Genomic DNA, 57671 nt, shown 5'->3' with positions numbered 1-57671 from the left:
GCGAGGGGACGGCCGGGCGGGGCCGGTCCACCGGGAGGGTGATCTCCTCGGGCTGGTCGGCCAGGGCCTCCTTCCAGTAGGCGATCTGGGCGGCCATCAGGCTGTCCGGGTCGCTCTCGTCGCCGAGCAGTTCGCGCTGCCACAGGGTGTAGTCGGCGTACTGGACCGGCAGCGGCTCCCAGCCGGGTTCCCGGCCGGCGCAGCGGGCCCGGTAGGCGGTGGCGAGGTCGCGCATCAGCGGGGCCATCGAGGAGCCGTCGGTCGAGATGTGGTGGATCACCAGCAGCAGGACGTGCTCGTCGGGGGCGACCACCATCAGGTCGGCGCGCAGCGGCAGGTCGGTGGTGACGTCGAAGCCGCGGCCGACGGCGGCGGCGATCGCCTCGGCGGGTCCGTCGGCGGTGCAGTCGTGGACGGTGAGGCGCAGCCGGCCGGTGACGTCCGGGACGACGTGCTGGCGCGGGACGCCGTCGGTCTCGGGGTGGAGGGTGCGCAGCGACTCGTGCCGGGCGACGACGTCCAGCAGGGCCCGTTCCATCGCCGCGGCGTCCACCGGCCCGTGCAGGCGGTAGGCGAACGGGCAGTTGTAGTAGGCGTTCTCGTTGGTCCGTTCGATCCGGTTGATGAACCAGAGGCGCTGCTGGGCGAAGGAGAGCGGGACGTCCCCGGTCCTCGGCCGGGGGGTGAGCGCGGTGCGGACCCGGCCGCGGCTGTCCAGCGCGGTGGCGACGGCGCGGACGGTCGGGTGCTGGAACAGCTCGCGGATGGTCAGTTCGGCGTCCAGGGTGGTGCGGATGCGGCTGATCAGGCGGGTGGCGAGCAGCGAGTGGCCGCCGAGGTCGAAGAAGCCGTCGTCGATGCCGACGTTCTCCAGGCCGAGCACTTCGGCGAACAGCGCGCAGAGGATCTCCTCGCGGGCCGTGCGGGGGGCCCGGCCGGTGGTGAGGGCCGCGTAGTCGGGGGCGGGCAGGGCCTTGCGGTCCAGCTTGCCGTTGGGGGTGAGCGGCAGCGCGTCGAGGACGATCACGGCGGACGGGACGAGGTGCTCGGGCAGGTGCGCGCCGAGGCTCTCGCGGACCCGCGCCGCGTCGAGGCCGGGCTCGCCGACGGCGTAGCCGACGAGGCGCTTGTCGCCGGGGGCGTCCTCGCGGGCCAGGACGACGGCCTGCCGTACGCCCTCGCAGCGGGACAGCGCGGCCTCGACCTCGCCGAGTTCGATCCGGAAGCCGCGGATCTTGACCTGGTGGTCGGCGCGGCCGATGAACTCCATCAGGCCGTCGGCCCGCCAGCGGGCCAGGTCGCCGGTGCGGTACATCCGCTCCCCGGGGGCGAAGGGGTCGGCGACGAACCGTTCGGCGGTCAGCCCCGGCTGCGCTGCGTAGCCGCGGGCCAGGCCGGGCCCGGCCATGTACAGCTCGCCGGCCACGCCCGGCGGGACGAGGCCGAGCGCGTCGTCCAGCAGGTACACCCGCTTGTCGGCGATCGGCCGGCCGACCGGCACCGAGGCGCCGTCGGCGTCCTGCGGGCGGATCCGGTGGCAGACGCCGAGGATCATGTTCTCCACCGGGCCGCAGACGTTGACCAGCCGCAGCCCGGGGTTGCGCTCCAGCAGCCGGCGGACGTGGGCCGTGGAGGCCGCCTCGCCGCCGGTGAGGACCTGCGGCAGGGCGGCGAGGGCGTCCGGGTGCTCGTCCGCCATGACGTTCAGCAGGCTCGCCGACAGGAAGACGGACGTGATCCCGTGCTCGGCCACCAGGGCCTCGATGACGGCCGGCTCGGGCCGCTGGCCCGGGTGCAGGACGCACGTGGCGCCGGAGAACAGCGCGCTGAACAGCTCCAGGGCGAAGCCGTCCCAGGACACCGGGGAGGACTGGAGCCAGACCTGCTCGCGGCCGAAGTCCGCGAAGTCCTGGCCGACCAGTGTCGCCACCAGCGCCCGGTGGGAGGCCACCACGCCCTTGGGCCGGCCGGTCGAGCCGGAGGTGAACATCACGCAGGCCGTGTCGTCCGGGCCGACGGCCAGGCCGAGGTCGTCGCCGGAGTGTGCGGCGATCCGCTCGGCGTCGGCGTCCAGCCGGACGGTGCGGCCGGCCGGGAGCAGGTCGGGCCGCCCGCCGGTGGTGACCACCGCGGCGGCGTCCACCTGGTCCAGGACGGCCTGCCAGCGGTCCGCCGGGAAGTCGGTGTCCAGCACGGTGTAGCCGGCCCCGGCCTTCAGGGCGCCGAGCACCGCCACCACGAGGTCCACGCCGCGTTCCACCAGCGCGCCGACCACCTGGCCGCGCCGCACGCCGACGGACCGCAGCTGCCGGGCGACCCGGTTGGCCCGGGCGTTCAGCTCGGCGTAGGTGACCTTCCGGTCCGCGAAGACCAGCGCCGTCGCGTCCGGGGTGTCGGCGGCCCAGGCCTCGACCACCTCGTGGGCGAGGGTCTCCACCGGCTCGCCGGTCCGGCCGTTCCACTCCGTCAGCAGTGCGCGTTCGGCGCCGCTGAGCAGGTCCAGCTCGCCGACGCGTACCTCGGCGCGGTCGGCCACCGCCTCCAGCACCCGCACCAGGCAGGCGAGCAGCCACTCGGCGGTGGTCCGCTCGAACAGGTCGGCGGAGTACTCCAGCGTGCCGGCCAGGCCGGCCGGGGCGCCGGTGTCGTCCCGCAGTTCGGAGAAGATCACGCCGAGGTCGAACTTCGACCGCTCCCAGCCGAAGTCCTCGAAGGCCGCGTCGACGCCGGGGAACTCCAGGCGTGCCTCGGCCATGTTCTGCACCTGGAGCAGCACCTGGAACAGCGGGTGCCGGGAGCCCGAGCGGGCCGGGTTGACCAGCTCCACCAGCCGTTCGAAGGGGACGTCCTGGTGCTCGAAGGCGCCCAGGTCCGCTTCCCGGACCCGCTCCAGCAGGGCGCGGAAGGTCGGGTCGCCGGAGACGTCGGTGCGCAGCACCAGCGAGTTGACGAAGAAGCCGACCAGGTCGTCCAGCGCCTCGTCGGTGCGCCCGGCGACCGACATGCCGATCGGGATGTCGGTGCCCGCGCCGAGCCGGGACAGCGTCGCCGCCAGCGCGGACTGCAGGAGCATGAACAGGGTGACGCCGCTGTCCCGGGCCAGGGCGGCCAGCGCGCGGTGCGCGTCCGGGCCCAGCTCGGTGCGGACCACGCCGCCGGCCGAGGAGGGGACGGCCGGGCGGGGCCGGTCCGCCGGGAGCGTGAGCTCCTCCGGCAGCTCGGCCAGCATGCCGCGCCAGTAGTCGAGTTGGCGGGCGAGCAGGCTGTCCGGGTCGGTCTCGTCGCCGAGCAGCTCGCGCTGCCACAGGGTGTAGTCGGCGTACTGGACGGGCAGCGGCACCCAGGCGGGGGCCCGGCCGGCGAGCCGGGCCTCGTAGGCGGCGGTCAGGTCGCGCAGCAGCGGGGCCATCGACCAGCCGTCGGTGGCGATGTGGTGGAAGGTCAGCGCGAGGACGTGGTCCTCGCGGGCGACCCGGAGCAGGTCGGCGCGCAGCGGCAGGTCGGTGGTGACGTCGAAGCCGCGGTCGATCGCGGTGGCGAGCGCCTCCTCGGGCCCGGTGGCGGTGCAGTCGTGGACGACCAGCCGCAGCCGGCCGGAGACGTGCTCCAGGACGTGCTGGCGCGGGACCCCGTCGGTCTCCGGGAAGACCGTGCGCAGCGACTCGTGCCGGGCGACGACGTCGAGCAGCGCCTGTTCCAGGGCGAGCGCGTTCAGCGGGCCGCGCAGGCGCAGCACGATCGGGCTGTTGTAGGCGCCGTCGGGGCCGTCGAGCCGGTTGATGAACCAGAGCCGCTGCTGGGCGGAGGAGAGCGGGACGTCCCCGGTGCGGGGGCGGGGGGTGAGCGGTGTCCGCACGCCGCCCTGGTGGTCCAGGGCCGCGGCCATGGTCCGTACCGTCGGGTACTGGAAGAGGTCGCGGATGCTCAGTTCGGCGTGCAGGGTGGTGCGGACGCGGCTGATCAGGCGGGTGGCGAGCAGGGAGTGGCCGCCCAGGTCGAAGAAGCCGTCGTCGATGCCGACGTTCTCCAGGCCGAGGACCTCGGCGAACAGCGCGCAGAGGATCTCCTCGCGGGCCGTGCGGGGGGCCCGGCCGGTGCTGCCGGCCGCGTAGTCGGGGGCGGGCAGGGCCTTGCGGTCCAGCTTGCCGTTCGGGGTGAGCGGCAGCGCGTCGAGGACGATCACCGCGGACGGCACCATGTACTCGGGGAGCTGCTCCCCGACCAGGTCGCGCAGTTCGGCCGGGTCCGGTTCGGCCGCCGGGTCGGGACCGCCGACGACGTAGCCGACGAGGCGCTTGTCGCCGGGCGCGTCCTCGCGGGCCAGGACGACGGCCTGCCGTACGCCCTCGCAGCGGGACAGCGCGGCCTCGACCTCGCCGAGTTCGATCCGGAAGCCGCGGATCTTCACCTGGTGGTCGACCCGGCCGGCGAACTCCAGCTGGCCGTCCGGGCGGCGGCGCACCAGGTCGCCGGTGCGGTACATCCGGGTACCGGGCTCGAAGGGGTTGGCGACGAACCGTTCGGCGGTCAGGCCGGGCCGGTTCAGGTAGCCGCGGGCCAGGCCGGGGCCGGCGACGTACAGTTCGCCGATGACGCCGACCGGGACGGCGCCCAGCCGGCCGTCCAGGACGTACGCCCGGGTGTTGCGGATCGGCCCGCCGATCGGCGGGACGCCCTCGCCGCCGGTCAGCGGCAGGCTCATGGTGGCGCAGACCGTCGCCTCCGACGGGCCGTAGGCGTTGATCACCCGGCGGCCCGGCAGCCAGCGCGCCACCAGTTCGGCCGGGGCGGCCTCGCCGGCCAGCACCAGGGTCATGCCGTCGGGCAGCCCGCCCTCGGCGGGCTGCTGCGCGAGCGCGGCGGGCGGCAGGGTGACGTGGGTGACGGCCTGTTCGGCGAGCAGGGCGGCGAGCGGCTCACCCGGCATCAGCCGCGCGGCCGGTGCCAGGACCACGGTGGCGCCGCTCAGCAGCGCGGTGGTCAGCTCCGAGAAGGCGGCGTCGAAGCTCAGCGACGCGAACTGGAGCACCCGGCTGCCCGGGGTGATGCCGAACCGGTCGACCTGGGCGTCCGCCAGGTTGGCGATGCCCCGGTGGGTGACCACGACGCCCTTGGGGCGGCCGGTGGAGCCGGAGGTGTAGATGACGTACGCGGGGCGGGCCGGGTCGCCGGAAGCCGGGAGGTCGTCGGCCGGGTGGGCGGCCACCTCGGCGGCGATGTCCGCCGGGACCAGCACCCGGACGCCCTGCGGCGCCTCGGTCGCCCGGTCGGTCAGCAGCAGCGCCGGGCGGGCGTCGGCGAGCATGTACCCGATCCGGTCGACCGGGTAGGCCGGGTCGATCGGCAGGTAGGCGGCGCCGGTCTTGGTCACGGCCAGGGTGGCCACCACCAGGTCCACCGACCGGGGCAGCGAGAGCCCGACCAGGGTCTCCGGGCCGGCCCCGGCCGCGGCCAGGTGGCGGGCGAGCCGGTTGGCGCGGGCGTTCAGCTCCGCGTAGCTGAGGCTCTCGTCCTCGAAGACGACGGCCTCGGCCTCCGGGGTCCGGGCGACCTGTGCCTCGAACAGCTGGTGCAGGTCGCCGGCCGGGACGGGGTGGTCGGTGGCGTTCCAGCCGGCCAGGGCGCGCCGGTCGGCCTCCGAGAGCAGGGGCAGGGCGGCGATCCGGGCGGCCGGGTCGGCGGCGATCGCGCCGAGCAGCCGGACCAGGCAGGCGAGCAGCCGCTCGGCGGTGGTGCGGTCGAACAGGTCGGCGGAGTACTCCAGGGAGGCGGTCAGGCCGGCCGCCGCGCCCGTGTCGTCCCGCAGTTCGGAGAAGACCGCGCTGAGGTCGAACTTGGCGCGGTCCCAGCCCAGGTCCTCGAAGTCCGCGTCGACGCCGGGGAACTCGGGCCGCACCTCGGCGGTGTTCTGGAGCTGGAGCAGCACCTGGAACAGCGGGTGCCGGGCGCTCAGCCGGGCGGGGTTGACCAGCTCCACCAGGCGCTCGAAGGGCACGTCCTGGTGGTCGAAGGCGCCCAGGTCGGTCTCCCGGACACGGGCCAGCAGCTCGTGGAAGGTGGGGTCGCCGGAGACGTCGGTGCGCAGCACCAGCGAGTTGACGAAGAAGCCGACCAGCTCGTCCAGCGCCTCGTCGGTGCGGCCCGCGACCGACATGCCGATCGGGATGTCGGTGCCCGCGCCGAGCCGCGACAGCATCGCCGCGAGCCCGGACTGCAGGACCATGAACAGGGTGACGCCGTTGTCCCGGGCCAGGGCGGCCAGCGCGCGGTGCACGTCCGCGTCGACCTCGGCGGACACCACCCCGCCGGTGAAGGTGGCGACGGCCGGGCGGGGCCGGTCCGCCGGCAGCGTCAGCTCCTCCGGCAGCTCGGCCAGCATGCCGCGCCAGTAGGCGAGTTGGCCGGCCAGTCGGCTGTCCGGGTCGCTCTCGTCGCCGAGCAGGGAGCGCTGCCAGGCCGCGTAGTCGGCGTACTGCACCGGCAGCGGCCGCCAGTCGGGGGCCCGGTCGGCGCCGCGGGCCCGGTAGGCGGCGGCGAGGTCGCGCAGCAGCGGGCCCATCGACCAGCCGTCGGTGGCGATGTGGTGGCTGACCAGGACCAGCACGTGCTCCTCGGCGCCCAGCCGGATCAGCGTGGGGCGCAGCGGCAGGTCGGTGGCGAGGTCGAAGAGGTGCTTGGCGGCCCGGGAGACCTCGTCGGCAAGCTGTTGCTCGGTGCACGTGGTCTCGTGCAGGTCGACCGGTGCCTCGGCGAGGTCCAGGATGCGCTGGTACGGCTCGCCGTCGTGCTCGGCGAAGACGGTGCGCAGGGCCTCGTGCCGGCCGACCAGGTCGGTGAGGGCGGCGCGCAGGGCGGGCACGTCGAGCGGGCCGCGCAGGCGCAGGGCCAGCGAGCTGTTGTAGGTGTCGCTGGGGCCCTCCAGCCGGGAGACGAACCAGAGCCGGCGCTGGGCGAAGGACAGCGGCGCGGCGCCGGTCCGGGGCAGCGGCACCGGGGCGGGGCGGGCGCCGGCGAGGCCGTCGAGCAGAGCGGCGAGCCGGCCCGGGGTGGGGCACTGGAAGAGGTCGCGGATCCGCGGCTCGGCATCGAGCGTGGTGCGGATGCGGCTGATCAGGCGGGTGGCGAGCAGCGAGTGGCCGCCGAGGTCGAAGAACCCGTCGTCGACGCCGACGCTCTCCAGGCCGAGGACCTCGGCGAACAGCGCGCAGAGGATCTCCTCCTGCGGGGTGCGCGGGGCGCGGCCGGTGCCGGTGGCGGTGAAGTCGGGGGCGGGCAGGGCCTTGCGGTCGAGCTTGCCGTTCGGGGTGAGCGGCAGCGCGTCGAGGACGATCACGGCGGACGGGACCATGTACTCGGGGAGCTGCCTGCCGACCAGGGCGCGCAGCGCGGCCGGGTCCAGGGCGGCCGTTTCGGTGCCGCTCTCGCCGACGACGTAGCCGACGAGGCGCTTGTCACCGGGGGTGTCCTCGCGGGCCAGCACGACGGCCTGCCGGATGCCCTCGCAGCGCGACAGCGCCGCCTCGACCTCGCCGAGCTCGATCCGGAAGCCGCGGATCTTCACCTGCTGGTCCGCCCGGCCCAGGAACTCCATCACCCCGTCCGCGCGCCAGCGCACCAGGTCACCCGTGCGGTACATCCGCGTCCCCGGCTCGAACGGGTTCGCCACGAACCGCTCCGACGTCAACGCCGGCTGCGCCGCATACCCACGCGCCAGACCCGGGCCCGCCATGTACAACTCCCCCGCCACACCCGGCGGAACGAGGTTCAGGAAACTGTCGAGCACATAGACACGCTTGCCCGCGATCGGCCGCCCGACCGGCAGCGACACCGCCGAGGTGTCCGCCGCCAGTGCCGTGTGGCACATCGTGAAGATCATGTTCTCCACCGGCGAGTACCCGTTCACCAACCGCAGACCAGGACGCAGCTCCAACAGCTTGCGCACATGCGGCATCGACGCGGGCTCACCACCCGTCATCAACTGCTCCACCGAAGCGAACACCGCCGGATACACGTCCAACAGGAAGTTCAGCAGGCTCGCCGACACATGCACCGTGGAGACCTTGTGCTCCGCCACCAGCGCCTCGATCACCGCCGGCTCCGGCCGCTGACCCGGCTGCAGCACACACATCGCACCCGAGAACAACGCCCCGAACAACTCCAGCGCGAACGCGTCCCACGACACCGGCGAGCACTGCAACCACACCTGCTCACGCCCGAAGTCCACAAACTCCTGACCCACCAACGTCGCCACCAGAGCCCGGTGCGACGCCACCACACCCTTCGGCCGACCCGTCGACCCGGAGGTGAACATCACACACGCCACATCGTCCGGGCCGACGGCCAGGCCGAGGTCGTCGCCGGAGTGCGCCGCGATCCGCTCGGCGTCGGCGTCCATCCGGACGGTACGGTCGGCCGGGAGCAGCGCGGGGCGCTCGCCGGTGGTGACCACCGCTGCGGCGTCCACCTGGTCGAGCACGGCCTGCCAGCGGTCCGCCGGGAAGTCGGTGTCCAGGACGGTGTAGCCCGCGCCGGCCTTCAGCACGCCGAGGACGGCGGCCACCAGGTCGACGCCGCGCTCCAGCAGCACCCCGACCACCTCGCCGCGCTCCACTCCCGTGTCGCGCAGCTGCCGCGCCACCCGGTTCGCCCGGGCGTTCAGCTCGGCGTACGTCACCCGCCGGTCCTCGAAGACCAGCGCCGTCGCCTCCGGGGTGTCCGCGGCCCAGGCCTCGAACAGCTCGTGCGCGCACGCCTCCACGGGCACGCCCGCCGGGCCGTTCCACTCCTCCAGCAGCGCCAGTTCGGCGCCGCTCAGCAGGTCCAGCCCGCCGACGCGGAGGTCGGCGTCGCCGGCCACCGCCTCCAGCACCCGGACCAGGGTCGACGCCAGCCACTGCGCCGTCCGGCGGTCGAACAGGTCGGCGGAGTACTCCAGGGTGCCGGTGAGCCCGGCCGGCCCGCCCTGCTCGTCACGCAGCTCGGTGAAGACCAGGCCGAGGTCGAACTTGGCGGCGGTCCACTCGTACGGTTCCAGCGAGGCCTGGACGCCGGGGAGTTCGAGGGCCCCGCCGTCACTGGTCTGGAGCTGCATCAGCACCTGGAACAGCGGGTGCCGGGCGGCGGTGCGTTCGGGGTTGAGCGCCTCGACGAGGCGTTCGAAGGGAATGTCCTGGTGGTCGAAGGCGGCCAGGTCGGCGTCGCGGACCCGCTCCAGCAGTTCGCGGAAGGTCGGGTCGCCGGAGACGTCGGTGCGCAGCACCAGGGTGTTGACGAAGAAGCCGACCAGGTCGTCCAGCGCCTCGTCGGTCCGGCCCGCGACCGGCGTGCCGAGCGGGATGTCGGTACCCGCGCCGAGCCGCGACAGCATCGCGGCCAGCGCGGACTGCAGGACCATGAACAGCGTCGTGCCGTTGTCCCGGGCCAGGGCGGCCAGGGCCCGGTGGCTCGCCGCGTCGAGGCCGGCGGAGACGAGGCCGCCGGCGTGGCCGGCCTCGGCCGGGCGGGAGCGGTCGGCGGGCAGCGCCAGCTCCTCCGGAAGATCCGCCAACGCCTCACGCCAGTAGGCGAGTTGGCGCGACACCAGGCTGTCCGGGTCGCTCTCGTCGCCGAGCAGCTCGCGCTGCCACAGCGTGTAGTCCGAGTACTGCACGGGCAGCGGCTCCCAGCCGGGCTCCCGGCCGGCGAGCCGCGCCTCGTAGGCGGCCGTCAGGTCGCGCAGCAGCGGGGCCATCGACCAGCCGTCGGTGCCGATGTGGTGGCTGACCAGGACCAGCACGTGCTCCTCCGCGCCCAGCCGGATCAGGGTGGGGCGCAGCGGCAGGTCGGCGGCCAGGTCGAAGTGGTGTCCGGCGACCCGTGCGACGAGCCCGGCGAGCTCGTCCGCCCGGGCTTCGAGGACGGGCAGCTCCACGCCCTCGGAGCCGAGTCCGACGACGCGCTGGTACGGGCGCCCGTCCTGTTCGGCGACCACGGTGCGCAGTGCCTCGTGCCGCTCCAGCAGGTCCGTCAGGGCGGCCCGGAGCGCGGGGACGTCGAGCCCGCCGCGCAGGCGCAGCGCGGTGGAGCTGTTGTAGGTGGCGCTCGGCCCCTCCAGGCCGGCCAGGAACCAGAGCCGCTGCTGCGCGAAGGAGAGCGGCACCGGGCCCCGGTCGGCGGCCGGTCGCAGGGCGGGGCGGGCGGCGGCGCCGTGGTCGACGGCGGCGGCGAGGCCGGCCGGGGTGGGCGCGGCGAACAGCTCGCGGATGCCGAGTTCGGTACCGAGGACGGTGCGGACCCGGCTGATCAGGCGGGTGGCGAGCAGCGAGTGGCCGCCGAGGTCGAAGAAGCTGTCGTCGATGCCGACCCGGGCCACGCCGAGGACCTCGGCGAACAGCGCGCAGAGCACCTCCTCGCGGGGGGTGCGCGGGGCGCGGCCGGCCCCGGCGGTGCCGTAGTCGGGGGCGGGCAGCGCCTTGCGGTCGAGCTTGCGGTTCGGGGTGAGCGGCAGCGCGTCGAGCAGGACGACCGCGGCGGGCACCAGGTACTCGGGCAGGGTGCGGCCGACGAAGCGGCGCAGGGCGAGGACGTCGGCGGGCTCGGCGCCGCTCGGGACGACGTAGGCGACCAGGCGCTTGTCGCCGGGGGTGTCCTCACGGACCACGGCGGCGACCTGGCCGACGGCGGGGTGGCCGGCGAGGACGCCCTCCACCTCGCCCGGTTCGATCCGGAAGCCGCGGATCTTGACCTGGTGGTCGACCCGGCCGGCGAACTCCAGCTGGCCGTCCCGGCGGCGGCGGACCACGTCGCCGGTGCGGTACATCCGGGCGCCGGGCTCGAAGGGGTCGGCGACGAAGCGCTCGGCGGTCAGGCCGGGCCGGTTCAGGTAGCCGCGGGCCAGACCGGGGCCGGCGATGTAGAGCTCGCCGCGGACGCCGACCGGGACCGGCCGCAGGTGCTCGTCCAGCACGTGCTCACGGACGTTCCAGACCGGGCGGCCGATCGGGGGCGTGGCCGAACCGGTGAGCGGCAGGCTGAGGTTGGTGCAGACGGTCGCCTCGGTCGGCCCGTACGCGTTGATCATCCGGCGGCCGGCCGACCACTGCCGGACCAGGTCCGGGCGGACGGCGTCGCCCGCGACGATCAGGGTGGTGCCGTCGGGCAGTCCGCCCTCGGCGGGCTGCTGGGCGAGGGCGGCGGGCGGCAGGGTGACGTGGGTGACGGCCTGTTCGGCGAGCAGGGCGGCGAGCGGCTCGCCGGGCTGGATGCGGTCGCGGGAGGCCATCACCAGGGCCGCGCCGGCGGGCAGTGCCACGCAGATCTCGGACAGGGCGGTGTCGAAGCTGATCGAGGCGAACTGGAGCATCCGGCTGTCCGGGCCCACCTCCAGGTGCTCGATGTGCGAGCCGGCCAGCCCGGCGACTCCCTGGTGGGTGACCAGGACGCCCTTGGGGCGGCCGGTGGAGCCGGAGGTGTAGATGACGTACGCGGGTTGGCGCGGGTCGGTGGGGGCGAGCCGGTCGCCGTCGTCGAGGTTGTCGGCGCGCTGCCGGGCGACCTCCTCGGCGACGTCCTCCAGGACCAGCAGGGCGGTGCCCTCGGGGGCCGGGACGGTGGTCGCGCGGCTGGTGACGATCAGCACCGGGCGGGCGTCCTCGACCATGAAGGCCACCCGCTCGGCCGGGTAGTCCGGGTCGATCGGCAGGTAGGCGGCGCCGGTCTTGGCGACGGCCAGCAGGGCGGTCAGCAGGTCGACCGAGCGCGGCAGCGAGAGCCCGACCAGGGTCTCCGGGCCGGCGCCGGCGGCGACCAGCCGGCGGGCGAGCCGGTTGGCGCGGGCGTTCAGCTCCGCGTAGCTCACGGTCTCGTCCTCGTGGACGGCGGCGGTGCCGTCCGGGGTGCGATCGACCTGGGCCTCGAACAGTTCGTGCAGGCCGGCCGGCTCGACCGGGCGGGCGGTGTCGTTGCCCTCGGCCAGCGCCCGATGGTCGGCCTCGCCGAGCACCGGGACGGCCCCGACCCGCAGCCCGGGGTCGGCCGCGACCAGGGCGAGCACGCCGAGCAGGCGGTCCCGCAGCAGCTCGACGCTCTCCCGGTCGTACAGGTCGGTCGCGAACTCCCAGGCGCCGGCGATCCCGGCGGGGGTGCCGTCCGCGGCGTGCCGGGCGACGAAGGCGAGGGTGAAGTCGAACTTGGCGGCGTCGAACAGGAACCGGTGCTGGGCGATCCGCAGCCCGGAGGCGCCCTCCGGGGCGTCCTCCCCGGTGTTCTCCAGCATCAGCATGGTCTGGAACAGCGGGTTGCGGGCGAGCGAGCGCTCCGGCCGCAGGACCTCCACCAGCTGCTCGAAGGGGACGTCCTGGTGATCGAACGCGGTCAGGTCGGTGTCCCGGACCCGGCCGAGCAGTTCACGGAAGGTCGGGTCACCCGAGAGGTCGGTGCGCAGCACCAGGGTGTTGACGAAGAAGCCGACCAGGTCGTCCAGCGCCTCGTCGGTCCGGCCCGCGACCGGCGTGCCGAGCGGGATGTCGATACCCGCGCCGAGCCGCGACAGCAGCACCGCGAGGGCGGACTGGAGCACCATGAACAGGGTCGCGCCGCTCTCCTCGGCCAGGCCGGCCAGCGCCCGGTGCAGCGGTGCCCCGAGGTCCAGCTCGACGACCGCGCCGCGGTGCGAGGCGACGGCCGGTCGCGGACGGTCCGCCGGCAGCGACAGCTCCTCCGGGAGGTCGGCCAGGTTCTGCCGCCAGTAGGCGATCTGACGTGACGTCAGGCTGTCCGGGTCGCTCTCGTCGCCGAGCAGCTCGCGCTGCCACAGCGCGTAGTCCGAGTACTGCACCGGCAGCGGCTCCCAGCCGGGCTCCCGGCCGGCGAGCCGGGCCTCGTACGCGGCCGTCAGGTCGCGCAGCAGCGGGGCCATCGACCAGCCGTCCGAGGCGATGTGGTGCATCACCAGCAGCAGGACGTGGTCCTCGGCGCCGAGGGCGAACAGGGTGGGGCGCAGCGGCGCTTCGACGGTCAGGTCGAAGGGCCGCTGCGCCCGCGCCTCCAGCGCGGCGGTCAGCCCGTCTTCCGGGCAGGTGGCGCGGTCGAGCACGGGCCGCGCCTCGTCGGCGTCCAGCACCCGCTGGTACGGCTCGCCGTCGACCTCGGGGAAGACGGTCCGCAGCGGCTCGTGCCGCTCCGCCAGGTCGGCGAGCGCGGCCTCCAGGGCCGGGACGTCGAGCGGGCCGGTCAGCCGCAGGGCGACGGGGTTGTTGTAGGTGCTGCCGGAGCCGTCCAGTCGGTTGACGAACCACAGGCGCCGCTGCGCGGAAGACGGGGGAATCACGGGAACTCCTTCTACCGCGGCCGCAGAGCGGGCCGGGCCTTGTCGGCGCCGGCCAGCCGCTTCGCGACGCCGGCGACAGTACGGGCTTCGAATATCGTCGTGATGCCCAGCTCGGCATCGAGTTCGGTGCGGATCCGGCTGATCAGCCGGGTGGCGAGCAGGGAGTGGCCGCCCAGCTCGAAGAAGTCGTCGTCGACGCCGGCCACGGCGTCCAGGCCCAGCACCTCGGCGAAGAGCACGCAGAGGGTCTCCTCGTGCGGGGTGCGCGGCGCGCGCCCGGTGCCGGCCGCCGACTGGAGCGGGACAGGCAGGGCCTTGCGGTCCAGCTTCCCGTTCGGGGTGAGCGGCATGGCGTCCAGCGTCACGATGGCGCTCGGCACCATGTACCCGGGCAGTTGTGCGGCGAGCAGCGCGCGGACCTCGCCGGCCAGCGCGGCCTGTTCGCGGGAGCCGGCCGGCACGTTGGTCCAGGCGGCGGGCGCGGGGTCGGGCTCCGGAACGGCGCGGTCGCCGTCGGCCCGGTCGGCCCCGGGCACCGGTTCGGCGGCCGGGTCGTCGAAGCGGATGTCGAGCGCGCCCGGGTCCGTCCCGGCCCAGCCGACCGCGACCCGGTAGCCGAGCCGCTCGCCCAGGGCGTGGAAGGCCTCCGGGTCCGGGGCGGTGCCGGGGCCGCCCCGGTAGGCGGCCAGGGCCTCCTCGACCGTGCCGTCCGCGTCCAGGACGCGCAGCGCGGCGAGTTCGTGCGCGAGCCGGCCGTTGGGCACGCCGGTCACCCGCAGCCGGGCCGGGCGCCGCTCCTCCAGGTGGCGGGCCAGCCCGTCCAGGCCGTCCGCCCAGGTGTCCCAGGGCCGGTCCGGTGCCGCGGCGGGCCGCCGGGGCACCGGACCGCGGCGCAGCACCACGTCGTACCGGTGCCGGGTCAGCTCGTTGTGGTGCGTGCCGCGGCGCAGCAGCACCTCGACCGAGGCCGCCTCCGGCAGCAGTCCGGGCAGCGCGGTGAACAGCGCCGGGTCGACGAGGAGTTCCTCCTCGGCCGCCAGTGCGGCCTCGATCTCTTTGCGCAGCACCCCGGTGTCGGCGTCCGGTTCGGCCCGGCCCAGTCGGATCGCGGCCGCCAGGCAGCGCCGCAGCCGCAGGTTGCGCAGGTCCCCGAGGAAGACGGTGCCGCCGGGCGCGACCAGTTGCAGTGCCCGCTCGACCACCCGCAGCAGGTACTCGCCGCTCGGGAAGTACTGCGCGACGGAGTTGAGCACCACGGTGTCGAAGCCGCCGAGCGGCAGCCCGGCCACGGAGTCCGCCGGTTGCACGGACAGCCGGACGGCGAGCCCGGGCACCCGGGCCAGGCCCTCGCGCAGGGCCTCGATCGCGCTCGCCGACACGTCGGTGGCCCAGTAGGAGGCGCAGTGCGGGGCCAGCTTCGACAGGATCAGCCCGTTGCCGGCGCCGATCTCCAGCACCCGCCGGGGCGCCAGTGCGCGGATCCGCGCGACGGCGCCGTCCCGCCATTCCTCCATCTCGGCGCGCGGGATCGGCGAGCCGTCGTAACTGCTGCGCCAGAGCCGGAAGTCCTCCCCGAGGGCGAGGCCCGCGTCGGACCCGTACTCGGCGTCGAAGACCGTCTGCCAGCCCTCGACCTGCCGGGCGTCCTGCGCCTCGGCCCGTTCGGGCGCCGGGCGGGCGGGCACCGCGTAGCCGACCAGCCGGACGTCGCCGGGCCGGTCCTCGCGGGCCAGGACGGCGCTCTGCGCGACACCGGGGTGGCGCAGCATCGCCGCCTCGACCTCGCCGAGCTCGATCCGGTGGCCGCGCACCTTCACCTGGCTGTCGACCCGGCCCACGAAGCGCAGTCCGCCGTCGGCGGCGCGGCGCGCGAGGTCGCCGGTGCGGTACATCCGGCGGCCGACGGCGGACGGGTCGGCGACGAAGCGTTCGGCGGTCAGCCCGGGCCGGCCCCGGTAGCCGCGGGCGAGCCCGCCGCCGGCGATGTACAGCTCGCCCGTCTCGCCCTCCGGCACCGGGCGCAGCGCCTCGTCCAGCAGGTACACCCGGGTGTCCGTGATCGGCCCGCCGATCGACACCTCGCCGGTCGCGGGGTCGAGCCGGGCGGCCGTGGACCAGACGGTGGTCTCGGTGGGGCCGTACAGGTTGGTGACCTCGCCGTACCGGGCGATCGCCGCCGCGAGCGGCGCCGGCAGCGCCTCCGCGCCCACCAGCACGCGCAGTGGGGGCAGTTCGGCGCCGTGCTCGACCAGGGTGCGCCAGAGCGAGGGGGTGGCCTGGAGGACGGTGGCGCCGCAGCGGTGCAGCAGTCGGGTCAGCGCCGCCGGGTCGGTCACCACGGGCCGGGGGACGAGGACCATCCGGGCGCCGTTGACCAGCGGCAGGTAGAGCTCGGGGACGGCCATGTCGAAGGCGAAGGTGGTGACCGCCGGCCAGCGGTCCCGCTCGGTGAGCGGGAAGCGGCGGCCGAGGTCGCCGAGCAGGTTGGCCAGTGCGGCGTGCGGCACCACGACCCCTTTGGGGCGGCCGGTGGAGCCCGAGGTGTAGATGACGTACGCGGGGTGCCCGGGCCGCAGCGGTTCGCGGCGCTCGGCGTCGGTGACGTCGCCCGCCGCCCGCCCGGCCAGGTCCTCGGCGGTGGCGGCGGAGTCGACGGTCAGCGCGTCGGCCGGGAGGCGGTCGGCCAGGGCCTCGGTGGTGAGCACCAGGGCGGGCCTGGCGTCGTCCAGTACGTAGCCGATCCGGTCGGCCGGGTGGTCGGGGTCGACCGGCACGTACGCGGCGCCGGTCTTGAGCACGGCCAGCAGGCTGACGACCAGTCCGGCGGTGCGCGGCAGCATCAGGGCGACGGTGCGTTCGGGGCCCGCGCCGTGCTCGATCAGCAGACGGGCCAGGCGGTTGGCGGCGGCGTTGAGCTCGGCGTAGCTGTGCGTGGCGCCCTCGAAGACCACGGCGGTGGCCCTCGGGGTGCGGGCGGCCTGGGCCTCGAACAGGCCCGGCAGCAGCGCGGGCGGCGTGTGCGGCCCCGGTGCGGTCGGCGGTGGAGTCACGACGTCTCCTTGCGGCGCGGCCGGAGGGCCGGACGGGCCTTGCCGGCGGCGGAGAGCCGTTGTGCGAGGGCGGCGACGGTCCGGGCCTCGAAGACCGTGCGGATGCCCAGTTCGGCGTTCAGGGCGGTGCGGATGCGGCTGATCAGACGGGTGGCGAGCAGGGAGTGGCCGCCGAGGGCGAAGAAGCTGTCGTCGATGCCGACCGCGTCCAGGCCGAGGACCTCGGCGAACAGCGCGCAGAGGATCTCCTCCTGCGGGGTGCGCGGGGCGCGGCCGGTGCTCGCCGCACTGTAGTCGGGGGCGGGCAGCGCCTTGCGGTCGAGCTTGCCGTTCGGGGTGCGCGGGATCGCCTCCAGCACCACGACGGCGGACGGGACCATGTACTCGGGCAGGAAGGCGGCGACCTGTTCGCGCAGGTCGGCGGGGTCGAGGGCGGCCGGGTCCGTGTCGGTTTCGCCGACGACGTAGCCGACGAGGCGCTTGTCGCCGGGGGTGTCCTCGCGGGCCAGGACGACGGCCTGGCGGATGCCCTCGCAGCGCGACAGGGCCGCCTCGACCTCGCCGAGCTCGATCCGGAAACCGCGGATCTTCACCTGCTGGTCCGCCCGGCCCAGGAACTCCATCACGCCGTCCGCGCGCCAGCGCACCAGGTCACCCGTGCGGTACATCCGGGTCCCCGGCTCGAACGGGTTCGCGACGAACCGCTCCGACGTCAACGCCGGCTGCGCCGCGTACCCACGCGCCAGACCCGGGCCCGCCATGTACAACTCCCCCGCCACACCCGGCGGAACGAGGTTCAGGAAACTGTCGAGCACATAGACACGCTTGCCCGCGATCGGCCGCCCGACCGGCAGCGACACCGCCGAGGTGTCCGCCGCCAGCGCGGTGTGGCACATGGTGAAGATCATGTTCTCCACCGGCGAGTACCCGTTCACCAACCGCAGACCGGGACGCAGCTCCAACAGCTTGCGCACATGCGGCATCGACGCGGGCTCACCACCCGTCATCACCTGGTCCACCGACGCGAACACCGCCGGATACACGTCCAACAGGAAGTTCAGCAGGCTCGCCGACACATGCACCGTGGAGACCTTGTGCTCCGCCACCAGCGCCTCGATCACCGCCGGCTCCGGCCGCTGACCCGGCTGCAGCACACACATCGCACCCGAGAACAACGCCCCGAACAACTCCAGCGCGAACGCGTCCCACGACACCGGCGAGCACTGCAACCACACCTGCTCACGCCCGAAGTCCACGAACTCCTGGCCCACCAGCGTCGCCACCAGAGCCCGGTGCGACGCCACCACACCCTTCGGCCGACCCGTCGACCCGGAGGTGAACATGACGCAGGCCACGTCGTCCAGGCCCGAGGTCGGGCCCAGGTCCGCGGGGTCCTGCGCGGCGATCGCCTCGGCGTCGGCGTCCATCCGGACGCTGCGCAGCTCCGGCACCCGGTCCGCGTGGACGGCCGCGGTGACCAGGACGCCGGCGTCCACCTGGCCCAGGACGGCCTTCCAGCGGTCGACCGGGAAGTCGGTGTCCAGGACGGTGTAGCCCGCACCGGCCTTCAGCACACCGAGGACGGCGGCCACCAGGTCGACGCCGCGCTCCAGCAGCACCCCGACCACCTCGCCGCGCTCCACTCCCATGTCGCGCAGCTGCCGGGCGACCCGGTTGGCCCGGGCGTTCAGCTCGGCGTACGTCACCCGCCGGTCGCGGAAGACCAGCGCCGTCGCCTCCGGGGTGTCGGCCGCGCGGGCCTCGAACACCTCGTGCGCGCACGCCTCCACGGGCACACCCGCCGGGCCGTTCCACTCCTCCAGCAGCGCCAGTTCCTCGTCGCTGAGCAGGTCCAGCTCACCGACCCGGGCGTCCGGGAAGGACGCCACGGCCTCCAGCACCCGCACCAGGCTCGCCGCCAGCCACTCGGCGGTCCGGCGGTCGAACATGTCCGCCGAGTACTGGAGGGTGCCGCTCAGCCCGGCCGGGCCGCCGAACAGGTCCTGCCGCTCGGCGAGGTCCAGGGTCAGGTCGAACTTCGCACCGGTGCTGGTGGCGACCCGGTGCTCGACGTCGAGGCCCGCGAAGTCCAGGCGCGGCGTGGCCGCGTTCTGCAGCACCAGCATGACCTGGAACAGCGGGTTGCGGGCCAGCGAGCGCTCCGGGTTGAGCTCCTGGACGAGTTGCTCGAAGGGGACGTCCTGGTTCTCGAAGGCCGCCAGGTCGGTGCGGCGCACCCGGCCGAGCAGTTCGGTGAAGGTCGGGTTGCCGGAGAGGTCGGTGCGCAGCACCAGGGTGTTGACGAAGAAGCCGACCAGGTCGTCCAGCGCCTCGTCGGTACGGCCCGCGACCGGCGTGCCGAGCGGAATGTCGGTACCCGCGCCGAGCCGCGACAGCAGCACACCGAGGGCCGCCTGGAGCACCATGAACAGGGTGCCGCCGTCGGCCTGCGCCATCCTCGCCAGCCGCCGGTGCACATCGGCGTCGCCCTCGAAGCGGACGGTGTCGCCGCGGTGCGAGGCGACGGCCGGCCGGGGCCGGTCGACGGGCAGCGACAGCTCCTCCGGGAGCTCGGCCAACGCCTCACGCCAGTACGCGAGTTGGCGGGACACCAAGCTCTCCGGGTCGTCCTCCTCACCGAGCAGGTCACGCTGCCACAGCGCGTAGTCCGAGTACTGCACCGGCAGCGGCTCCCAGCCGGGCTCCCGGCCGGCGCAGCGCGCCTCGTACGCCTCCGCGAGGTCGCGCATCAGCGGGGACATCGACCAGCCGTCGCTGGCGATGTGGTGCATCACCACCACGAGGACGTGCTGCTCGGGGTCGACCGAGAGCAGCCGCGCCCGCAGCGGCATGTCCGTCGAGAGGTCGAAGGGCCGCGCCGCCTCGGCGTCGACCAGCTCCTCCAGTTGCTCCGCCGTGCAGGGCTCGGTGACGAACGGGACCTCCAGGGTCCGCTCGTCCGCCACCTCCTGCCACAGCTCGCCGTCCCGCTCCAGGAACGTGGTGCGCAGCGGCTCGTGGCGGACCACCACGTCGCGCAGGGCGCCGCGCAGGCTCTCCACCTCCAGCGGGCCCCGGAACCGCACGACCACGGGGACGTTGTACGTACCGTTCGGCTCCTCCAGCCGGTTGATGAACCACAGCCGTCGCTGGGCGAATGACAACGGGATCACGGGGACTCCTTGTGGTCGTGCGGCGAGGTCAGTTCGACGCGTGGATCAGGCTGTTCGGCCGCATGTCCGTCCAGGCGGCCTCGATGTGGGCCAGGCAGGCCTCCCGGGCGTCCTCGCCGTGGGCGACCGTCCAGCCCTCGGGGACGGGGATCGAGGCCGGCCACAGGGAGTACTGGCCCTCGTCGTTGACCAGCGCGAAGTAGGACTCGTCGGGGTTCTCGAACGGGTTGCTCATGATTCGGCTCCTGATGTCTCGGAATTCGCCACGGATCTGATGCTCCGTCAGATCCGTTCGGGCGCAACGGGAGGGGGTTTGCGGAACACGGTGGGCTGTCTCTACGAAACTACGGTCCGGGGGCGCCCCCGGGGGGCACTCGGCGAGGCACTCCGGGGGCACTTCCCCCGGCCGGGGCGGCCCGGCCGGGGTCGATCCCCGGAGTCAGTCCAGCCGGGCCCGGCCGATGGCGGGACGGACCAGGGCGATGACGGCCGCCAGCCCCGCGACGGCGCCGTGCAGGACCATCGTGGCCGGCAGCCCGACCGCGTTGACCAGCACGCCCAGCAGCAGGTTGCCGACCGGCGCGGCCATGAAGGCCGTCATGGTGAGGACGGACATCACCCGGCCCCGCACCTCCGGCGCGGACCAGCGCTGCACCAGCGAGCCCAGCACGTTGCCGACCATCCCGGACAGCACGCCGAGCCCGAAGTAGAGCACGACGGCGGGCACGAAGGACCCGACCAGGCCCAGGCCGGCCAGCAGCAGCCCCTGGGCCGCGACCCCGGCCACCACCACGCCTCCGCTGCGCCGGCGGGTCGGCCAGGCGGTCGTGATCAGGAAGCTGGCGACGGCGCCCAGGGTGAAGGCGGTGAGCAGCGCCCCGACGCCCAGCGGGGTGCCGAAGCGGTCGGCGAGCAGCACCAGGCCGACGTTGACCGGTCCCATGCTGGCCAGTTCGCTCAGGCCGATCAGCACCATCAGCCAGAACAGGTCGCGGTGGCCCCGGATGTAGCGCAGGCCCTCCCTGATCCGGGCGGCCAGGCCCTCCGGCGGCGGGGCCGCGGCCTCCGGTGCGGCCTGTTCCGGCGGCGCGGCCGGCGCCCTGAGCACCGCCGGGATCCGCATCAGCAGCACCGCGACGGCCGAGACGGCGAAGCTGACCGCGTCGAAGCCGGCCACCAGCGCCGCACCGCCCGCGCCCATCAGCACCGCCCCGATCGGCCCGCCGACCGCCTGGCCGCCGCGCGAGCCCAGCAGGAACAGCGAGTTGCCCCGCAGCAGGTGCTCGCGCGGCAGCAGCCGGGGGCGCAGCGCCCCCGAGGCCGGCATGAAGAAGGCGTCCATCAGGTTGGTCAGGAGCAGGACGGCCACGAAGACGACGACCGACAGGTGGCCGGCCCAGGCGATCACGGCGGCCGCGGCCTGGATGGCGCAGCGCAGCAGGTCGGCCACGATCATGACCCGGCGGGGGCCGGTCCGGTCGACCACCGCTCCCCCGACCAGCAGGCCCAGCAGCGCGGGCAGCGAGGAGAGCGCCAGGACGGCACCGACCACGGTCGGGGAGGCGATCTCGGTGAGCACCACGGTCAGGGCCACGAACCAGGCGGAGTTCCCGATCGCGGAGAAGCCGTTCGCGACCACGAAGCCGAGGTAGCCGGGGTGGAACGGGCTGCCGAAGGCGTGCTGTTCGGGCTGCCCGGGACCGTCCTTGCGGGTGAGGGTCTCGGTCTCAGCCATGGAGGTGCTCCTCGGCCGGTCGCGGGGCGCCCTCGGGCCCCCGGGAACCGGCGCCGAACCAGACGTCCTCGACGGTCAGCGCGCCGGTGGAGTAGACGCCGAGCGCGCTGGTGATCAGCCGCAGCTCCAGCGCCAGGCACTCCACCAGGCGGGTCAGGCCGTCCCGGGGGTCCTCGTCGGCGGCCAGCAGGGCCGCCCGGCCGAGGCCGACGGCGGTGGCCCCCAGGGCGAGCGCCTTGGCCGCGCGGGCGCCCTCCCAGATCCGGCCGGCGGCGAGCAGGCAGCCGTCGGCCGGGTGGATCCGGCGCAGGCACTCGTGCAGCGGGAGGCCGACCTGGGCGGGGAAGGCGGTGGGCGCCCAGCCCGAGCCGCCCTCGGCGCCGTCGACGGTGACCGCGTCGGCACCGGCCGCCCAGGCCACCCGGGCGGCCGCGGCGACGTCCCGGGCCGGCGGGAGCTTGACCCACACCCGGGCGTGCGGGAAGTTGTTGCGCATCAGCCGGATCTGCTGGCGCAGGATCTCGTCGGTGAACGTGCCGGGGCTGCTGCTGCGCAGCACCCGGGGGTCGTCCGCGCCGAAGACGTCCTGGAGCTGGAAGCGGTCGGCGAGCCGGGCCGCCTCGGCGCGCGGCAGGACGGTCATCCCGCCGAGCCCGGGCTTGGCGCCCTGGCCGACCTTCAACTCGAAGCCCAGGCGCCCGGATTCGAGCAGGCCCCGGGTGCCGGGGTCGCTGTAGACCAGGTTCCAGACCTCGGCGTCGGCGTCCTCGGTGCTCTGCTGGACCACCAACCCGCCCAGACCGTCCGGCAGTTCCTCGGCGTAGGCCTCGATCCGGCGGAGCAGGGCGCGCTGTTCGTCGGACTCGGCGCGCCCGTAGCCCTGGACCGGGACGATGTTCTCGCCGATCACCATCGGGATGCCCAGCCGGCCGGCCTGCCGGGCGGCGGCGACCCCGAGGTCCCGGCTGGCGACCTGGGTGGAGCCGAAGGCCGAGACGTAGACGGGCAGCGCGGAGGCGAAGCCGCCCACCGCGGTGGCGAGTGCGACGTCGGAGAAGAGCGGCTCGCGGCCGAGGTCGATCAGCTTCTCCAGCCGCTGCGGCACGAACACCGGCGGGACGAGCCTGGCCCGGTCCAGCGGGTCCGCGGCGGTCAGGCCCTCGTCCCCGTACAGGGTGTGGCCGTAGTCGTCCGCCGACGGGAAGGCGGCGGCGGTGCCGGTCCTGGCGCGGGCGCGGATCGCGTCCGTCGGCAGGCCGACGGCGTGCAGGGCGCTCACGGCGAGACCGTCCCGACGAGCTTGGGGAACGCGGTGGCCTGCCAGACGGCGTCCAGTCCGGCGATGTAGCGGGTCAGCCGCTGGAGGCCGATGCCGAAGCCCGAGCTGGCCGGGATGCCCTCGCGGGCGGTCTCCAGGTACCAGGCGTACTTGGCCGGGTTCTCGCCGGTCTCCCGGATCCGGGCGACGATCCGCGCGTAGTCGGACTCGCGCTCGCTGCCGCTGCACAGCTCGCCGTAGCCCTCGGGGGCGATCAGGTCGAAGTTGCGCAGCACGCCCGGGTCCTCCCGGCTCTCCCGGTCGTAGAAGCCGCGCGAGCCCTTCGGGTAGTCCGTGACGAAGAACGGGCGGCTGGCCTTGCCGGAGAGCAACGCCTCGCCGGGCCAGTCGAGTTCGGCGTCGGGGCTCTGGCCGTGGCCGAGGTCGTGCAGCCGCTCGACGGCGGTGGCGTGCGACATCCGGTCGAAGGCGGAGTTGATCAGGTCGGTGAACGCGCCCGGGTCGCGGCCGAGCAGTTCGAGGTCGGCGGTGTGCTCGGCGACCACGTGGCGGGCCATGTGGCGCACCAGGTCCTCGATCAGCTGGAGGATGTCGTCCCGGGAGGCGCCGGCCACCTCCACGTCGAGCTGGTGGAACTCGGTGAGGTGACGGCCGGTGCCGGCGGTCTCCACCGGCTCCAGACGGACGTTCGGCGCCACGTAGAAGATCTTGTCGAAGGCCAGCAGCGAGGCCTGCTTGTACAGGATCGCGCTGGTCATCAGCTTGTAGCGGTGGCCGTAGTAGTCGATGTCGACCTGCTTGGCGCCGCGGTTGCCCGGGTCCGTGACCGGGCCGATGATCGGCGGCAGCAGCTCGGTGAAGCCGTTGTCGCGCAGGAACTCGCGGGCGGCGGCCAGCAGTCCGCTCTGCAGGCTCAGGGCGCCCCGGGTGACGGGGGAGGTCAGGTGGGCGCGCGGGTGCGGGAGTTCGGGTACGGCGAAGGGGGTGGTCACGGTCGGTTCCTCGTACTCTCTGGAGTCGGTGTCCGGGGGGTCTCGTGGGTCTCGGGGGTCTCGTCGGGCTGGCGGGCGCCGTGGGTCTGGTGGCTGCCGTGGTTCTGGAGGCTGCCGGGGGCCTGGTACGCCTCGTGGGCGGTGAGGGCCGCGGGGCCGGCGGGGCCCGCCGCGATCGGACGGCCCGCGGCGCCGTCGAGTCCGGCCCGGTCGTAGCTGTGCTGCATGTACGACAGCGAGCTCAGCAGTCCGCCGGAGGTCAGCGGCCGGGTCAGCCCGGCGACGGAGGAGCGGCCGAGCGGCATCGCGCCGACCGCCGTCCAGCGCAGCCGGCCGGAGTCGTCGATCGTGCTGCGGGACCGGCCCGCGTTGTCCGGGTGCAGGCAGAACGGGACGTCCAGGTAGCCGCGTTCGAAGGCGCGCGGCAGCGACCGGGCGACCACGCCGTCCAGGTCCAGCACCGCCTCGACGAAGGCCCGCGCCTCGGCGTAGACCTCGCTGTCCCCGTCCGCCCGGCCGGGCGGTGCCGACCGCTCCGCCGCCGCCACCCGGGCCGCGTGCTCCAGGGCGGTGACGTTCTCCCCGACGGTCGGGATCCCGAACGCCTCGGCGGCCGTCTTCACGATCAGCCGGGACGCACCGGACCGGACGGCGAGCCGCGCCGAGGCGGCGAGCAGGTCCGCCGCCCCCTCCGGGGTCTGCGGGAACACGCCCATGTAGGTGTAGACGACGATGTGCCAGTACGGCGTCGGCAGGAACTCGGCGGCCAGTCGGCGCAGCGCGGCCACCGCCTCCTCGTCCTGGACGCCGCTGGTCTGCTGGGCGTAGCTCAGCGAGACGTCGGACAGCCCGTTCTGGCAGAAGAACAGCCCCTCCAGGAGGCTGATCGCGACCAGCAGCGACGGCGGGCAGAGCTGGCCCATCATGCAGCCGCCGAAGGTCTCCAGGTGCGGTTCCCCGCCGGTCTCCCGGACGGCGGCCAGCAGCCGGCAGCACTCCACCCAGTTCTCCACCGACTCCCGCAGCGGCACCCGGCCGTACGGCAGGCAGTAGGAGGCCGGGCCGCCCTCGGTGGCGTGCAGGCCCACCTCGGCCAGCGCCGTCATGATCCGCTGCGGACGGGCCGAGCCGTGCCGCACCTGGACGGGGAAGCCCTCGTCCAGCGCGCCGTCCAGGACCGCCCGGGTGCGGGCGGCACTCTGGGCGACGATCGGATAGCCGTTGAGGCGGACACCCGCCTCCAGCGCCCGGCGGGCGGCGTCGTGCTCGCCGACCCGGGTGTAGCTGTCCAGGGTGAGCGTGCCGACGGTGGTGGCCCCGGCCCGCTTGGTGGCGAGCAGGCCCGCGCGCATCTCGCCGGGGTCGCTGAAGCCCATCCGGGGCTGGACGACGAGTTCGCCGCGGGCGTGCGCGCGGGCGACGAACTCGCCGAAGCCGGACCGCCGGACCGGGACGCCCCGGACGGCGGCCGGGACGACCCGGGCGCCACCCGGGGCGGCTGCCCGTTCGGTACCGGCGGCCGGGCCTTCGCCGGTCCGCGCCGGTTCGGCTGTCATCGGGCACCTCCCGCGTCGAGGGCCGCCACGGCCCGGGCCTGGGCGGCCGGTTCCAGGGCGACGGGGTGCGGGGCGGCCGGGTGCGGGGCGGCCGGGTGCGGGGAGGCCGGTTCCAGGGCCGCCTTCGTCAGTGATCCGATGAAGGACCGGAAGGCCGTCACCCCGCCCGAGTCGTCGAAGACCGCGTCGAACCCGGCCCGCAACAACTCGGCCGAGCGGTCGCCGTCCTCGGCTCCCCGCACGCCGAGCTTCCCTCCGATGATCACCGGGCAGTCGGCCAGCTCCGGACTGGCCCGCAACTGCTCGATCGCCATCAGGCCGTCCTGGAAGCCGTGCCCGTTCACACTGCTGAGCACGATCAGGTCCGGACGGCGCCACTGGCATTCGGCGACCAGCAGGTCGCCGGGGACACAGGGCCCGAGGTTGACGACTCGGTGCCCCAACTCCTCCAGCAGCAGCTGGAGGTAGACGAGGTTCCAGGTGTGGGCGTCGGACATCACGCCGGAGACGACGACACTGAGTTCGGTTCTCGCGATGGCCGAGCGCGTGTTCTCTGTTTCCATAGTTCGCTTCCGCCGGGATGCCGCTTGTCGCGTCGCATCTGACGTCTCGATGAGCTCGCTGAGGTCGGCTGTTTGCCGACTGAGCCGAACGTAGTGACGGCCCCGGCCCGCGAAGGGCACTCCCAGGGGCATCCGAGCGGTAGTTTCGGCTCCGCGCCGGCCCGTCCGCCCGGGCCCCGTCGTCCCGGGCCCCGTCGTCCCGGGCCGCGTCCTCCCGGCTCACGTCGTCCCGGGCCGCGTCGTCCCGGCCTCCGGCCTTCAGGCGCCGCCCACCGGCACGGGCACACCCGCACCGACCGGCCGCTCGGCGGTCAGCGCCCGGACCAGGTTGAGCACGGTGAAGCGGCGCCGCAGCCCGTCGGCGGTCTCCCGGAGCAGCCCGTGGACCAGCAGGCCGTGCACGGCCCGGGTGGTCTCGGCGTACCCGGACGCCTCCGGGTCCGGGCCCGCCGCCTCGGCCACCGTCCACGGCTCGGTCCGCCCGCCCATCCGCTCCAGCACCCGCCGGCCGGCCTCCGGCAGCACGGCCAGGCTCCGCCCCAGGTGGCGCCGGGCGTCCGCGTGCTGGCCCGACCCGCTCGGGGAGGAGGCCAGCACCAGCGGGCTGTGCGTGGCCAGGGCCAGCAGGTCCGCCGGGCCCTCGGTCAGGAACCACTCGGCCGCGTGCCCCAGCGCGCTGGGCACCCCGTCGAGCCGGCGGCAGATCGCCGCCACGGCCGGCGCGGTCGCCTCGTCCAGCCGGAACCCGGGGTGGAAGCGGTGGACGTGCGAGACCAGCAGCCGGACGGACTCGATCCGGGCCAGCTCGGCGGCCCCGACGGCCGGGTCCCCCGGCACCGGCATCGGCCCCAGCGGCACGACCTGCTCGCCCGCCGTCCGCAGCGGCGTCCGCGCGGTGACCACCACCCGCAGCCGGGGGCAGCGCTGGAGCAGCCCCGCCAATTCGGCGGCGTGGTCGCCGTCCGCGTCCAGCCCGTCGATCACCAGCAGGAGCCGGCAGTCCCCGATGAGCGGGCCGAGCGCGGCCAGCGCCCGCCTCGGGTCGCCCGCCGCCTCGGGCAGCAGCATGCCGACCGGCAGGTCCGCCAGCCGGCCGTAGCCCGCGCCCGGGTCCAGCAGGCACTGCCAGGGCAGCCACAGCACCGGCCACCCGCACCCGGCGTGGACCGCCCCGGCGAGTTCGAGCGCCAGCCGGGTCTTGCCGATCCCGCCCAACCCGACGATGCTCAGCGAGCGGTGGCCGTCCACCGTCAGCATCCGCATCAGCGCGTCGAGTTCGGCGATCCGGCCGATCATCGGAGCGGTCGGCGCGGGCGGGGCCACCGACTCGCCGATGCCCTGCCGGCTCCCGGGCGCCGGTGCGTACGCCGCCGACTCCAGCTCGGCCCGGCGCGAGTCGTTCAGCCGCAGCACCTCGCTCAGCAGCCTGACCGTCTCCTGCCGGGGGCGCTGCGCCTTCCCCAGTTCGAGGTTGCGCACCGCGCGCACGCTCAGCGTCGCCAGGTCGGCCAGCTGGCGCTGGGTCAGGCCGCGCCGGTTCCGGTGGGCCCTGAGGAGTTCGCCGAAGTGAGTCCCGTCCATGTTGCTCTCCCCACGCTGATTCCCGCCCGGGCGGGTCTGCCCTGCCGCCCGGCGCCGGGCCGCCGCCGTCCGGCCCGTCCGGCCGAGTCCGGTCCGACGACCGCTGGGGAGACCTTCTCGGCCGGGGATCCACGGCGGATCTCCGGCCGATCTGCGCCCGGCCCCACCGCAGGTCAGCGGCCGTGGAGCGGCGCTGCCGGGCAGGGGCCGGCTCCGCCCGATGACGGTCCGGCCGCCGGGCCCCACGACCCGACCCCACGCCCCGACCCCTCGACCGGGCTTCGCGGCCCGGGCCCCGCCGTCAGCCGGCCAGCGGTGCGGGCAGCGGACGGCAGTGCAGGATGTCCAGCCGCGAGACCGCCCGGGTGAGCACCACGTACAGCCGGTGCAGGCCGCGCGGCTCCGCCGCCACGATCGCGGCCGGCTCCAGCACCACCACGTGGTCGTACTCAAGGCCCTTGACCAGCGAGGCGGGCAGCACCGTCACCCGGGCCGCGCTGCCGACCTGCTCGGCCGAGGCCGTCTCGATCCCGGCCGCCCGCAGGGCCTCGCCCGCCTCCGCCACGGTGCCGTCCGCCGCGATCACCGCGATCGACCCCTCCTGCTCCAGCGCGGCCCGCACCGCCGCCACCGCCGCGCCGCCCAGACCGGCCGCACCGCCCGGGCCCGTCCCGTCGACCCTGCGCACCGTCAGCTCGCCGTCCCGCCGCAGCGAGACGGCCGGCGGCACGTCCACGTCCAGGGCATCGAGTACCCGGTTGGCGAGCTCCGTCACGGCGGCCGGGACCCGGAAGCCGGTGGTCAGCGGCACCACGACGGCCTGCGGCTTGCCCAGGTGGGCGAGCTGTTCGGGCCAGCTGCGGGCGGCCCAGGGCGCCGTCGCCTGGGCGAGGTCGCCGAGGACGGTGAGCGAGCCGAAGGCGCTGCGGCGGGCGATCGCCCGGCACTGCATCGGCGAGAGGTCCTGGGCCTCGTCCACGACGACGTGGCCGAAGCCGGCCGGGTGCTCGATCAGTCCCGCCACCTCGTCCAGGAGCATCAGGTCGTGCTCGGACCACTTGGCGCTCTTCTCCGAGCGCGGCGGCCGGCGCCAGAGGATCGCCGCCTGCTCCTCGGGGCCGAGCACCCCGTCGGCGGCCTCGGCGAGGACGGCGGGGTCACCGAGCAGTGCGGCGACCACGGCCGCCGGCCGCAGATCGGGCCAGGCCGCGTCCAGGAAGGCGGACACCGGCTTGCAGCGGCCGGTCCTCCGCTGCCAGGCGGCGGGCAGCACGCCGACCCGGCGCTCGGCCTGGTCCTGCAGCATGGCCACCACCCGGGTACGGACGCTCTCCCGGCCGATCGCGTACGGCGGCGCCTGGTCGCGCAGCTCGGCGACCATCCGGTCGAGTCGCTCCGGCGGCACCCGCCACCGGTAGGAGCCGTCGGGGACGACCAGCGGCTCCGAGCCCCCCGCCCGGATCCGCCCGTACAGGGCCCGGCGCAGCACGGTCGCCATCCGCGCGTCCTGCTTGACCGCGGCGGCCCGCTCGTCGTCCGTCCCGGTCACGGCCCAGGCGGCGGCCGGCCCGCCGGCACCCGGACGGGTGGGAGCCGACCGTGAGGGCGCCGACCGGGCGGCGACCAGGTCCTCGACGGTGCACTGGGTGACGTCGATCTCGCCGAGGGCGGGGAGGACCTCGGCGATGTAGCGCAGGAAGGTCCGGTTGGGGCCGATGACCAGCAGGCCGCCGCGCCGGATCCGCTGCGGGAAGCTGTAGAGCAGGTACGCGGCCCGGTGCAGGCCGACGGCGGTCTTGCCGCTGCCGGGCGCGCCCTGCACACAGACGGACTCGGCCAGTCCGCCCCGCACCAGTACGTCCTGTTCGGGCTGGATGGTGGCGACGATGTCCCGCATCGGGCCGGTGCGGGGCCGCTCGATCTCGGCCGCGAGGAGGCCACCCGCCGCGCCGCGCCCGGCGCTGTCCCCGGCACGGCCCGCAGCGCTCTCCGCGCCGTCCGCCCCGGACGAGGCCGCGCCGTCGAGCGGCTCGTCCTCCAGCCCGGTCAGCTCCTCCGGCGCGCCGAGGCTCCACGGCGCCCAGCCGAACCTGCGGCGCCGGGCGAGCCCGAGCGGGGCCTGGGCGCTCGCCTGGTAGAAGGCCCGGGAGACCGGGGCCCGCCAGTCGACCACCAGCGGCGGCACGGTCGGGTCCTCGGAGATCCGCCGGCGGCCCACGTAGTAGCGCTGCCGACGGTGGTCTCCGGCCTCCGGGACGTCGGCGAAGTCGAGGCGGCCGAAGAACGACGGGCTCTCGGGCAGTTCCGCCATCCGCTTGGCACGTGTCCGCAGGTACCGGCCGAGCGCCTCCGCGCTGGCACCGTCGCCGGAGACGTCCTCCCCGGCGACGACCTGGTGGCTCGCGTCCTCGACCTGCCGGGCCGTCGCCGCCCGGCAGAGCGTGACGTAGGCCCGCTCCCGCTCCAGCTCGCCGTCGAGGGCGCGCGGTTCCGGCTCAGCGCCCGTCGGCCGGTCTTCCGGGGTCATCGTGCACGTCCCTTCCTCGCAGCGGACTCGCCTGCCGCTCGGAATCCAGCATAACTGAACTGAGTAAAGCTTCTTACTCAGTCATGGATTCCTTGACGGAGGCCCACCCGGACCCGAGGGGCGCGCCGATCGGCTCAGGACACCAGGGGCGCCTCCTCCAGCTCGGTCAGCGTCACCGTGCAGAGTCCGCCGCGCTCGGCCCGGACGTCCGTGACCTGCAACTGCGTGCCCGGCAGCAGGATGAACTCCTCCTCGCCGGTGAACGCCGAGAACTTCCGGATCCCCGCAGCGCGGACGGGGCGCACCTCGAAGAGCGTCCGCTTGCCCCGGCTGCCGAGGAACGCCTTCGCCACCCCGAGCTCGGACGTGCAGGAGGACACGCCCCACCACGTCACCGTCCTCCCGAGCGGGTACTGCCGACGCAGGTCGAGCGAGACCCCGCGCCAGAGCGGCGCGGTGCGCGCGGGCAGCCGCGAGACCGCCGCGAACAGCAGCCGCAGGTACGGCAGGTAGGGCACCAGCCGGCCGCGGTCCGGTGAGCGCAGGACGGCGTTGATCTCCCGGTAGAACGCCGACTCGCAGGTGTAGAGGTAGAGCGCGGCGACCTCGTCCGCCGACAGGCCGCCGGCCCCCTCGTCCGCCCTCCGCTTGCCGAAGTCGTGCGACAGCGCGACGTGCCGGTCCAACCCGCGCAGCACTTCGGCGACCGAGGCCGCCGCCTCCCGGAAGCCCATCAGCGGGGTGTCGAACACACCGGTGATCGCGGGCAGGACGAGGCCCTCGTCCTTCACGCTCGCGAGGCGGTCCAGGTAGAGCTGGTGCAGCTCCATGGTGGAGGCGATGAAGGCGCCCATCCGCTCGGCGACCCCGTCGTCGGCCCCGCCGCCGTCGGCCGCCCCCGCGTTCCAGCCCGCGCTGGGCAGCCAGTCGACCTCGTCGGCGCCGAGCGAGGCCAGCGCGGCGTTCACCGTCCCGAAGTGCTCGCCGTCGCAGAAGATGTCGCCCTGGGCCGCCGGGTTGGCGTGGTCGAGGTGCCGGACCTCGACCTCCGGGTACTTCTTCTGCAGCCGCAGCACGACGTTCTTGAGGCTGCGCGCGTGCGCACCCCACCACGCGAACACCACGTAGCGGTCCTCCTCGGCGGCCTGCTGCTTGGCCCGGAGGATCTCCTCGACGATCCGCTCGGCGACCGGCCGCCAGAACGCGGTGTGCTGGTCCGGCCGCGTCGCGCCGTCACTGCCGGCCGTCAGCGCCGCGTTCAGCAGCAGCACGCCCTGGGTGAGCATCGCCTGGAACCACTCCGGCGGCTGGACCGTCTGCCGCTGCTCCAGCAGTGCCCGTATGTCGGCGATCGGCGTCTTCTTGGGGATGCCGTACTTCCACATCGCCGCCGCCTTGATGATGCAGCGAATGCTGACCACCCGGCCGAACTTGCTGTCCTTCCAGTCGTGGAAGGTGTTGTCGAACATCGCGATGCCGGTCGCGCTCTCCGACCGCGGGTACGGGTTCTGGCCGAAGACCACGACCTTCCACTTGTGCGGCGCGTGCGGCTTGAGCGCCTGGAAGGTCAGCTCCCGGACGGGGACGACGTCCGGGCCCCGGGCGGGGCCGATGAACGAGGCCGCGCCCGGCTGCGCCTCGATGACCGGCTTCAGCAGCGGGAGCCACGGCTCGCCGCCGCCCGCGAAGAGCTCCGCGAGGGCGAGCGGGTCGTTCGGGTCGTTCGCGTCGGGCTGGGTGGCGGGGGTGTCGACAGCGCTCATGGTGGTGCCCTAAGGAGGTGAGGCGGCCCGGCGGCCGGGACCGTGCGAATGGCAGACGACAGGCAGGTGATGATCGGCAGGTGACGATCCGTCAGGCTCCCTGGCGGACACCACAGTCCTACCAGCCGGGTCCGACAATCCGGCCCGCCCCGGCAGCCGGACACCGGCGACGGACGGATTGTCAGAGGTGCCCGCTAGCGTCGTCCACATCAGCAGGAACCGCACCGACCGACAGGAGCTCCAGATGGCCACGGACCGCGCGCAGTCGCCGCTCAAGGTGGTGTTGACCGACCTCGACGCGACGGTGGTCGAGTCCTGGCGGGCGGCCTTCGCCGACACCCCCGGCATCGAGATCCGGAACGCCTCGATCCTCGCCACCAAGGCCGACGCCTGGGTCAGCCCCACCAACTCCCTCGGCCTGATGAACGGCGGGACGGACGCGGCGATCAAGCGGCACCTGGGCGCCGGGATCCAGCTACGGGTGCAGAAGGCGATCCGCGACCGTCATAACGGCCCGCTCCCGGTCGGCAGCGCGGTGTGCGTCCCGTCCGGCGCCGTCAACCCCCGGTTCCTGATAGCGGCCCCGACGATGGAGAGCTCCTCGGAGAACGTGAGCGAGACGCTGAACGTGGCACTGGCCTGCGCCGCCGCCTTCCAGGCCGTCCACCGGCAGAACCGGCTGGAGCCGGGCTCCATCCGGTCGGTCGCCCTGGTCGGCATGGGCGCCCGGACGGGCCGGGTGCCGGCCCGGGTCTGCGCCAACCTCATGTGGACGGGCCACACCCTCTTCAACGACCACCACTTCGAGGACGACGACGACCTGCGCGCCACCATCCTCGCCCAGCTGGACGACATCGAGCGGGCGCCCGCCACCGAGCGGGTCCGCGTCACGCCTCCCGCCCGCAGGAGCTCGCCGACCCGCAGGGCCTGACGCCGGGCGACCCCCACCGGCCCCGGGCAGCCCCCGTCAGCCCCCGCCGAGCGCGAGCCGGATCCAGCGCTCGGCCTCACCGCTCGCCGCCGTCACGTCGAACGCCTCCGGGGCGGCGGCGGCCAGCACCACCAGGCCCTTGACCAGGCCCACGAACACCAGGGCGAAGGCCTGCGGATCCACGCCGGGGCGCAGTTCGCCGTCGGCCAGCCCCTGGGCGACCACATCGGCCGCCCAGTTGCGGGTACGGGCATCCAACTCGGCTACCGCAGCTGTGAGTTCGGAGGATCCGGCGAGCGCCTCGGCGCCCAGCACGACGAAGGCCCGGCCCAGGTCGGTCGGGGTGCGCACACCCTCCAGGCAGCCGCGCGCGAACCCGCAGAGTTCGTCCGCCGCCCCCGCACCGCTGCGCTCGGGTGCCGCCGCCGCCCTCGCCTCGGCCAGCGCCTCGTCCTGGATCCGGGCCAGCAGCGCGGCCTTGGAGCCGAAGTAGTGGGTGGCCAGGCCGCGACTGAAGCCGGCCTCCTCCCCCACCCCGGCGAGCGTGACCCCGGTGCTGCCGCGCTCGGCGATCAGCCGGGCGGCGGCGGCGATCAGCGCCGACTCCGCGCGGGCGCGCCGCTCGGCCTGGGTGCGGCGGGCCGGCGCGTCCTGGACCTGCGGGCGGCCGGTGTCATCGTGCGTGGACATAGCACCATGCTAGGGTGAAACTTGCTTGTTGGATAACAAGCAAGTTAGGAGCGGCGGGCACTCCCCCGGGTCCGCCGCCCCCGCCAGAAGGGAAGTCCCGATGACCGCCACGATGCTCGCCGGCCGGCTCGACGTCTCGAAGCGCTCCTTCGCCGTGGAGGAGGTCCCCGTCCCGGTGCCCGGTCCGGGCGAGGTGCTGATCAAGGTCGAGGCCGCCGGTGTCTGCCTCTCGGACGTCCACCTGATCGAGGGCATGCTCAAGCCGCTCTACCTCAAGGGCGACAAGGTCACCCTGGGCCACGAGGTCGCCGGCACCGTTCACACGCTCGGCGAGGGCGTGACCGCCTCCTCCGTCGGCGACCGGGTCCTGCTGCAGGCCGGCGAGTCCCGCGGCGGCGTCGTGCACACCCGCGGCGTGGACTACGACGGCGGCTGGGCCGAGTACGCGCTCGCCACCGCCGGCACCCTGGTCCCGATACCGGACGACCTCCCGTTCGAGCAGGCCTGCTTCATCCCCGACGCGGTCTCCACCCCGTGGGCCGCCATCACCGCCACCGGCGCCGTCCGCCCGGCCGAGGCCGTCGGCGTCTGGGGCGTCGGCGGGCTCGGTGCCCACGGCGTGCAGTTGCTGCGCGCGATCGGAGCCTTCCCGATCGTCGCCGTCGACCCGCTGCCCGCCGCCCGGGAGCGCGCCCTGGCCTTCGGGGCCGACGCCGCCCTCGACCCGGCCGACGCCCGGTTCGCCGAACTGCTGCGCGAGGCCACCGGCGGCCGCCCGCTGTCCGCCGCCTTCGACTTCGCCGGGGTCGCCCCGGTGCGCGAACAGGCCATGGCCTCGCTCGGCGAGCACGGCCGGCTGGTGCTGGTCGGCCTCACCGACAAGCCGCTGACCGTCACCAACGGCACCCTGGTCAGCTACCTGCGCCAGCAGATCCGCGGCCACTACGGCTCCGACGGACAGGACGTGGTCGACCTGGTCAACCTGGTCCGCGGCGGCCGACTGGACTTCTCCCGCTCGGTGAGCGGCACGTTCCCGCTCGCCGAGGCCGCCCGCGCGGTCGAGGCGCTGGAGCGCAAGGAGGGCGACCCGATCCGTCTCGTACTGAAGCCCTGACAAACCTACCCAAGCCACTCGGGGCGGGTGTTGAATGGCCCTTTCTGCAAATTTCAGCCACCGGCCGCACCCCGGAAAGAAGGCCTCCATGCACCCGCCCCGCGACATCGCCTGGCACGAGGGCAGCTGGCTCAACCAACCCGAGCGGGCGCGGACCGACGGCACCGACCTCCTGGTCACCGCCCGCGGCCGCAGCGACTTCTGGCGTACCACCAGCTACGGCTTCGTCCGCGACGACGGGCACGCGCTGCTCACCGGCTTCCCGCCGGGCAGCGCGACGGAGGTCACCTTCGTCGCCGACTTCGCCGCCCTCTACGACCAGGCCGGCCTGCTGGTCCGGGTCGACCCCCAGACGTGGATCAAGGCCGGTGTGGAAGTGAGCGACGGCCTCCCGCACCTGGGCGCGGTCGTCACCCACGGCGTCTCGGACTGGTCGCTCGCCCCCGTGCCCGAGTGGCACGGCAGACGGGTCACCGTGAGAGCCAGCCGCACCGGGGACGCCGTGACGGTCCGGGCCCGCTGCGAGGACGGCCCCTGGCGCCTGGTCCGGCTGGCCCCGCTGCCCCCGGCGGCACCGGCGGCGGCCGGACCGTTCTGCGCCTCCCCCGAGCGGGACGGCCTCCAGGTCCGCTTCACCCGCTTCGCCCAGGGCCCGGCCGACGTGGCCCTGCACCTGGCGCACTGACCGCCGCCCGCGCCCGCGTCGCCCGCCCGCGCCCGCCGCCACCACGGGCACACCGCCCGACGGCGGCGGGAGCGGCGGCGCCCTACTCCACCTCCGAGACCTGCGGCACCGGCAGGCCGCCCGCCGGGCCGGCCGCCGTCGAACCCCCGGTACAGCACGGCCCGGAACACCGAGAACAGACCCATCGCCACCGCCCACGCCCCCCGACGGACCGTCAACTCGGTGCCCGCTAAGCAGAAATGGCATGCACGCCACTAGCCAACCGTCCAGTAGCACCCCTACCGTCGACTCCCCGTGGCTTCGACGGAGGAGTCCGCCTTGCGCCTACGCCCCCTCCCCCTCCGATTCCCGGCCGCCGCGCTCGCGTCGGCCCTGCTCGTCACCGCCGCCCTGACCACCACCCCCACCGCTGCCGCCGCACCCACCGCACCGACCACGAGCACCGCCGTGGCCGGGGACTACTGCGGCGGCCACTGCGCCGACATCCTGCCGCCCGGCGAGAACGGCAACGCCACCCTCGCCGACATCCTGCTCAACCGGATGTTCGGCACCCGCCCCGCCCACACGGACGACCAGCTGGGCCCCTACGCCGGCCTCGCCGCCGGCTACCCCGGCCTCACCGAGGCCAAGCTGCGCGACTTCTTCAACGACGCCTCCTTCGGCGTCCCCGCCGACCAGGTCGCGAGCACCGCCAGCCCGCGCCCGGACGTCACCATCGTGCGTGACAAGGCCACCGGCGTCCCGCACATCACCGGCACCACCCGCTACGGCACCGAGTTCGGCGCGGGCTACGCCGCCGCCCAGGACCGGCTCTGGGTGATGGACCTCTTCCGGCACGTCGGCCGCGGCCAGTTGTCCGGCTTCGCGGGCGGCGCCGCCGCCAACCGCCAGTTGGAGCAGAGCTTCTGGCAGGCCGCCCCGTACACCGAGGCCGAACTCCAGCAGCAGATCGACGCCATCGCGGCCCGCGGCGGCCGGGCCACCCAGGCCCTCGCCGACGCCACCGCCTACCTGGACGGCATCAACCAGTACGCCAAGGAGTCCTACAACGCCCGTACCTTCCCCGGCGAGTACGACCTGACCGGGCACATCGACCCGATCACCAACGCCGGCTCGATCGAGCCGTTCAAGCTGACCGACCTGGTCGCCCTCGCCTCCGTGGTCGGCGCCCTGTTCGGCTCCGGCGGCGGCAACGAACTCGCCTCCGCCCAGGTCAAGTCGGCCGCCGAGGCCCGGTACGGCAAGGACGCCGGGGACGCGCTCTGGTCGTCGCTGCGCGAGGCCGACGACCCCGAGGCCGTCCAGACCCTGCACGACGGACAGAGCTTCCCGTACGCGACCGTTCCCGACCGGCCGCAGGGCGAGGCGCTGCCCGACCCCGGTTCGGTGGTGCCCGAGCGGATGATCTACGACGCCACCGGCTCCGGCGGCACGGCGACCGCGACGGCACCCACCACGGCGGCCACGAAGAGCGCCCCGCAGCCGCCCGGAGTCCTCCCCGGCAACCTGCTCACCGCCAAGCACGGCATGTCCAACGCCCTGCTGGTCTCCGGTGCGCACACCGACGACGGCCACCCGGTCGCCGTGTTCGGCCCGCAGACCGGCTACTTCGCCCCGCAGCTGCTGATGCTGGAGGAGATCCAGGGCCCGGGCATCAGCGCCCGCGGCGCAGCGTTCGCCGGCCTGAGCTTCTACGTGCAGCTGGGCCGCGGCCAGGACTACGCCTGGAGCGCCACCTCCGCCGGGCAGGACATCACCGACAGCTACGCCGTCCCGCTCTGCACCACGGACGGATCGCCGGTCACCACGGCGGCCGGCTCCTACCTGTGGCACGGCCAGTGCCTGCCGTTCGACCGCCTGGAGCGCAAGAACGCCTGGAGCCCCACCACCGCCGACTCCACCGCGGCCGGCTCCTACACCCTGGTGATGTACCGCTCCAAGTACGGCCTGGTCAACGCCCGCGGCACGGTCGGCGGCGCGCCCGTCGCCTTCACCTCGCTGCGCTCCACCTACCGCCACGAGGCCGACTCGATCATCGGCTTCCAGGAGCTCAACGACCCCGGCGCGGTGCACGACGCGGCGAGCTTCCAGCGGGCCGCGCAGGACATCAACTACACCTTCAACTGGTTCTACGCCGACTCCCGCGACATCGCCTACTACAACTCGGGCAGCAACCCGGTGCGGGCCCCGGGTGTCGACGCCGGACTGCCCGTCCGCGCCGAACCCGCCTACGAGTGGGCCGACTTCGACCCCGCCGCCAACACCGCCCGGTACACCCCGCCGGCCGAGCACCCGCAGTCCGTGGACCAGGACTACTACATCTCCTGGAACAACAAGCAGGCGAACGGCTACACCTCGGCCGGTTTCGGCAACGGTTCGGTGCACCGCGCCGATCTGCTCGACGACCGGGTCAAGGCACTGCTGCGCGACGGCGGCAAGGTCAGCCGGGTCTCACTCACCCAGGCCATGGAGAGCGCCGCGCTCGCCGACCTGCGGGCGGAGGACGTGCTGCCCGACCTGGTCCGGGTGCTGCGCGGCGCGCCGGTCACCGACCAGGCCACCCTCACCGCGCTCCAGCAACTGGAGGCCTGGCTCGCGAACGGCGCCCAGCGGAAGGAGACCTCGCCGGGCAGCCACAGCTACGCGGACGCGACCGCGATCCGGGTGATGGACGCCTGGTGGCCGCTGGTCGGAGAGGGCGTGATGCGGCCGGGGCTCGGCGACGGGCTGTTCGCCGCGCTGACGGGTGCCCTGCAGATCAACGAGTCGCCCTCCGGTGGGCAGAGCGGCCCCGGCGGCGGCCCGGTGAGCGCCAACGAGGGCATCCCGCACAAGGGTTCGGCCTTCCAGTACGGCTGGTGGAGCTACCTGGACAAGGACCTGCGCGCCGTCCTGGGCGATCCGGTCAAGGGCCCGCTGGCCCGTCCGTTCTGCGGTGGGGGTGATCTCACGGCCTGCCGCGCCGTCCTGCTGGACACCCTCAAGCGGGCCGCCGCCCAGACCCCCGCCCAGGTCTACCCGGGTGACGCGGACTGCTCGGCCGGCGACCAGTGGTGCGCCGACTCCATCATCCAGCGCCCGCTGGGCGGCGTCACCGACGCCAAGACCACCTGGCAGAACCGTCCGACCTACCAGCAGGTGGTGCAGTTCCCGGCCCACCGCTGAGTCCGCGCTGCCGGGCACCCCACCAGCGGGTGCCCGGCAACCGGTCCACGTCCGGCCGGCCGGCCCCCGCCCCGGTCGGTTACCCCCGGTCACCCCGGCGCACGATCACTCGACACCGGGCCGTGCCCGTCCGCCCACCCGCCTGGTGACCTTCTCCGCGTCCTCCCGCAGGTAGCGGGCCTGGTCCACCAGCCGGGTGCCCACCCGGTGGTACACCGTGCCGCTGTCGATCGTGGTCATCCGGTCGGAGGCAGCCGCGGCCAGCTCCACGATGGCCTCCACCAGCCCGGCCAGCGAGCCCAGCAGTGCCGCCTCCTCCTCCGCCGGGACCCGGTCCCGGCCGCTCTCCCGGGCCTTCGGCAACGCGTTCTCCCGCAGCTGCCGCCGCGCCTCGTCGACCGCCTCGACCATCGCCCGCACCCCACTGTCCATTCCGGCTCCCTGATCCTTCCCGTCCCCCGTCCTCCCGAGGTTCCCCACTCGGCGCGGGCCCAACCCGACGGGCGACGGCCCCCGACTGCACCTAACGTGGGCCGGGGCCCGCCCCAACCCGCACCGGGCCGGGTCCGACGCCCGCCCCGGGCCGTGTCCGCCCCCGCACCAGGAGGAATGCCGACCATGACCGCCACCCTCTCCGAGCTCACCGGCGACTACGTCCTCGATCCCGCCCACACCAGGATCGGCTTCGTCGCCCGCCACGCCATGGTGACCAAGGTCCGCGGCGCCTTCCACGCCTTCGAGGGCTCCGCCCACCTCGACGGCGCGGACCCGACCCGCTCGACCGGCCGGGTGGTGATCAGGACCGAGAGCATCGACACCGGCGTCGAGCAGCGTGACCAGCACCTGCGTGCCAACGACTTCCTGGACGTGCCGAACTTCCCGGAGATCACCTTCCGCAGCACCTCGATCGAGGCCCGCTCCGACACCGACTACCGGGTCACCGGCGACCTCACCGTCAAGGACACCACCCGCCCGGTCACCATCGACTTCGAGTACACCGGCAACGTGGTCGACCCCTACGGCAACCTGCGGGTGGGCCTGGAGGGTTCGGTGACCATCAGCCGCAAGGACTTCGGCGTCACCTGGAACGCGGCGCTGGAGGGCGGCGGCGTCCTGGTCGGCGACAAGGTGGTCCTGGAGTTCGACATCTCCGCGATCCGCCAGGACGGCGCGAAGCAGTAGTCCCGCCACGCCCCCCGCCACACCCCTCGCCACGCCCCCGCCGCATCCCCGCCGCCCCTCGCCGAAACCACGCCACAGGCCCCCGCCGGCGTCCGCGAAACCGCCGGACCCGGCACCGGCCGCCGGGCTACTCTCCTGACCATGGCAACCGCAGACTCCCTCGCCACCGGCCAGCGCTCCCTCGGCGGCGCCGGCCTCGACTACCCGCTCTGGCCCCCGCTCACCGCGGGCTGCCCGCGCACCGGCACCGAGGACGTCTCCTACCCCGTCGAGGTCGACTACGCCTACGACAAGGCCGACCCGGCGGGCCTGTTCGCCCCCGCCCCCGCGCGCGGAGGCCTGGAGCGCTGGGCGCCGCTGCTGCCGCCGCTGCTCGCGCCCGGCCTGGGCGAGGGCGCGACCCCGCTGGTCGAGATCGAGCCCGGGGTGTACGTCAAGGACGAGTCGCGCAACCCCACCTGGAGCCACAAGGACCGGCTGAACCGCTGCACCACCAGCGCGGCCGTGGGCGTCGGCGCGCCCGGCATCGCGGTCGCCTCCTCCGGCAACCACGGCGCCTCGGCCGCCGCCTACGCCGCCCGCGCCGGGCTGCGCTGCGTCGTCTTCACCGGCCCCGACCTGCCGCCCAACGTGGACGCCTTCCTGAACGCGTACGGCGCGGTGGTGCTCCCGGTGCCGTGGGAGGCGCGCTGGCCGCTGCTGCGCCAGGTGGTGGACCGGCTCGGCCTGCACCCGGTCAGCAACCTGACCACCACCCACACCGGGCACGCGTACGGGCCCGAGGGCTACAAGACCGTCGCGTACGAGATATTCCAGGACGTCGGCGTACCGAGCGCGGTGTTCGTCCCGACCGGGTACGGCGAGCTGCTGTTCGGCGTCTGGAAGGGCTTCGCCGAGTTGCACCGGCTGGGCCTGGCCGACCGGGTGCCGCGCATCCACTCCTGCGAGTCCGCCGCCTCCGGCCCGCTCGCCCGGGCGCTCGCGCAGGGCCTCCCGGCCGCGCGGGTGACGGTCGGTCCGAGCGACGCGTACTCGATCGCCTCCCCGGTGAGCGGCTACCGGGGCGTGCTCGCCGTCCGCGGCAGCGGCGGCCGGGCGCTGACCCTGGACGACCGCGAACTCGCCGACGCCCAGCGGGAGCTGGCCCGGGCCGGGCTCTGGACCGAGCTGTCCGCGGCGGCCGGCCTGGCCGGGCTGCGCAGCCTCGGCGAACCGGACCTGTCGGACGGCCCGGTGGTCTGCGTCTCGACCTCCAGCGGCTTCAAGGACAAGGGCGTCGGCACCGGCCGCACCGAGCCGGTCACCCCGGAGTGGGACGCCGTCCTCCGCCGCCTGCGCACCGCCGGGATCGCCGCCTGACGCGGCATCCGGCCCGCCGGCCCCGCCCCGCCCCGCCCCTCCGGACGCCCGTCCCGACAAACACTCGCTCCGACGGACAGCCGTTCCGACGGACACCGGAAGCCTGTTGTTCGCCGCACCGTTCGCCGGCGGAGGGTCGGCGTTCGCCGGCGCAGCGCAGGCTGTCCGCACCCCAACTCCCCCGTGTCGAAGGGTTGCCACCGTGTCGCGTTCCCCCCGCCGTCTGCTTCCGCTGGCCGTCGCCGTCGCGGCGGTGCCCGTGCTCGCCCTGCCCGCCGTCCCGGCCTCGGCGGCTTCGTACGGCACCCCGACCATCACCTTCTCGGCCGGGTACCTGTCCGGTGCGGTCGGCGCCACCGGCGACCCGACGGTGGCCGTGACGGTGGCACAGAGCGGCGCCGCGACCTCGGCGCTGACGGTCGCCGCCTCGGCCAGCACCCGCAGCGCGGTGGCCCGGACCGGCGACGTCGCGGTCACCGGCACCGGCGGCACCCGCACCCTGGCGGTCGCCGCCCAGGGCGTCGGCTACACCGACCTGACCATCAAGGTCACCGGCCTGGGCGGCAAGACCGCCACCCGCACCCTGCACTACGCGGCCTCCGCCGCCGTTCGGGACTCCGCCGCCAGCCGCTACCTGACCGGCTCCAGCGACGCCTCGGCCGCCGTGGACGCGGGCGGCGGCTACCTGCTGGTCGGCGACGACGAGTCCAACACCCTGCGCCTGTACGACCGCGACAACTCCGGTGCGCCGGTGCGCACCTGGGACTTCAGCAGCGCCCTCGGCGTCTCCAAGGAGATCGACATCGAGGCCGCGACCCGGGTCGGCAACACCATCTACTGGACCGGCTCGCTCGGCAACAACAAGGACGGCGTGGTCAAGCCCGACCGGCAGACCGTCTTCGCCACCACGGTCACCGGCTCCGGCGCCGACACCCGCCTCTCCCTTGCCGGTTCGTACCACGGCCTGCGTGACGACCTGGTCTCCTGGGACTCCGCCCACGGCAACCGGTACGGCTTCGCGGCCGGTTCGGCCGAGGGCCAGGCGCCCAAGCAGATCGACGGATTCAACGTCGAGGGCCTGGAGTTCGCCCCCGGCAGCACCAGCACCGCCTACATCGGCTTCCGCGCGCCGCTCACCCCGGCGGTCACCGGCGGCCGGGCGCTGCTCGTGCCGGTGACCAACTTCTCGTCCCTGCTGAACGGTTCGGCGTCCCACGCGACCTTCGGCGAGCCGATCGAGCTGGACCTCGGCGGGCTGTCGATCCGCGACATCCGCCGCAACGACCTGGGCCAGTACCTGATCGTGGCCGGCTCCTGGGCCGCCGAGGACAACTCCGCCCCGTACGCGCTCTACCGCTGGAACGGCCAGCCGGGCGGGCGCCCGGTGAAGCTGGTCGACCTGCCGACCGGCGACTACGGCGCCTGGGAGGCCGTCGCCGAGGTCCCGGACCTGGACGCCCCGGGTGCCCGCGCCCAGCTGATCACCGACGACGGCTCCGCCGACCTGTACCACGACGGCACGGACGCCAAGGACCTCACCCACCCCGAGTGGAAGAAGTCCCGCAGCACCTGGTTCACCCTGAACTGACGCCGTCCCCGGCCCCTCGGCCCCCGCACCGAGGGGCCGAGGGGCCCACCGCCACCGACGGCCCGCCGCCGCTCAGAGCTCGACCAGCACCTTCCCCCGGTTCACCGAGCGGTCGAAGTACAGGCTCCGGTACGCCTCGGGGATCCCGTCGAACCCCTGGTGGACGGTCTGCTGGTAGCGCAGTTCCCCGCTGCGGACCAGCGCGCCGAGGTCCCGCCGCAGTGCGGCCCAGTTCTCCTCGGTGAACCACTCCAGCGAGAAGATGCCGCGGATCGTGGTGCGCGGGAACATGATCATCGGCAGCAGCCGGGGCCCCGCCCAGTCGCCGCCCACCTGGCTGCCCCACTGCCAGCAGACCGCCACCCGGCTCTCCACCGCGAGCATCCCGAAGACCACGTCGGTCAGCGCCCCGCCGAGGCTGTCGAAGTAGCGGTCGATGCCGTCCGGAGCCAGCTCGGCGAGTTCCTTCCGCACCCGGTCGGGGGCGTCGCCGTCCCGGTACAGCACCACCGCGTCGAAGCCCAGCTCCCAGAGCCGTTCGGCCTTCTCCGGCGTCGCCGTGGTGCCGATCACCCGCGCGCCCCGGTGCTTCGCCAGCTGGCCGACCACCGAACCCACCGCCCCGGAGGCCCCGCTGACCAGCACGGTCGCGCCGGGTCGCACGTCCAGGAACTTCTCGACGGTGCCCCAGGCCGTCATCCCGGGGCCGCCCAGGATGCCGAGCGCGGTGGACAGCGGCAGCGCCTCGTCGTAGTGGTCGGGGTCCAGCCGGCGGAAGGCCGGGAAGACCATCGGGAAGGTGCCGGTCTGCCAGAGGCTGGGCGCGCCGTTGCTGACGAGGTGGGTGCGCCAGCCGCCGAAGCCCTGGACCAGGTCACCGGCCGAGAACCGCGCGGCCGGCCCGGCCTCCAGCACCTCCATGATCGAGTCGGCGCCCATGTGGTCGCCGATCGGGGTGTCCAGCGCGATGCCCTGGAGGTAGGGGTCGACCGAGACGTACCGGGTGCGCAGCAGCATCTCGTCGGCGGCGAGCCGGACGTCCACCTCCTCCACGACCTTGCGGTACATCCGCTCGATGTCCGGAACGCCGTCGACGTGCTCCCGGACGGTCCACTTCTCGATCCTCACGAGGTGACTCCAAACTGTCGGTCGACGGGTCCGACCTGTTCGATGAGCAGGGTCGGCGGCGGCGCGTTGTCGTCCACCTCGGCGGAGAACGGCTTGCGGTCGTCCCGGCAGATGAACTGGACGACGTGCCGGCCGGCCGCGGCCGCCCGGATCAGACCGCCGGTGGTCGCCCAGACGCCGGAGAGGTAGAAGTTGGCGAGGCCCGGCAGCCCCGGGCCGTTGCGCTTGACCTCCTCCTCCAGGGTCTCCCCGCTCTCCACGAAGGGCTGCCAGCCCAGCACCGTGCCGTCGTAGTTCCCGGTGTAGCGGACCTGGGTGAGCGGGGTGGAGACGTCCTTGACGGCCACCGCCTCCCGGAAGCCGGGGTGGTGGCCGTCCAGGAACTCGATCACGGCGTCCCGGACCCGGCGCTTCTCCCGCTGGTACTCCCGGCCCCGGCCGACCGGCAGGGTGTGCAGCTCCTCGCCGCGCCGCAGCCGGGGCGCCTGCTCGGGGCCGGTGCTCAGCTCCCGCCAGGGGGCGATGTCGCAGAAGTAGCTGGCGTAGACGACGGTGGTCCCGGCCGGGGACAGCTCGGGGTAGTGCCGGCTGCGGAACTGGACGTTGATGCTGGGGTGGCGGATGCCGGTGAGCCGCGCGGCGAGCTCGTCCTCCAGCAGGTACGTGGTGCACGGGTCGCCGGCCGGGAAGGGGCGGCGCAAACCGAGGAAGACGGTCAGGTAGCCGGGGAAGACCATGCCGGGCTCGGTGATGGTCCTGGTGTACAGCCGCCGGTAGGTGTCGTTCAGGTAGCGGCCCTTGAGCAGGTCCAGCATGGTCGTCCGCCCGTCGCAGGCCGCCACCACGATGTCCGCCCGCACCTCCCGGCCGTCGCTCAGCCGCACCCCGACCGCCCGGTCCCGTTCGACCAGGATCTCGGTCACCCTGGCGTTGTAGGTGATCTCGCCGCCGAGCCGCCGGTAGCGCTGTTCGACCGACTGCGCGAGGCCGAGCGAGCCGCCTTCCGGCACCCCGGCCGACTGCCCCGCGTGCGAGGCGAGTTGGAAGTACGTCGGCAGCACCGGGAAGTTGGGGTGCTTCTCGTACAGGACGAAGTTGAACGCCTCGCGCAGCAGCGGGCTGCGGAACCGCGCCGAGTAGTCGCTCATCAGCACGGTGATCGAGCGCCGGATCACGTTGAAGTACGGCAGGAAGGAGGCGAGCATCCGCCACCGCTCCCGCCGGCCCATCAGTCCGACCGGCTTGAGGAAGGGGTAACGGGCCAGTGCCAGGCGGAATTTGCGCAGCCCGGCGCAGAACTGCCGGATCTGTCGGGCGTCCTCGGGCGCGAGGTCCAGCAGGTGGGCCTCCAGCCGGTCCGGGTCGGAGTAGAAGTAGACCGCCCGGCCGTCCCGGGTGCGCACCACGTTGAAGACGTCGAAGTTGCGCATCGACTTGCCCTGCAGTGCGCCGAGTTCGAGCCAGATCCGGTGCATCTCGTTGCCCGGCCCGCTGCCCAGCAGCCAGCTGACGCAGCAGTCGAAGGTGAACTCGCCGCGGTCCCAGCCGGTGCAGCAGCCGCCGGGGATCTCGTGCATCTCCAGGATCTGTGTGCGGTAGCCGTTCATCTGCGCGTAGCAGCCGGTGGACAGGCCGCCGAGCCCGCCGCCGATGATGACCATCGTCTGCCTGCCGCCGGTCGTCGTCATCGCGCTCACTCCGGTACTCCTACGGTGGCCCGGTCGAGTTGCGGCAGCCGGCCCCACTTGCCCGGGTGCCATGGTTCCTGGTTGTCGCTGGGCCAGGCGCGGAACGGCCGGCCGAGTTCCCGGCAGAGGTACTGGGCGGCGTACCGGCCGCTGGTGGCGGCCCGGATCAGCCCGCCGAGGGAGGTCCACTGTCCGGCCATGGAGAAGCCGCTCAGTCCGGGCAGCCGCATCCGGTCCCGGTTGACCAGCCGGTTGACGGTGTCCTCGGCCTCGGAGAAGGCCTGCCAGGCGAGGATGCTGCCGTAGGTGTTGCCGGTGAACCGCTCGGTGGTCACCGGCGAGGCCACGTCGAGGAGTTCGATCCGTGCCCCGAGCCCCGGGTAGGTCCGTTCCAGGAAGCCCCGGACGAACGCGGCGACCTCCTGCTTGCGGGCCCGGTAGGCCCGGCGGTCCCGCATCCGCAGGTCCTTCCAGGAGCGGTAGTCGCTGAAGTAGGTGCAGTGCAGCACGGACTTGCCGGGCGGTGCGAAGCCGTCCGCGTAGGCCGAGCGCAACTGCACCACCAGGCTGTGCTGCAGCGAGCCGGGCAGCCGGGCGCCCTCCTCGGGCGTCAGCAGGTAGGTGGTGCTGTGCGGTTCGCCCTCCGGCAGCGGGCCGTCGATGCCGACGAAGGCGGAGACCACGGCCGGGTACAGGTTGCCGGGCTTGTCGAGCAGTTCGCCGTACAGCCGGTCGGTGACGGGGCTGGAGTAGCGGCCCTCCAGCAGCCGGTCGAGCACCGTCGGTCCGTCGCAGGCGGCGACCACGTGGTCGGCGAAGTGCCGGGATCCGTCGCGGAGTTCGATGCCGACGGCGCGCCCGTCCTCGACCAGGATCCGCTCCACCCGGCAGCGGTAGCCGATCACCCCGCCGAGCGAGGTGTACCGCTCCTCCACCGAGCGGGCGAGTCCCAGCGAACCGCCCTGCGGGAAGCCGGCGTTGCCGTTGTGCGCGGCGGCCAGGGTGTACAGGTACGGCAGCAGCGGGAAGCCTTCCGGCTCCTGGAGGAACATGTTGGGGAAGGCCCGGCGCAGCAGCGGGTCCTGGAAGCGCTCGGCGAAGCCGCTCATCGGCGTGGTCGCGGTGCGCCAGAACAGCCGGAAGGCGGGGAGTACGGCGCGCAGAGTCCGCAGCCGTTCCGCCGGGCCGCGCAGCGGTGGCGGGGTGAGGTCCCAGGGCACGTCGACGGCGGCGAAGCGGCGCAGGTCCCGGCAGAACGCCCGGATCGGCTTGGCGTCGCCGGGCGCGAGGGCCAGCAGGTGCTGTTCCAGCCGGTCGGGGTCGCCGTAGAAGGTGACGGCGCGGCCGTGTTCGTCGACGACCCGGTTGAAGACGTCGAAGCGGGTCACCGACTTGCCGTCCAGGGCCCCGAGTTCGCTCCAGACCTGGTGCGCGCCGGTGCCCTCGGCGGTGCCGATCAGCCAGTCGATGCAGTAGTCGAACAGGTAGCCCTGCCGGGACCAGGCGGTGCAGCAGCCGCCGGGCAGCACGTGCTTCTCGAAGATCCGGGTCTCCAGGCCGCTCATCTGCGCGTAGCAGCCGGTGGCGAGGCCGGCCAGGCCGGCCCCGATCACGATGACCCGGGGCGGGGCTCCGGGGGCCCGCTCCCGCGTGGACCAGTCCGGTCCGTGGTCAGTCGCGGCCATCGGCGGTCCCTCCGGCCAGGATGGCGCCCGCCAGTTCGGCGTTGCGGGCGGCGAACTCGCCGTCGAGCATCTCGGCGTGGCTGCCGTGGCCGGCGTGCACGGCGGTTCCCGTGGTGGAGGCGCCGTGCCAGGAGCCTTCCTCGCCGCCGACGTGGACGGCCAGCCGGTCCCGCTCGCAGACCACGTCGAGCTGGGCGTCCACGGTGCCGGTGTTGGGGGTCCGGCTGCAGAACTCCAGGTAGTCCCGGGCCTGTTCCAGGGTCTCCCGGGCGACGATCCGGGAGCCGGTGTGCCGCCGCAGGTGCTCCTGGAGTTCGCGTTCGAAGACCGCCACGTGCTCGTCGCCGAGGTCGAAGGCGTCGAGGACCCGGTAGGCGTCCACCAGCAGTACCGACCCCACCGCGCGGCCCCGGCGTTCGAGTTCCTTGGCCACCTCGAAGGCGAGGTTGCCGCCGAGCGAGTAGCCGAGCAGGACGTACGGCCCGGTCGCCTGGAGTTCCTCCACCAGGTCGGCGTAGCGGGCGGTCTTGTCGTCGCCGGTCAGGTAGTTGAAGGCGGCGATCCGGTGCTCGGGCAGGTGTGCGGCGAGCTGCCGGTAGACCAGGCCGTGGCCGCCGGCCGGCGGGAAGCAGAAGACCGTACGCCCGTCGGTCGCCTCGGAGTTGAACCAGAGGTAGGGCTGTCCGCCGGCCACCTCGCCGGTGATGATCTGCTCGACGGTGCGGGCCATGCCGTGCAGGGTGGTGCCCCTGAACAGCAGGCCGACCGGGATGTCGATGTTGAACTCGGTGCGGAGGTGGTGGATCAGTTCGATCAGCCGGATCGAGCTGCCGCCGAGTTCGAAGAAGTCGTGCTGCAGGCCGACCTCCTCCAGGCCGAGCAGGTTCCGCCAGTGCTCGGCGACCCGGGTCTCGTAGAGGGTGACGGGCGGTTCGTGCTGGGCGCCGCCGGTGTCGGCCTTCGGCTCCGGCAGGGCGGCGAGGTCGACCTTGCCGTTGGGGGTGAGCGGCAGGGCCGGCAGTTCGGTGAGGTAGGACGGGATCATCACGGTGGGCAGGTGCTCGGCCAGGTGCCGGCGCAGTTCCCGCCGGTCCACCACGGCGCCCTCGGCGGGCACCAGGTAGGCGGCCAGCACGGCCTCGCCGGAGGCGTCCTGGCGGACCGCCACGCAGGCCTGGGCGAGTTCGGGGCGGGCGGTGAGGTGGGCCTCGATCTCGCCCGGCTCGATCCGGTGGCCGCGGACCTTGACCTGGGTATCGATCCGGCCGAGCAGGTGCGCGGTGCCGTCGGTGTCCCAGTGGCCGAGGTCGCCGGTGCGGTAGAGCCGTAGCGGTGTGCCGTCGGGTTCCAGGGTGACGAAGCGCCGGGCGGTCTGCGCCGCGTCGTTGGGGTAGCCGGCGGCGACGCCCGCGCCGCCGATCCACAGCTCGCCGGGCACGCCCGCCGGGACCGGCTCGCCGTACGGGTCGAGGATGTACAGCGCGCTGTTCGGGAAGGGGCGGCCGATCGGCACCATCCGGCCGGGCTCCAGCTGCTCGGCCGCGCCCTCGTAGTAGGTGCTGTCGACGGTGGCCTCGGTCAGGCCGTAGGAGTTGACCAGCCTGGTCCGGTCGCCGCACAGGGCGCGCAGCCGGCGGTGCTCGGCTCCCTTCCAGGAGTCGGAGCCGACGATCACCAGCTTCAGGAAGTCCAGCCGCAGGCCCTCGCGTTCGCAGTGGGCCAGCAGGGCGCGGGCCACGGCGGGCACGAACTCGCCGCAGTCCACGGCCTCTTCGCGCATCACCCGGTGCAGCCGGGCGGTGTCGAAGAGCAGCTCGCGGTCGACCAGGACGAGCGTGCCGCCGGTGCCGAGCGCCCGGGCGAGGTCGCCGGAGAACACGTCGAAGGCGGTCCCGGCCATCTGGAGGTGGACCCGGGCCTCGGTGTCCAGCCGGTACTCGGCGCGCCAGCCCGCGGTGACGGCGGCCAGGTTGCGGTGGTCGACCCGGACCCCCTTCGGGCGGCCGGTGGAGCCCGAGGTGTGGATCACGTAGGCGGCCCGGTCGGGGTCGGCGGCGGGCAGCGGCACGGCGGCCGCGGCGGGCCGGTCCAGCTCCTCCAGGGTGACCGGCTCGGCGGGCAGGTCGGCCGGGAGCGGGTGCCGTTCGTCGACCACGACCAGCGTGGCCCCGGCGTCGGCGACCTGGTACGCGAGCCGGTCGGCCGGGTGCCCGGGGTCGAGCGGCAGGTAGGCGGCGCCGGCCCGCCAGATGCCCAGCAGGGTGGTGATCAGCTCGGGTGACTTGTCCAGGCAGACCGCCACCACCGAGCCTTCTCCGACGCCCAGTTCGCGCAGCCGTGCGGCGGTGCGCCGGGAGCGCCGGTCCAGCTCGCCGTAGGTGAGCCGGCGGACGCCGTCGCGGCCGGGGGCGACCACGGCGACGGCCTCCGGGTGCTCGGCGGCGGCCTTGGCGATCAGTTCGGGCACCGGGCTGTCGTGGTCGATCCGGCGTCCGGCGCCGCTGAACCCGTCGAGGATCAGGTGCCGTTCGGCCGCGTCCAGCATCCGCAGCCGGCCGACCGGCTCGTCCTCGGCGGCGCGGGTCATGCCGTCCAGCAGGTTGCGGTAGTGCGCGGCCAGCCGCTGGACGGTGGCGGGCTCGAAGAGGTCGGAGTTGTACTTGAAGACGCAGTGGAAGCAGCCGTCGGCGCGGTCCTCGTAGGCCGACAGCGTCAGGTCGAACTGGCCTTCCTCCTCGGGGAGTTCGATGTACTCCAGGCGGTAGCCGAAGCGTTCCACGGCGACCTTGTGGGTGAGCAGGATGAACATCGCCTGGAACACCGCGGAGCGGCTCGGGTCGTGCTGCAGCCCCAACTGCTCGACCAGCAGCGGGAAGGGGTACTCCTGGTTGTCCAGCCCGCCGAGCACGCTGCCGCGCACCCGGGCCAGCAGCTCGGCCACCGTCGGCTCCCCGGCCAGGCTCACGTGCAGCGGCAGCGGGTTGACGAAGTAGCCGTAGACGGCGGCGAACTCCTCCTGGGTGCGGCCGGTGACCGGGCTGCCGACCACCACGTCCGACTGCCCGGACCAGCGGTGCAGCAGCAGGTAGTAGGCGCTCAGCAGCACCATGAACGGGGTGGCGTTGTGCGCCCGCGCCAACTCGTGCACCCGGGCGGTGAGTTCCTCGTCGATCCGGAAGAACTCGGAGGCCCCGTTGTGGGTCTGCACCGGCGGCCGCGGCTTGTCGGTGGGCAGCGCCAGCACCGGCATCTCGGCGGGCAGGTGGCCGCGCCAGTAGTCGAGCATCCGCTGCGCCTCGGGCCCGGCGAGGAAGCGGTTCTGGTGGTTGAGGAAGTCGAGGTAGCGGGCGGCCACCGGGGGCAGCGCGGGGGTGCGCCCCTGCCGCAGCGCCTCGTAGACCTCGAACAGCTCCTCGATGAAGGTGAAGGTGGAGATCGCGTCCGAGACGATGTGATGGACGGCCTTCATCAGCACCCAGCGGTCCGGCCCGCGCCGGAACAGCCGCAGCCGGACCAGCGGGTCCTCGGCGAGGTCGTACGGCCGCCGGTACTCGCGGACGATCAGCTCGTGGATCTCCTCCCACGGCCGGCCCTCGACGTCGAACAGCCCAGTGTCGGCGTCGGCCTCGGCCTCGGCGCGGATCCGCTGGACCGGGCGGCCCTGCTCGGCCGTGAAGGCGGCGCGCAGTCCGGGGTGGCGGGCGACCAGGTGGCGGAAGGCGGCGAACACCAGCTCCGGGTCGAGCACCGCCCGCACCTCGACGGCGCCGCCGATGTTGTACGCGAAGCCGTCCGGGTGCAGCTGGCGCAGGAACCAGAGCGCCTGCTGGTTGTGGGTGAGCGGGTACCGCGACTCGTCGGTGTGCGGCTCGACCTCGGCCGCGGCGGGGCCGCCGTCGGCGTCGAGCCGCTCGGCCAGGCCCTCGACGAGCAGGTCGACCAGGTCGCCGACGGTGCCGTTGCTGAGCAGGGCCACCACCGGGAGGGCGACGCCCAGTTCGCCGTGCACCCGGGCGCGCAGCTCCATCGCGAGCAGCGAGTCCAGGCCGTGCGCGCCGAGCCTGGTGTCCGTGTCGATCCGCTCGGCGCCGATCCGCAGCACGGCCGCGGCGGCGGCGGTGAACCGCTCGGTGACCAGGTCCCGCCGGGCCTGCGGGTCGGCCGCCCGGTAGGCGTCCAGGACGCCGCCGGTCTCGGCCGGGGCCTGTTCGGCGGCGTTCGCCGCGAGGTCGGCGACCAGCGGCGGCGGCGCCGGGTACCAGGCGAGGAAGGTCGGCCAGTCGACCACGGTGGCGACCAGCAGTTGGGCGCGGTCCTGGCCGAGGACGCGTTCCAGGACAGCTGTCCCGGCGTCCGGCGGCAGCGAGCTCATGCCGCGGGCGTCCCGGTAGTGGGCGACCAGGCCGAGCTCCTCGATCATGCCGGTGGCCCAGGGCCCCCAGTCCAGGCTGAGCGCGGGCAGGCCGTCGGCCCGGCGGTGGTGCGCCAGCGCGTCCAGGAAGGCGTTGCCGGCCGCGTAGTTGGTCTGGCCGGCGGTGGTGAGCAGGGAGGCGACGGAGGCGAACAGCACGAAGTGGTCGAGGGGTTCGTCGCGCAGCAGCCGGTGCAGCAGGTGGCCGCCGGCCACCTTGGGGGCGTACCCGGCGTCGAAGGCGGTGCGGTCCATCTGCGCCAGCAGAGTGTCCTTGACCTGTCCGGCGAGGTGGAACACCCCGCGGATCGGCGGGAGTTGGCGATCCCGGTAGTCGGCGAGCCAGGCCGTGAGGGCGGCTTCGTCGGTGACGTCGACCGGGGCGAGCAGCGGTTCGGCGCCGAGCGCCTGGAGTTCGCGCAGGAAGGCGATCCGCTCCCCGACCGGGCCCCGCTGGTCGGTGTACGCCCACCGGCCGCGCTCGGGCAGGGCGGTGCGGCCGACCAGGATCAGCCGTCGGGCGCCGCGCCGGACCAGGGTGCGGCAGAGCAGCCGGCCGAGGGCCCCGAAGGCCCCGGTGACCAGGTAGCTGCCGTCGGCGCGCAGGACCGGTGGCAGCGGCCGGGTGAGGCCCTCGGCCTGGCGCAGCCTGCTGGTCAGCCGGGCGCCGGCCCGCAGTGCGATCTCCTGCTCGTCCCGGGCGCCGAGTTCGGCGAGCAGCGCCTCGGCCTGGCCGGCCGGGTCGGCGGCCGGGTCGAGGTCGATCAGGGTGCCGCGCTGGGCGACGAGTTCCTGCTGCCACAGCACCCGGCCGATGCCCCAGGCGGGGGCGCCGAGCGGTTCGACCCGGTCGTCGGCGCCGGCGGGCTGGGCGCCCCGGGTGACGATGTGCAGCCGGCCGTCGGGGCGGGCGGCGGGCAGGGCCTGGGCGAGGGCGATCAGGGAGTAGGAGCCGAGGGTGGCGAGGTCGCCGAGCCGGTCGGGCGCGGTGGCGTCCAGGGCGGGCAGGTCGAGGTTCCAGAGGTGGACGACGGTGCGGTAGCCGGGGTCGAGGTCGGCGAGCAGCCGCCGGACGTCCTCGGCGGAGTCGGGCCGTACGGTCGAGTGGCCCTCGGTGTGGAGGTACCCGGTGCCCGGCCGGACGAGGTGGCAGCGGGCGCCGCGCTCGGCGGCCAGCGCGGCCAGCCGCTCGGCGAGGCCGCCGCCGTCGGCGAGGACCAGCAGGTCCCCGGGGGCGGCCTCGGCGGTCGGGGCGGGCGCCGGCACCCAGGCGACCTCGGTGAGCCAGCCGTCGATGGTGGCCAGGCCGACGGTCGCCGGGGCCTGGGCGACGTCGGTGACCCGGAAGCCGGTGATCCGGCCGACCGGGGTGCCGTCCTCGGCGTACAGGGCGATGTCGCCGACGAGTTCCTCGCCGCTGTCCCGGGTGACGGTGGCGTGCGCCCAGAGCGGCCGGTCGCCGGTCCCGTCGAGCCGGACCTCCTCGATGGAGACCGGGAGACGGACGCTGCCGCCCTCGGGCGCGTGCAGCGTGGTGGTGAGCAGGGTCTGGAAGCAGGCGTCCAGCAGCACCGGGTGCAGGTGGTGGTCGGCCGCGCCGGGGCCGAGGCCCGCGGTCGGCCGGATCCTGGCCAGGGCCGCGCGGGGGCCGGTCCACACCTCCTGGACGGCCTGGAAGGCGGGCCCGTAGTCGTAGCCGCGCCCGGCGAGCCGCCGGTAGCAGTCGGGGCCGTCGAGGCGCCGCCCGTGGGCGTCCGGTGCCGTGACGTCGAGCGCGGGGCCGTAGGAGCGGCGCTGGCCGGTGCGGACCCGGCCGCGGGCGTGCACGGCCGGCTCGCCGTCGCCCGGGGTGGCGGCGACGGTGAAGCGGGCGTCCTCGGGCGCGTAGCCGAGCTGGACGGGGACGGGCTCGGTCTCGGAGAGGAACAGCGCCCGGTTGAGCTCGATGTCGGCGAGCACCACCTCGGTGCCGCCGGTCATCGCGCGGACGGCCTGGGCGGCCATCTCCAGGTACCCGGCGGCCGGGAAGACGATCTGCCCCTCGATCCGGTGGTCGGTCAGGTAGGGCAGCCGCTCGGGGTCGAGCGCGGTGGTCCAACCGGGCTGGGCGCTCGCGGTGCGGCGGCCGAGCAGCGGGTGGTCGACCCGTCCGAGCCGGACCTGCGCGACCGGCTTGGGCTCGACCCAGTACCGGTCACGCCGCCACGGGTACCCCGGCAGCGCGACCGGCCGCCCGGCCGGGTGCAGGGCGTCCCAGCTCAACTCGACACCCAGGGTGTGCAGTTCGGCCAGGCTCCGGGTGAAGCAGGCGGACTCGTCCTGGTGGCGCCGGATCGACGGCAGGGTGTGCGCCCGCTCGGCGCACTCCCGGATCGCGTGGCCGAGCACCGGGTGCGGGCCGATCTCCACGAACAGGCCGTGCCCGTCCTCGGCCATCCGCTCGACGGCGGCCCGGAACCGCACCGGGCGGCGGACGTTCTCCCACCAGTACGCGCCGTCCAGCTCCGGCCCCCGGGCGAGCCCTTCCCGCGCGGTCAGGTAGAGCGGCAGCTGCGCCTCCTTGGGCTTGAGGGCGGCGAGCGCGGCGACCAGCTCGTCCCGGATCGGGTCCATCCGCACGCTGTGGTACGGGACCCGGACGTCCAGGAGGCGGGCGAACACGCCCTGCCGCTTCAGCTCCTCGGCGAGTTCGGACAGTGCCCCGGTGTCCCCGGCCAGGGTCACGGCGGACGGGCTGTTGACCGCACCGAGCGAGACCTGCGCACGGTACGGCCGGATCCGGCGCTCCGCCTCCGCCTCCGGCAGGCCGACCGCCAGCATTCCGCCGGTGCCGGCCAGCCGCTGCTGGAGCCGACTGCGGGCCAGCACCACCCGGACGGCGTCGGCCAGGTCGTACACCCCGGCCTCGTGGAAGGCCGCGACCTCGCCGGTGCTGTGGCCGACCACCGCGTCGGGGCGCAGGCCGTGGCTGCGCCAGAGCGCCGAAAGCCCGACCTGGACGGCGAAGTTGGCGGGCTGGGCGAGCCAGGTCTCGGCCATCCGGGAGTCGGCCTCGTCGCGCGCCAGCTCCTCGGTCAGCGACCAGCCGGCCTGCCGGCGGATCTCCCCGTCGACGGCCAGCACGGCCTCCCGGTAGACCGGCTCGCTCTCGTACAGGCCCCGGCCCATCCCCCACCACTGCGGCCCCATGCCGGTGAACACCCAGGCCAGGCGCCGCTGTCGGCGCTCCCGGGCGCGGCCCTGGACCACCTGCGGGTGCTCCTCGCCTCGCTCGTACGCGGCCAGCGCCTCGTCCAGGTCCTGCCGGGAGGAGTACGCCACCGCGAGCCGCTCGGGCAGGTGCTGGCGGCGGTGCGCCAGGGTGTGGCCGAGGTCGGTGAGCGAGGCGCCCGCGGCGAGCTCCTGCCGTACGGCGGCGGCGAGTTCGGGCAGCCCCGCGATGTCCTTGGCGCTCAGCGGCAGGACCGTGCGGGGCGGCTCCGCCACCGGGAGGGCGGGCTCGGGGCGCGGCGGCTCCTCCAGCAGGACGTGGGCGTTGGTGCCGCCGAAACCGAAGGAGTTGACGCCCGCGCGGGCCGGGCCCCGGTGCTCGGGCCAGTCGACCGGCTCGGTCGGGATCTCGAAAGGCAGCGCGGCCAGGTCGATGCCGGGGTTGGGACGTTCCAGGTTGAGGTGCGGCGGGATGCGGCGGTGCTTGAGGGCGAGCACGGTCTTGATGAGCCCGGCGACGCCGGCGGCGGCCTCGGTGTGCCCGATGTTGGTCTTGACCGAGCCGACGTAGCAGCGGTCCCCGCTGCGGCGGCCGATGCCGAGCACCCGGCCGAGCGCGGCGGCCTCGATCGGGTCGCCGACCGGGGTGGAGGTGCCGTGCGCCTCGACGTACTGGAGGTTGCCGGGCAGGACGCCGGCCTCCGCGCAGACCCGTTCGATCAGGGTGACCTGGGCGTCCGCGCTGGGGACGGTGATGCCGTTGGTGCGGCCGTCCTGGTTGACGCCGCTGCCGAGGATCACCGCGTGCACCGGGTCCCCGTCGCGCCGCGCGTCGGCGAGCCGCTTGAGCACGACCACGCCGACGCCCTCGGCCCGGACGTAGCCGTCGGCGGAGGCGTCGAAGGCCCGCGAGCGGCCGTCGGCGGAGAGGAAGCCGCCCTTGGTCTCGGCGATCGTGTACTGCGGCGCCATGTGCAGCAACGCGCCGCCGGCCAGGGCGAGTTCGGTCTCGCCGCGGAGCAGGCTCTGACAGGCCAGGTGGACCGCGACCAGCGAGGAGCTGCACGCGGTGTCGATGGAGACGCTGGGGCCGCGGAAGTCGAAGCAGTGCGAGATCCGGTTGGAGACCATCGTCATCATGGTGCCGGTGGCGGTGTGCGCGGCGATGGTGGAGAAGTCGAGGTCGGCGAACTGGAGGATCTTCCAGTCGAGGGTGAAGGCGCCCATGTAGACGCCGACCTCCCGGCCGGCCAGTTCGCCGGGGCGCAGGCCGCCGTCCTCCAGGGCCTCCCAGCTGACCTCCAGCAGCTTGCGCTGCTGCGGGTCCATGTGCTCGGCCTCGCGCGGGCTGATCCCGAAGAAGTCCGGGTCGAAGGTGTCGAAGCCGTCGATGTAGCCGCCCCGGCCGCCGATCAGCCGCCCGGGCTTGGCCCGGTCCCGGCTGCCCAGGGTGCCGGTGTCGTACCGGTCGGCGGGCGTCTCGGTGAGACAGTCCCGGCCCTCGATCAGGTTTCGCCAGAAGGCCCGGTGGTCGTTGGCGTGTCCCGGCAGGCGGCAGCCGATACCGGTGATCGCGATGGGCTCGCGGGGCACGGCGAAGGGCGAGGAAGTCATGATCCAATCCGGGGGTGACGGCGTGGCGCCGGAGGCACGGTCAAGGGGAGGGGCTGCGCGGGGGGCCGGAGTCAGGCGGACTGCTCGGTTGTCTTCGGCCGACGCCAGGGGTGCAGCAGGGTGGCGCCGAACTCACCGGTCGTGGGGAACGCGGCCGGATCGGTGAGGCCGACGGCGGTGGGCACTCGGCCGGGCCGCCAGGTGAAGCTCCCGAACACGTGGTCCCACAGCGAGAGGTCGGAGGAGTAGTGGCCGGCTTCGGCGAGGTCGGTGCTGTGGTGCAGGCGGTGGAGTTCCGGGCCGGCCAGGACGTGGCCGAGGGGCCCGAGCCGGACGTCGATGTTCGCGTGGACGAAATACCCCTGCGCCAGAACGAATATTCCGACCACGAACACCGAATCCGCCGAGAATCCGATCAGGGCCAGCGACAGTTGGACCACGGACTGTGCGACGAAGACGTCCAGGAAATGATTCACGCCGTTGTTCGCGACGTTCACCTTCTCCGGAACATGGTGCACACCGTGCAGCCGCCAGAGCCACCGGTTCCGGTGCGACCAGCGGTGAACGAGGTAGTCACCGAGCGAGCCGACCAGCAGCGCGAGCGGGATCTCCACCGCGAAGGGCAGCGCCGGGTGTGCCGGGCCGAGCACCTCCACCAGCGTCGTCACCAGCCCCTGGGCCAGTGCGCCGCCGACCATGCTCAGCGCGAAGTAGGCACTGTACCAACCGAGTTCACGCCGGGTCGGGTGCCAGTCGGTCCGGTACGGGATGACCCGCTCCAGGACCGCCAGGTAGCCGAGAACGGCCACCAGGACGAGCGGGGAGACCCGGTCGGGCGCCCAGTGGAAGTGCAGTGTCGCGACGGCCGCGCACAGCACGCCCAGCAGCAGGAGCGGATGGGCGAGCCGGCGTGCAATGGCTGACAGCACGCGCCCCCCGTTCTTCGCGGACTAACGACTGGAAACGTCAGAGACTCTAGCGGGAGCCGCAGTCCGAGGCAGTCATTCGACGTGTTAACGCCATGAATGACCCGATCGGCGGACGATACGCGCACGAAGTTGACGCTTGATCGGCGTGAAGGGGGCGCATTCAGCGGATCGCCGGGAGTTTCCGGGGTGCGGAACCGCCGCTCCCCCGGGCTCGCGCAGTCGAGCGCCCCGCCCGCGCCCGCCGCGGCGCGCCCCCGCCGGACGCCCCCGCCGGGCGCCGCGGCACGGGCCCGGCGCCACCCCGCCGGTGGGCGCCGGGTCTCAGGACCGGACCAGCTCCGCCAGCCGGTGGGCGGCGCGCGGCTCGCGCACCGCGAGGCGGTCGATCAGGCCGCGCAGCTCGTACTCGACCAGGGCGGGCAGTGCGGCGGCCGGGGCGGCCTCCAGCGCGGGGCCGAGCAGGTCGACGGCCGCCCGCGGATCGTGCGCGCAGGCATGGCAGTCGGCTGCCCGGACGATGAACAGCAGTCGGCTGGAGGGGAGTTGGGTCGGCCCGAGCAGGCCCAGCGCGGTCTCGGTAGCGCTCAGCGCCCGGCGGGCCAGCCGGGGGTCGTCCCCGGCGGCGGCGAGGTCGCGCAGCGCGGCGGCCGCGGCGGACTCCACCCGCATCCGCATGGAGGCGATGGAGAGCCAGGGCACGTCGATCTCGTCGTCCGCGCCGATGTGGTCCAGGTGCGCCCGGGCCAGGCCGATCTGCCGGACGGTCG

At 74.3% G+C, this 57671-nt stretch carries 27 protein-coding genes (2 of these 27 cut by a window edge); 7 read left to right on the top strand and 20 right to left on the bottom strand.

The features are described from left to right. The 12 genes from ACFQ6N_RS11745 to ACFQ6N_RS11690 form a co-directional block, all read right to left on the bottom strand. Positions 1-13306 carry the 5' portion of a non-ribosomal peptide synthase/polyketide synthase gene (locus ACFQ6N_RS11745; RefSeq protein WP_380648618.1) on the bottom strand. The gene continues 3290 nt to the left of window position 1, outside the view, so 13306 of the gene's 16596 nt are visible here — the first part of the coding sequence; its start codon is at positions 13304-13306; its stop codon lies beyond the left edge, outside the window. 11 nt (positions 13307-13317) lie between these two features. Then, positions 13318-16356, bottom strand: coding sequence for an amino acid adenylation domain-containing protein (locus ACFQ6N_RS11740; protein WP_380648617.1), 3039 nt, complete (start codon positions 16354-16356; stop codon positions 13318-13320). Next, positions 16353-19529 (bottom strand): amino acid adenylation domain-containing protein, encoded by a 3177-nt coding sequence (locus ACFQ6N_RS11735; protein ID WP_380648616.1) that lies wholly within the window; start codon positions 19527-19529, stop codon positions 16353-16355. Before ACFQ6N_RS11735 ends, ACFQ6N_RS11740 begins: the two co-directional genes overlap by 4 nt. Before the next feature lie 28 nt (positions 19530-19557). Further along, entirely contained in the window at positions 19558-19764 is a 207-nt protein-coding gene (locus ACFQ6N_RS11730) for an MbtH family protein (protein WP_380648615.1), read from the bottom strand. 204 nt (positions 19765-19968) lie between these two features. Next, positions 19969-21264: an MFS transporter gene (locus ACFQ6N_RS11725; RefSeq protein ID WP_380648614.1), complete on the bottom strand. Its 1296-nt coding sequence runs from the start codon at positions 21262-21264 to the stop codon at positions 19969-19971. Next, positions 21257-22543: a glutamate synthase-related protein gene (locus tag ACFQ6N_RS11720; protein ID WP_380648613.1), complete on the bottom strand. Its 1287-nt coding sequence runs from the start codon at positions 22541-22543 to the stop codon at positions 21257-21259. Before ACFQ6N_RS11720 ends, ACFQ6N_RS11725 begins: the two co-directional genes overlap by 8 nt. After that, positions 22540-23535, bottom strand: coding sequence for an asparagine synthetase A (locus ACFQ6N_RS11715; RefSeq protein WP_380648612.1), 996 nt, complete (start codon positions 23533-23535; stop codon positions 22540-22542). Before ACFQ6N_RS11715 ends, ACFQ6N_RS11720 begins: the two co-directional genes overlap by 4 nt. Continuing rightward, positions 23532-25091, bottom strand: a complete 1560-nt coding sequence (locus tag ACFQ6N_RS11710; RefSeq protein ID WP_380648611.1) for a methylaspartate mutase — start codon at positions 25089-25091, stop codon at positions 23532-23534. The genes ACFQ6N_RS11715 and ACFQ6N_RS11710 overlap by 4 nt, the downstream gene beginning before the upstream one ends. Next, positions 25088-25654 carry a cobalamin B12-binding domain-containing protein gene (locus tag ACFQ6N_RS11705; protein WP_380648610.1) on the bottom strand — a complete coding sequence of 189 codons (567 nt, stop codon included), beginning with the start codon at positions 25652-25654 and terminating at the stop codon, positions 25088-25090. The genes ACFQ6N_RS11710 and ACFQ6N_RS11705 overlap by 4 nt, the downstream gene beginning before the upstream one ends. Before the next feature lie 258 nt (positions 25655-25912). Next, positions 25913-27235: a helix-turn-helix domain-containing protein gene (locus ACFQ6N_RS11700; protein ID WP_380648609.1), complete on the bottom strand. Its 1323-nt coding sequence runs from the start codon at positions 27233-27235 to the stop codon at positions 25913-25915. Positions 27236-27536: 301 nt separating this feature from the next. Further along, entirely contained in the window at positions 27537-29762 is a 2226-nt protein-coding gene (locus tag ACFQ6N_RS11695) for a HelD family protein (RefSeq protein WP_380648608.1), read from the bottom strand. 134 nt (positions 29763-29896) lie between these two features. Continuing rightward, a complete protein-coding gene (locus tag ACFQ6N_RS11690) occupies positions 29897-31525 on the bottom strand; it encodes an ADP-ribosyltransferase domain-containing protein (protein ID WP_380648607.1) in 1629 nt (542 codons plus the stop codon). Between the two features lie 244 nt (positions 31526-31769). On the opposite strand from ACFQ6N_RS11690, the gene ACFQ6N_RS11685 reads away from it, so the two are divergent. Then, positions 31770-32456 carry a macro domain-containing protein gene (locus tag ACFQ6N_RS11685; protein WP_380648606.1) on the top strand — a complete coding sequence of 229 codons (687 nt, stop codon included), beginning with the start codon at positions 31770-31772 and terminating at the stop codon, positions 32454-32456. 36 nt (positions 32457-32492) lie between these two features. Here ACFQ6N_RS11685 and ACFQ6N_RS11680 read toward each other — a convergent pair whose 3' ends face one another. Further along, positions 32493-33146, bottom strand: a complete 654-nt coding sequence (locus ACFQ6N_RS11680; RefSeq protein ID WP_380648605.1) for a TetR/AcrR family transcriptional regulator — start codon at positions 33144-33146, stop codon at positions 32493-32495. Between the two features lie 100 nt (positions 33147-33246). On the opposite strand from ACFQ6N_RS11680, the gene ACFQ6N_RS11675 reads away from it, so the two are divergent. The 3 genes from ACFQ6N_RS11675 (at position 33247) to ACFQ6N_RS11665 (ending at position 38110) form a co-directional block, all read left to right on the top strand. After that, entirely contained in the window at positions 33247-34260 is a 1014-nt protein-coding gene (locus tag ACFQ6N_RS11675) for a zinc-binding dehydrogenase (RefSeq protein WP_380648604.1), read from the top strand. Positions 34261-34348: 88 nt separating this feature from the next. Continuing rightward, entirely contained in the window at positions 34349-34945 is a 597-nt protein-coding gene (locus tag ACFQ6N_RS11670; RefSeq protein WP_380648603.1) for a DUF1349 domain-containing protein, read from the top strand. Between the two features lie 318 nt (positions 34946-35263). Next, positions 35264-38110 (top strand): penicillin acylase family protein, encoded by a 2847-nt coding sequence (locus ACFQ6N_RS11665; RefSeq protein ID WP_380648602.1) that lies wholly within the window; start codon positions 35264-35266, stop codon positions 38108-38110. A 105-nt stretch (positions 38111-38215) separates the two neighbouring features. On the opposite strand, the gene ACFQ6N_RS11660 is transcribed toward ACFQ6N_RS11665, so the two are convergent. Continuing rightward, complete coding sequence (locus tag ACFQ6N_RS11660) at positions 38216-38542, bottom strand: hypothetical protein (protein ID WP_380648601.1); 327 nt, start codon at positions 38540-38542, stop codon at positions 38216-38218. A 186-nt stretch (positions 38543-38728) separates the two neighbouring features. Between ACFQ6N_RS11660 and ACFQ6N_RS11655 the strand changes: the two genes are divergently transcribed. The 3 genes from ACFQ6N_RS11655 (at position 38729) to ACFQ6N_RS11645 (ending at position 42239) form a co-directional block, all read left to right on the top strand. Then, a complete protein-coding gene (locus ACFQ6N_RS11655; RefSeq protein ID WP_380648600.1) occupies positions 38729-39292 on the top strand; it encodes a YceI family protein in 564 nt (187 codons plus the stop codon). Positions 39293-39427: 135 nt separating this feature from the next. Then, complete coding sequence (locus tag ACFQ6N_RS11650; RefSeq protein ID WP_380648661.1) at positions 39428-40651, top strand: pyridoxal-phosphate dependent enzyme; 1224 nt, start codon at positions 39428-39430, stop codon at positions 40649-40651. Positions 40652-40874: 223 nt separating this feature from the next. After that, the gene (locus ACFQ6N_RS11645) at positions 40875-42239 is read left to right on the top strand and encodes a hypothetical protein (protein ID WP_380648660.1); all 1365 of its coding nucleotides are present in this window, start codon (positions 40875-40877) and stop codon (positions 42237-42239) included. Positions 42240-42311: 72 nt separating this feature from the next. On the opposite strand, the gene ACFQ6N_RS11640 is transcribed toward ACFQ6N_RS11645, so the two are convergent. From ACFQ6N_RS11640 to ACFQ6N_RS11615, 6 genes are all read right to left on the bottom strand, one after another. Next, on the bottom strand, positions 42312-43367 hold the full coding sequence (locus ACFQ6N_RS11640; RefSeq protein ID WP_380648599.1) for a zinc-binding dehydrogenase: 1056 nt from the start codon (positions 43365-43367) through the stop codon (positions 42312-42314). Then, positions 43364-45028, bottom strand: a complete 1665-nt coding sequence (locus ACFQ6N_RS11635) for a phytoene desaturase family protein (RefSeq protein ID WP_380648659.1) — start codon at positions 45026-45028, stop codon at positions 43364-43366. Before ACFQ6N_RS11635 ends, ACFQ6N_RS11640 begins: the two co-directional genes overlap by 4 nt. A gap of 32 nt (positions 45029-45060) precedes the next feature. After that, positions 45061-46740, bottom strand: coding sequence for a phytoene desaturase family protein (locus ACFQ6N_RS11630; RefSeq protein ID WP_380648598.1), 1680 nt, complete (start codon positions 46738-46740; stop codon positions 45061-45063). After that, positions 46727-55975, bottom strand: a complete 9249-nt coding sequence (locus tag ACFQ6N_RS11625) for an amino acid adenylation domain-containing protein (RefSeq protein ID WP_380648597.1) — start codon at positions 55973-55975, stop codon at positions 46727-46729. Before ACFQ6N_RS11625 ends, ACFQ6N_RS11630 begins: the two co-directional genes overlap by 14 nt. A 71-nt stretch (positions 55976-56046) precedes the next feature. Then, positions 56047-56904: a sterol desaturase family protein gene (locus ACFQ6N_RS11620; RefSeq protein WP_380648596.1), complete on the bottom strand. Its 858-nt coding sequence runs from the start codon at positions 56902-56904 to the stop codon at positions 56047-56049. Between the two features lie 321 nt (positions 56905-57225). Next, positions 57226-57671, bottom strand: partial view of a helix-turn-helix domain-containing protein gene (locus tag ACFQ6N_RS11615; protein ID WP_380648595.1) — the 3' end only. It continues 982 nt past the right edge of the window; the window shows 446 of its 1428 coding nt (coding positions 983-1428); the start codon falls outside the window, past its right edge — the gene reads right to left on this strand; the stop codon is at positions 57226-57228.

It is taken from the genome of Kitasatospora sp. NPDC056446 (assembly GCF_042796115.1).
In the GTDB taxonomy this organism is placed as follows: domain Bacteria; phylum Actinomycetota; class Actinomycetes; order Streptomycetales; family Streptomycetaceae; genus Kitasatospora.
Note: the sequence above shows the minus strand (reverse complement) of the source record. Positions and strands in the feature narration are given on the sequence as shown.

Excerpts from the sequence above, each read along its gene's own strand:
- ACFQ6N_RS11730 (WP_380648615.1), bottom strand. The coding sequence starts at position 19,764 with ATGAGCAACCCGTTCGAGAACCCCGACGAGTCCTACTTCGCGCTGGTC.
- ACFQ6N_RS11725 (WP_380648614.1), bottom strand. The coding sequence starts at position 21,264 with ATGGCTGAGACCGAGACCCTCACCCGCAAGGACGGTCCCGGGCAGCCC.
- ACFQ6N_RS11710 (WP_380648611.1), bottom strand. The coding sequence starts at position 25,091 with ATGACAGCCGAACCGGCGCGGACCGGCGAAGGCCCGGCCGCCGGTACC.
- ACFQ6N_RS11705 (WP_380648610.1), bottom strand. The coding sequence starts at position 25,654 with ATGGAAACAGAGAACACGCGCTCGGCCATCGCGAGAACCGAACTCAGT.
- ACFQ6N_RS11700 (WP_380648609.1), bottom strand. The coding sequence starts at position 27,235 with ATGGACGGGACTCACTTCGGCGAACTCCTCAGGGCCCACCGGAACCGG.
- ACFQ6N_RS11695 (WP_380648608.1), bottom strand. The coding sequence starts at position 29,762 with ATGACCCCGGAAGACCGGCCGACGGGCGCTGAGCCGGAACCGCGCGCC.
- ACFQ6N_RS11690 (WP_380648607.1), bottom strand. The coding sequence starts at position 31,525 with ATGAGCGCTGTCGACACCCCCGCCACCCAGCCCGACGCGAACGACCCG.
- ACFQ6N_RS11685 (WP_380648606.1), top strand. The coding sequence starts at position 31,770 with ATGGCCACGGACCGCGCGCAGTCGCCGCTCAAGGTGGTGTTGACCGAC.
- ACFQ6N_RS11680 (WP_380648605.1), bottom strand. The coding sequence starts at position 33,146 with ATGTCCACGCACGATGACACCGGCCGCCCGCAGGTCCAGGACGCGCCG.
- ACFQ6N_RS11675 (WP_380648604.1), top strand. The coding sequence starts at position 33,247 with ATGACCGCCACGATGCTCGCCGGCCGGCTCGACGTCTCGAAGCGCTCC.
- ACFQ6N_RS11670 (WP_380648603.1), top strand. The coding sequence starts at position 34,349 with ATGCACCCGCCCCGCGACATCGCCTGGCACGAGGGCAGCTGGCTCAAC.
- ACFQ6N_RS11660 (WP_380648601.1), bottom strand. The coding sequence starts at position 38,542 with ATGGACAGTGGGGTGCGGGCGATGGTCGAGGCGGTCGACGAGGCGCGG.
- ACFQ6N_RS11655 (WP_380648600.1), top strand. The coding sequence starts at position 38,729 with ATGACCGCCACCCTCTCCGAGCTCACCGGCGACTACGTCCTCGATCCC.
- ACFQ6N_RS11635 (WP_380648659.1), bottom strand. The coding sequence starts at position 45,028 with ATGGTCATCATCGGCGGCGGGCTCGGCGGCCTGTCCACCGGCTGCTAC.
- ACFQ6N_RS11630 (WP_380648598.1), bottom strand. The coding sequence starts at position 46,740 with ATGGCCGCGACTGACCACGGACCGGACTGGTCCACGCGGGAGCGGGCC.
- ACFQ6N_RS11625 (WP_380648597.1), bottom strand. The coding sequence starts at position 55,975 with ATGACTTCCTCGCCCTTCGCCGTGCCCCGCGAGCCCATCGCGATCACC.